We start from the raw sequence: 57,671 nt of genomic DNA, 5'->3' as shown, positions 1-57,671 counted from the left end.
CTCTAAGCTATAGTAAACTACAAACTACATATATCGAAATGTTACAAAATAAATCCGCATGTCGTATGCTTAGGTCTATTTACTCATAATTAGTTTACTAATGCAAGCAATCTTTTTAAAAGATTACTTATTATATCAGTAAAAATAATTCATAACGCTAATTTAAAGATATAACGTTATGAATTTTATAACATTAATCTTTTGCCATCATTTGAGATTTTTTTATCGTTGCTTCCACTGCATCAATAACTGCTGACCTAAATCCTTTAGCTTCAAGTAGTTGCACACCTTCAATGGTTGTACCCGCAGGTGAGCAGACCATATCTTTTAACTCTCCTGGATGTTTACCTGTATCTAATAGTAGTTTTGCCGATCCCAAAACTGCTTGGGCAGCAAACTTGTAAGCTTGTTTTCTTGATAATCCGCCTTTAACCGCACCATCAGCTAATGCTTCAATAAACATAAACACAAAAGCGGGGGAAGATCCACTTGCACCAATAACTGCGTCAATTAAATCTTCAGGAACAACTTCCGTTTCACCAATACAATTTAACAATTGTTGAACAATAGACAATTCTTCATCGGTAATTTCGGTATTAGGGGTAATTGAACACATAGCGGCATTAACAAGGGCTGGTGTGTTAGGCATAACTCGTATAATTTTTTGCTCATAACCCACGCATTTGGCAATTGTTTTAATGGTAACACCTGCCGCAATTGAAATAACGATGGTATTTTTCTTTAATTCTTTTTGAATATCAACAAGTACATCAACAATCACATTAGGCTTAACCGCAACAAAAACTATATCGGCTTCTCGAGCAACATCTCTCGCTGAATCAAGATTATTTACTGAATAAGTTTGATTAAGAACTTGACCTTTTTCTGGATGATGATCATAAACATAAATTTGGGTTCCCGGCACAATATTACTGCCCAAAATACCTTGCAATATGGCATTCCCCATGTTACCTAAACCAATAAAACCAATTTTTTGTTCCATTTATTTACCACCTTTTTAATATCAATGCTTTTTCACAATTATAGAATATTTTTTGATACAAAACCCACTTTTTAACAATATAGTTTATTGTTAATTATTTTTATAAATATTTTAAATCTAAGGTTAATTTCTATTAAAGTGTGTGATCAATATTTGTTATACATTTTACTTTTTAAATAAGAAAAGTAGTATTTACTGGCATATTGCTTAAAAACTAATTAGCAACCACATTAGTTCTTAGTCTACATCAATGTGCATTTTATTGGCTATCTCGGCAAAAAATTTAGTTTTTTCTTGCCTAAATAACCATGATTAGACGTGTTTTAGATGGTAGCTGCAAACTAAGGTGTAACGCAGGCTACTCTATAATCTTGATCCGAATGATCTCTATCACCAACACCACCAGTATTGGCCTCTACAACATAGTTATATCTCCAACGATTTTGATCATCTGAAGTCCAATAAGCGGCTCTAGAATCTCCCCAAGCAGGATCGCCAACACGAAAATATTCCCAATCACTGTCTTTATAGTAAAGCTGTGTCATACGACCCCATTCACTAAGTAATCCCCCCATCCAATAACCATTTGCTTTATAACTAATTTTTCTCAGATAAAACGGTTCAACTATACCTATTTGCCAGTTGACTTTACTAGCCCTTCCATTAGTAAAATCAAGTACTTTTATTATCCGATACCCACCACCATTAAAATTATTACAAAATGCTACTGCATTTTGATACCCACCAGCACCACCACCTTTTTTAGCTACATACCAACGCTCAAGCTTAAAACTATATAATGGTTGATTACTTTCATCTCGCCAATAAAATGTCGAAGGTGTAAAAGCCCCGGGATTTTCTAAACTTGGGCCAGTTAAGGTAATTTTGACTAAACCAGTAGGAGAACTATTTTCCCTATGCAATTTGAGCGTTACGCCTCCTTTGGAAATTGTATCACCATTCGTATTAATAAATTCTTGTGCTTTCATTCCTGCAACACTCAAGTAAAAAAATAAATTATGAGAGCCTGTGGTTGGAAAATTTGCCCCAGGATTCGCTGGATTATAAGCATAAAATCCCCTGTGCTTATTCCACTCACCATTACCTGCGTTAATAGATGAAATCGCTCCATCATAAGGGATTTTACCCGAGTGAAAATCAAACTCTAAATTTGGTTTTGCGTAACAAAACTTAGGTTTATCCACCTTCGGATAAATGAAATAGGTATGTCTTCCTCCCGTAAAATGCCCTCCTTGAGATGGTATGCCATATTCTGTTTCAATACTCATATCCCCAACTTCTAACGTCAATTTATAAGGTGCATCACACCCATTGAGTAAGCTATTGGCATGGTGCTTCACATAATCAGTAATATCTTGCCCTTCTATATTTTCCCATTTAATTTTTAATTTACTTGAATTGACACGATGAAGTGTATCGCCATCATCATCCTTCCAATAACCATTGTCATCAATAACTTTATCTGCCAATACCTCTGGATAATTCCCATGAGGTACTAATGTCTTAATATCTGCAAAAGTGGCCGAAAGTTTATCTAACATTAATGGATTTTCCATGCTTGAGCTATCATTTGATACAGTAATAATTTTGTTTCCGGGCAATGTTACTGATAATAAGGGACTAATTGAATCGGCATGGGTTGCACCGCCATCAAAGGTTAAATAAGGCGCAGTACCGTGAATGCGCTCAGAAGTTGTGGCCGATAATGCCTGCGATTCTAATGAGTACAGCAATAACAACAATGGCGCTAATGCCAATGGGATTTTTAAAGATAGTTTTGTGAATAATTTCGATAATAATTCGAGAGATAATTTCGATGATATAAATGAGTTTTGTGTAAAAACTCGTCGAATAGGATTATTTGATAAATTTAAGACATAGGTTTGCCAGTGCTTGTGCCTTGTGCCTTGTGCCAAAAATGATACTGCATTTTGTTCCACCTGTCAAGTAATACTTTGTTTTATTTGTATTTTTTGATTGTTTGCTTATTTTTCTATAGCAATAAGAGTATAGTCGTTAAAAAAAAAATTGGCTAGTTTTTTGGCGGACTTTTTTGTAAAGAAATGTAAATAAATTTAAAGAAACATAAAGATAGAAATGATTCAGTTATAAAAGTAGGTGAATTTTTTAATTAAAATATGATGTCAGATTTCAGGCATTTTAACCTTTGGTGGAATGATTAATATTGCTGATAACATCTAAAACACAAACACGCCCAACAGCCCAGTTTGGCGTGCTAGCTTTACTTTGTTATCGGTATATTTTGGCGCTCTGATAAGTCAAGCTTATTAATATTGTGGTGCTATAAGCGTGTTTTTTGCTCTAAAATTGTTCAGGTAGGATATTGATTTTATTTGATTTTTTATTTTTAAATAAAATCAACCGTTTATAGGCTAGTTTTTTATTACGTTGAATTTGGCTTTTTAATAAAAGCGCTTTTGTTATTTAATAACAGTGGTTTAGAAACCGCTGTTTAATAACAAAAGGCGCCTTTGCCTGTTCAGCGTCCCAACTAACTCACAGGCTGCATGCTTGGTTATATTACCTCTATTTACACTATAAACGCCCGTGCCCTTATTCATAAAGTGTGGTGCAAATAACAGGATATGGGAAATCAGCCTGACCACTCATAATCATATGAGCAATAAAATCTTTACCCTGCCCCATAAAATCCATAACCGAGCCTTGATCCATAACCAAATAGAAGTCACTCGTCCATAAAACTGGCACGGGGGAGGGTTTTTCGCCATAATCACCCACAACACCCCATTCAGCAAGAAGTCCAGCACCAATTTGTCGTTGATAATAATTACCTATTGAAGGCGGTTTAGCACTATCTGTGTCACATAGAAACGGCATTCCCTCCATAGTACCGCATTTCGCATTGGTTAAATCGCTTACCCGTGGCATTCTATAACCCAAATTACCACACCATGCTGATTGTTTTTTAAAAGGCTCCATAAGATAATGGTCCAAACGACGAGTAACGAACCACTGCTTTAGCACAAATCCATACTTCACCTCATTGCCACGACCATCTCTTCCCACCAACTCAAATGTCTGTGGTAAAGATGGAACTTTCAGTCGGCTAGGAGAATCTGAATTTATCTGACTAGGACTTGCACTAGGACCATTTAATGTTACCCGTGTAACATAATAATCTTCCCGAGATCTCTCAGGAATCCAAATATCACTGTCATATAAGAGTGGTCTCCTCCAACTCACCGTTGCTTTTATATCTCCTTCCGTCTCAACAGACCAAGTCAACTGACTTGGATCTCCACCTTCAATACCTAAATCAAAATATAAACCATCTAAGCCCGTAGTTGGAAAATTAAGTCCATAATCAGATGGATGAGTTGCCTGAACAAGAAAACCTTCCTTAGGATCCCATATGTTAGGTGGACCTGCGTGGTTCATCCCCCAACCAGCAGCAGCCATCTCACCATATCGTAGATTCGGCTTTACGTAGTTGATAAACATCGTTGAAGGTAGAACTATTGCATCGCTATGATTATTATTTATTCGACCACTTTTGCTAGTTAATGCCTGCAAATTCAATGAATGCAGCATTAATAACAGTACCAACAAGATTTTTTGGGTTAATTTCGATAATGATTTCGAAGATATAAATAAGTTTCGTGCAAAAACTCGTCGAATAAGATTATTTGATAAATTTAAACCGTAGGTTGCCTGCGCTTGTGGCAAAAGATGATACCCCATTACATTCCTCATGCTAAATAATACTTTGTTTTATTTATATTTTTTATAACGATTCGCTTATTTAACAAGCTTGTTTCCCTATAATGATAAAATTATAGCCATAAAAAAAACAGTTGGCTAGTTTTTTTGCGGATCTTTTGTAAAGAAATGTAAAGATGAAAACGATTCGGCTTTAGTGATAAGTTAATTTCATAATTAAAATATGGTGTTATCTTTAGGACTTTTTGACTTTTACGGAATGATTAATATTGCTGATAACATCTAAAACACAAACACGCCCAATAGCCCAGTTTGGCGTGCTAGCTTTACTTCATTATCGGCATATTTTGGCGCTCTGATAAGGCAAACTTATTAATATTATGGTGCTATAAGCGTGTTTCTTGCTCTAAAATATCTCAGGTAGACTATTGATTTTATTGGATTTTTTATTTTATATTTTTAAATAAAATCAAACATTTATAGATTAGCACTTTTGTTATTATGACTACTTAATTCCACTTTATAAGGTGTATTACATATCGTTAATACATCACTACAGCCTATTGCTTGGTTATTTTTATCTATAATACTCAACATCAAATTCTCAAATGTCGTTACTCCACTTTGTCCGTCTCCATCATCATCTCCCCAATAGTTATAACGTGTGACTAAGTAACTTATACTCACTAAGTTACTTAATCTTAATGTAGAAACCATCATGCCTATATCTGCAAAACTTTGCTCACCCACTGGTAACTTAATCGGGTTTGTCGCACTTGAAGTGTTGGTTGATAGTGTGATTTTTGTTACAGCTATTTTTTGTATTTTAACTTAGTATATGTTTTAGACTTAACTTTCAAGAATTACTATTCAACTATCAACTTGCTGATGATAGTAATCTGGCATTTAATTATTTTGTATTGAACTCACTTAGGTTATATAATCTTAATTTTATTATAATAAAGGAGTCTGTGATGTGCTTACCTATGTTTAAATATCACCCAAATGCATATCAACTCGATATTTTTGTTAATGAAAAGGGAATTTGTTCCGTTTGTAATCAAAAACGAACAATAAAATATAATTTGGTACCTTATTGTGTTGAAGATCCTGATTATATCTGCCCATGGTGTATTGCCGATGGTTCGGCTGCAGAAAAATATCAAGGTCAATTCAACGATAATTATGGTGTAGAAGATGTGCCATCCGAAATGTTAGACGAAATAGTATTAAAAACCCCGAGTTATTCATCATGGCAACAGGAAGTTTGGTTATCGCATTGTAACGAACCTTGTGCTTTTATTGGTTATGTTGGAGCCAAAGAAATTGAACCCTATTTTGATGAAATCTTAGATGATATCCAAGACTATCCCGAAGAATTGATAAAATCGTCTTTATCGAAAGACGGGACGTTCGTTGGCTATTTGTTTGAGTGTGTGCAATGTGCTAAAAAAAGGTTGCATGTTGATTGTGATTGATTTTAATAACTCTATACAGAGTATCGATTTAATATGCTAAATTAAAATAAGAAATAATAGTGTGCAATATCTCACTGATAAAAGGAAATAACTAGGAAAACTGCAACCATGAAAAAATACCATTGTTATTAACTATATTGTTGTTTAGTTGGTTTAATACTAATTATACGTTCGCCAATACTCAAACTGCATCATCTCAATATAAAAAGCAGTTTGCTGACGTTGCTGATGTTGCCGCTTTTAATGATTATATTGCTTGCTATCCCGTATCTGAACATCTTAATACATATAAAAAAATCGCCAGCAATATCAGAGATACTCATTACCATTTTTTAAGTGATGCTAACTATAATCAACTTGAAAACCAACTTAAAATCATCTTAGAAGATTAGCAGTATATTTCAAAACTATTTCTTTTTCTTCCATGATCGTTATAAAAACCTTGCTCGTGGCGTATTGTGTATGCAATGACGCCACAAATAGATAACGCTTGGCTAGCGCGCTATTCAAGCAATAGCGAAAATAACTTGTACTACGGTAATTTGATATGATCAATATATCCTTTCACAATATTGATACTTTTTTCAAAGAGTTGTCTTTCATTTTCATTAAAATCGAGCTTGATCACTTTTTTAATACCATGTTGTTCTAAAATTGCAGGAACACCAATTGCAACATTTTTATAGCCATACTCTCCGTCTAAAATACAACTAAGCGCTAATGCTCGATGACTATTAGTGAATATATGTTGGCAAATTTCGGTTATGGTGCTAGCTATTCCATATTCAGTACAGTGCTTACGGTTAGCAATTTCAAAGCCCATTTTTCGAGCTTGCGTGCCAATTTGTTCAAAATCGATTTTGTTTTTTTCTAAATCATTAAGATTAATTCCATAAACCGAAGAATGCGACCAAACGGGGAATTGTGAATCACCATGCTCACCAACAATAAAGGCATCAATGCTTTGTGGACCAATATCTATTTTTTCGCCCAATAATCGACGCAAACGTACCGTATCAAGCCATACTCCTGTACCAATCACTCGATGACGAGGCAAGCCAGATAGTTTCCAGACTTGATATGTAATTGCATCGCAAGGATTGGTGGCAATTAAAAATATGCCTTTAAAACCATTGTTCATCATATCAGGCACTATGTTGGCAATGATTTTAGAGGTTCCTGCAAGCTCTTCTGCACGGCTTTTTTGGGCTATGCCTGATGTGACGGTGATAATGGCTATGTCAATGTCTGAACAATCAGTCGATTCACGCAGGCTAACTTTGACCATGTTTTGCCGATAAGCCGCCGCATCTAATAAATCTTGTGCATGCCCATAGGCTAATTCTTTATTAAGATCAACAAGTGCAATTTCTTCACAAATACCTCGGTTAACCAATGTATAAGCCGTTGTTGATCCCACATTACCCACGCCGATAATCATCACTTTTCGCAGTTTCATATTAAGCCTCGCTTTATTAAAAAATAAAGTAAAACAACAAGTGTTTTTCATAGTATAAAGCTAGATTAGTATGATTTAATAAACAATCTTTTCTACTTTAACTATTATTTAAATAGATGGAATTAGCTACTAATTATTTTGGTTTTATATACAATGAATTAATAACATAGCTATGTCTAAAGTTAATTGAGATCGTGAACTTTAAAAAAAATTGACTTTTACCTTTTAAATGATAATAATTCTCATTAACATTTAAATTTATTGCTATAAATAATTGGCAATGAAGTGTCACTACTACAAGTAATTAAATTGAAAGATATTTGTTAGATTTGTTAGAAACAATCACTGAATTTTGCTATTTGTTTATGAGTTAAACGCTAGGAGTCGCTAATGAAGTTCAATTTTTTGAAAAATCGTAAAATATTATTAAAGGTTATTTTAACTTCGTTAATTATTTTGACAGGTATGCACAAATCTGCACAAGCGTCAGAAAGGAAATTTAAAGTCGTTACTACCTTTACGGTTATTCAAGATATTGCGCAAAATGTAGCTGGTGATGCTGCTATAGTAGAGTCAATTACCAAGGTCGGCGCAGAAATTCATGAATACGACCCCACCCCGCAAGATATTACCAAAGTGCTTTCAGCAGATTTAGTGTTATGGAATGGCCTTAATTTGGAGCTTTGGTTTAAACGCTTTTTTGAAGATGTAAAAGATGTCCCATCCGTTGTTGTGACTGAAGGTATTGAGCCGATGCCAATCCGCGAAGGAAGCTATAAAGGTAACCCTAATCCACATGCTTGGATGTCGCCAACACTAGCCTTAATTTATATTGAAAATATTCGCGCGGCATTTGTCAAATATGATTCTAAAAATACGGCTATTTATAATAGAAATGCTGCTGATTATATTGCTAAAATTAAAGCGCTTGATGCACCATTACGCGAACGGTTGGCCAAAATCCCTGAGGCAAAACGTTGGCTTGTGACCAGCGAAGGAGCTTTTAGTTATCTAGCTCGCGACTATAATTTGAAAGAAGCTTACTTATGGCCAATAAACGCTGAACAACAAGGCACACCTCAGCAAGTTAGGCAATTAATTGATTTAGTGCGAGCAAATGATATTCCTGTCATTTTTAGTGAGAGTACTATTTCAGATAAACCCGCTAAACAAGTGAGCAAAGAAACCGATATTAAATATGGTGGCGTTTTGTATGTCGATTCGCTTTCAACTAAAAATGGTCCTGTTCCAACTTATATTGATTTGTTAAAAGTGACCGTTGAAACCATTGCTAAAGGATTTGAAAAATAATGACTCAAATTTGCTTGAAAGTTGATGATATTACGGTGACTTATAATAATGGCCATACTGCAATTTATGATGCTAGCTTTAGCTTAAACGGTGGTACTATTTGTGCTTTAGTTGGTATTAATGGTAGTGGCAAGTCAACGTTATTTAAAAGCATTATGGGAATGGTTCATCCAACCCGTGGGCGTGTAACTTTTAATGATTTCTCAGTAAAGCAAGCTTTAAAGCAAAATATCATTGCCTATGTGCCACAAACCGAAGAAGTCGATTGGGATTTTCCTGTTCTGGTGTCGGATGTAGTAATGATGGGACGATACGGGCATATGTCTTTTTTACGTATTCCAAGCAAAGAAGACAAAAAACAAGTTAATATTGCTCTTGAACGTGTGAACATGCTTGATTTTAAGCATCGTCAAATTGGCGAACTTTCTGGTGGGCAAAAAAAACGAGTATTTTTAGCTCGAGCATTAGCTCAACAAGGTAAAGTGCTGTTGCTAGATGAGCCCTTTACTGGAGTTGATGTTAAAACTGAAAATGCCATTATTGATTTATTGAAAGATCTGCGTGAAGAAGGCCATTTAATTTTAGTTTCAACCCATAACTTAGGTAGTGTTCCTGAATTTTGTGATCAAGTGGTATTAATTAATCAAACCGTACTGGCCTTTGGTCCAACTAAAACAACTTTTACACCGCAAAATTTAATGACCACCTTTGGTGGTGCACTACGTTACCTTAGTTTATCAGGCGAGAAACTGCATAATGACGAAGATCCTCGTAAAGTATCCATATTAACTGACGATGAGCGTGCTGCTATTTTTTATGGCGAAGGTAAGCATGATTCCCCCCATCGAGATTTATTGATTGACCATCACGATAATAAACCCAAGGGGTAACAATAAATGGAACTTTTACTTGAACCATTTACCTACGATTTTATGCTTAAAGCAATTTGGGTAAGTAGTATTGTTGGCGCTGCTTGTGCTTTTTTATCGGCTTTTTTAATGTTAAAAGGTTGGTCACTAATGGGCGATGCGCTATCGCACTCTGTTGTACCTGGCGTTGCTGGTGCGTATGCACTTGGACTACCTTATTCAATTGGAGCATTTTTTACTGGATTACTGGCGGCACTTGCAATTACGTTGGTTCGTGCCTTTACACGCTTAAAAGAAGACGCCACTATCGGTTTTATTTTTTCAACCTTTTTTGCTGTCGGTTTGTTAATTATTTCGCTCAATCCAACATCCGTTAATGCACAAACTATTATATTTGGTAATATTCTTGGAATTGATGGTAGCGATATGTGGCAAGTGCAAATCATTATTTTGGTATCATTTATACTACTTTTCTTTTTTTGGAAGGATTTGTTGGTTGTTTTTTTTGATGAAACTCATGCCAGATCGATTGGATTAAAACCATTAAAACTAAAAATCCTATTTTTTACTATTTTAAGCGCATGTACCGTTGCAGCATTACAAACAGTTGGGGCTATTTTAGTAATAGCTATGGTTGTTACCCCTGGGGCAACCGCTTACTTACTGACTAATCGATTTTCTCGGCTATTGATTATCTCGGTTCTTATTGGCACTGTAACTAGTGCTGTTGGTGCTTGGATTAGCTACTTTTTAAATGGCGAAACTGGTGGCGTTATTGTAACGCTACAAACGCTGATTTTTATTGCCGCATTTTTATTTGCTCCAAAGCAAGGACTTATTGCCAATCATCTTCAGATCCGTAAAAGCCGTTTAAATAAAGGGAGAAAGGTATGACAGAGTTTTGGGAATTTATCTACTATCCTCTGACCCTTCCTCTTATTCAGCGAGCAATTTTAGCTGCACTAGCAACTGGTATAGTTTGTGCCTTGCTTTCTTGCTTTTTAGTTTTAAAAGGCTGGTCATTAATGGGGGATGCAATTTCGCATGCGGTTTTACCTGGAATTGTGCTGGCCTATTTAGCAGGTATTCCCATTATAATTGGTGCTTTTGCTTCAGGCCTATTTTGCTCGGTTGCAACAGGTTACATCAAAGAAAACAGCCGATTGAAAGAAGATACCGTAATGGGGATTGTATTTTCGGGTATGTTTGCTTTTGGTTTAGTATTATTTTCAAAAGTAGATACTTCACAGCATTTAAATCATATCCTATTTGGTAGTGTACTTGGCACTAGTTATGACGAGCTTAAAAAGATCATATTTATTGCTACAATTGTATCAATCTTAGTTATTATAAAACGTCGCGATCTTATGCTTTACTGCTTTGATCCGCTGCAAGCCAAAGTTGTTGGACTACCAGTTAAACTATTACATTATGGTTTATTAAGTGTGTTAGCTTTAACCATTGTAGGTTCGTTAAAAATAGCGGGTATGATTTTAGTTATTGCTATGCTAATAGCTCCAGGTATAACTGCCTTTTCGTTAACTAAACGTTTTGAATGGATGTTAGTAATTGCTGTGTTAGTTTCCACATTTTCAACGGTGGCGGGCACTTTGATAAGTTATTATGCAGATGCATCAACTAGTGCTTGTATTGTTATTTTGCAGGCAACCATATTTTTATTTGCTCAGGTTTATCAGTTTATTACTGGCAAAAAATTACGCCACTAAAATTATTCTTGTAACTATTGCAAAGAAGCCGTTTTTAGAAATACTTTTTTACAGCTATAAAAAAACAGCGTAATGATATTTTTAAGCCATTTTACGCTGTTATTATTAATTTAATTGTTATTCATCATCCAAATATTTACTATTATCTGCATAATTATCAAAACGTGAAAACTGACCTTGGAATTTTAATCGAACTTTACCAATTGGTCCGTTTCGCTGTTTTCCTAGAATAATTTCAGCAATGCCTTTATGTTCTGAGGCTTCGTTATAAACCTCATCACGATAGATAAACATAATCACATCAGCATCTTGTTCGATAGAGCCTGATTCACGTAAATCAGAGTTAACTGGCCTTTTATCGGCTCGTTGCTCCAAACTACGATTAAGCTGAGATAGTGCAACAACAGGAACTTGTAATTCTTTAGCCAAGGCCTTTAGTGAACGCGATATTTCGGCAATTTCTAAAGTACGATTTTCAGAAATATTCGGTACACGCATAAGCTGTAAGTAATCAACCATTATCATACTTAAGCCTTTATGTTCCCGATAAATGCGTCTTGCTCTTGAGCGTAATTCCATTGGCGTTAAACCTGATGAGTCATCGATATAGATGTTTTTCTTTTCGAGCAATAGCCCCATTGTGCTTGAGATTCTTGCCCAATCATCGTCTTGCAGTTGTCCTGTTCGAATTTTTGTTTGGTCAACACGTGAAAGCGAAGCTAGCATACGCATCATGATTTGTTCTGAAGGCATTTCTAAGCTGAATATTAATACTGGTTTTTCTTGTTCTAGAGCAGCATTTTCGCACAAATTCATAGCAAAAGTGGTTTTACCCATTGATGGCCTTGCCGCAATGATAATTAAATCGGAACGCTGCAAACCAGCCGTTTTTTTATCTAAATCGATATAACCTGTTGAAACTCCTGTCACACCATCATGTGGACGTTGAAACAACTCTTCGATTTTAGCTACCGTTGCTTCTAGCACTTCGGTAATACTTTTTGGACCTTCACCTTGTTTAGTTCGGCTTTCAGCGATTTGAAATATTTTACTTTCCGCCAAATCTAAAATTTCGGTACTATCTCGCCCTTCTGTTGCATAACAGTTATCAGCAATATCATTTGATGCACTAATTAATTCACGTAAAATCGCTTGTTGGCGAATAATATCACTATAAGCAACAACATTTATCGCACTTGGTGTGTTTTTTGAAAGTTCAGCCAAATAAGCAAAACCACCAACATCAGATAAAACATCTTTACTTTCAAGGCTTTCAGAAAGGGTAATTAAATCAATTGGTGTACCTTTACTGACCAATGTATGCATTTCAGAAAAAATTAGTTGATGATGACGCGAATAAAAATCGCGATCAGTGATCATTTCAGATACAGCATCCCAACGTTGATTATCAAGCATCAAGCTACCAAGTACTGCTTGTTCAGCTTCAATTGAGTGTGGTGGAAGCTTGATATTATGCAAGTTTGATTTTTTCGCTTCTTGATTTCTAGAATCTTTATTTGTGCTTGTTCGATCAGTCTTCATTACATTTATCTTTTTAATTTAATTAACTTTTTATTGTTTGCTTATTATCCAACTTATTTTAAAAATAATGGGCCTAATGCTTGGGTTGGTATTTGATATTCTGATGGATAATCCACCTGAACTAAATATAATCCTTCAGATTTTGCTGTTGCAGCAGCTTTCGTCCTATCTTTAGCCTGTAAAAGTTCGCTAATCCATTCTGGATGTCGATTACCCGCACCTACTTCAAGTAAACTGCCCACAATGTTACGTACCATATGGTGAACAAACGCGTTAGCTTTAATATCAACAATAATAAATTCACCTTGTCGCCAAACTTCGATATGATGAATATTACGCCAAGGTGTTCTTGATTGGCACTGCGCTGCTCTAAAGGATGAAAAATCATTCTCACCTAATAAATACTGTGCAGCTTGATGCATTAAGGTTTCATCCAAAGGTAAATAATAATGCGATACTCCTTTAGCTAAAATTGCCGTCCGATAACGATGATTATAAATCACATAACGATAACGCCGAGCAGTCGCACTAAACCGCGCATGAAAACTATCATCAACTACTTGTGACCAACGCACCGCAATATTATCAGGTAAATGAGAATTCACTCCCATTGTCCAAGCACTAGCTGAACGCATGACTTGGGTTTCAAAATGAATAACTTGACCAGTTGCGTGTACACCAGCATCTGTGCGACCAGCACAAAAGACGTTTATTGGTGAATTAGCAATTGTCGATAGTGCGGATTCTAGTCTTTCTTGAATAGAATCAACATACTGCTGTCGTTGCCAGCCAAAGTAATTACTACCATCATATTCAATACCAAGGGCAATTTTATATATAGTCATTAATGAGGATCTCAAGTGTCTCAATTAACATTAATGCACCTAAATAACGAATATTATCAGCAACTGACCAAAATTGAATTTGTTCATAATGGCCGTAACTGTGTCTCAAATTAGCCAATTTAATAGTTAGCTGACCTTCAGACTCTATACTAACTTCGGTCACTGGAGTTGGCATACTATCGCTTTGCACTTCAACCCCAAACTCGCTAAAACGTGCCATATCTAACTCAATCGGTAAGCTACTTGATACATTAATAGCTTGTGACACCCCATAAAACACAGGCACAATCACTGACTCAATAGAGACAGGAAGTTCATAATTACTTAATATTTTACGAATTTGATTAACTTGTGACTTTTCACCTAATATTGAATCATCATGTTCGTGCGATACGGGTAATAAGTTAAATGCCAATTGCTTGTCAAATAACTGATTATCAACTGGCATACCATTTAATAAGCGAGCGCTCTGTCCAGCCAGCTCATCTACTCCTGGCTTACCATACAATGAGGCCGGAATAAAACTGGTGACATGTAAATTGGTTAATAACTCAATATCAGTTAAAGACGCAACACAACGCAATAATTGGCACACTGTGGCACTAGCTACAGCTATAATGTTTTCATTACGGTATTCAGTTAATACACTGTTATTAACTTTAGGTACTACTAATGGAATATGATCCTGCTGAGCAAAATAGCCACTTGCATCAATCACTACACAACCTGATTCTGCCGCAATTTGTGCATATTTTTCACTTGTTTCATAACCAGCAACAAAAAAGGCAAAATGGCACTGGCTCCAATCCATTTGTGCACTATCGGTAACAGTTAAATTTTTACCAGCAAAACGAACAACTTCACCAGCACTATTGTCACTACCGACCAAATAGAGATTTTCAATTTTTAGACTATTGTCTTGTAAACTACGTTGTTGTAATAATTCAACTAGCGCAGAACCCACTTGCCCTGTCGCCCCCACAATAGCAATATTCCATGCAGACATATTTATAAACCCAAATAAAAAATTTAACGGTAATTATATCACTATATTGTCAAATATAGCGGAAAAGATATTTTTCAATTTTGGAACACAGATCGACAAAACAAAATCTGAGCCCTTACAAATTAGCTTAATATCCGTAAAGTAATAAGCCACTTTAATCAAAATTTATTCGTTAATATGACAAAAATCACTCTATCGGATATTGCTACAAAAGCTAATATTTCAGTTGCTTCGGTTTCAAGAGTATTAAAAAAACCACATTTAACTTCTCCTCAAGCTCAACTACGCGTTTATCAAGCTATTGAAGAATTAAATATAGATACATCAAAAAATGTCAAACCCTTTCAATCAATACATAACAGTAGAAAGATATTAATTATTGATAATCAACTTTTTTCAAAAAGTTTAATCAATCTTGGTTTAGAACAAGCTTTAAAAAAAGAGCAGTATCAACTGTTTTATTTGCAGTTTCCTTATAATAATAGAAACGATATCCATCATATTATTCGTTATGTAGCCCAAAATGCATTTGACGGGATTATAATTATCAATGATGCTCCATATTTAAAAACACTGGTTTCTTATAAAGATACATTACCCCCCATTGTATTAGTTAATCACTTTTCGCTTGATTTTATTTGCGTTCACTTTGATCATTTATTGATCGGATATCAAATGACGAAATATTTAACTGAAAATTCTCATACCAAAGTTGCTATTTTACTTAATAATGACCAATTGATAAGTTCAGCACTTTTGCTACAAGGTTATAAACAAGCATTGCTACGTGCCAATATTGTTATTGAGCCTCGATATATTATTCAAGGTTGCTTTACTTATCAACATGCCAGATCAGCTATAAAAAAATTAATAAACGGAAGTAAATTGCCATCAGCAGTCATTTGTGCCGATAATTTTAGCTTAACCTATTTAGATGAAATTTATTATAAAGATCTACACAATCAATCTCCTGATAGCATGGTTTTAGGGGCGTTACATCAAGCCAATGAAAGTAAATCCAAACTAACTAAACCGCTCACTATCTCGTATTTTAGCGCTTCTAAAGAACTTAAATATAATGAATTAGATAATTTATGCAGAATTAATAAACCATTATTTAAAATGGGACAACAGTCTGCAACTTTACTATGTGATATTATTAAAGACACAACAAAGTCTATTAAACACAATAAAATAATCAATGTTGAATCGATGTTTTACTAATACGTGTACTATCTTTAAAAGATATTCCCTATTTTGTTTTTGCTCGCTTTCATTGCAAATAATCATCGTACATTCTGATATTGCAGAGAGTAAAAATAATTCAGAAGTCCAGACCGTTTAATTTTATTGAGATCTGATATCGCCTTAGCGCTTGGAAAATTGAAATAAGGAGGGTTATAAATAAGGCAAAGTGTAGCCGTAATCTTTTTCCCAGATAGTAAGCTTTTAAGTTGAATAGCCACTTATTAAATTTCATCCATTATTATTTACAGGACTTTACCCAATGTGAATAAATTAATATGAAATTTCAATATTCGAGCATTTTTAATATAAAATTCGGTGATTAAATTGCCTTTCACCTTTAATTAGCAAATACACAAAATTTAGAATTAACTCTAAAAACAAGATAATTTTTCCAAATAACCTTTATTTACTCCATTTAAGATATTAGATAGCAATTATTATGTTTGTTTAAATGTTCGCTTTATTGGTAAACGGCGTTAAATCAGTACATAAAAAGAGGGAAGCATCCCTCTTTTTTTTACGCTCCAGCTCTGTAATTTGGTGGTTCTTTGGTGATAAGTACATCGTGCACATGGCTTTCTTTCATTCCAGCACCAGTAATGCGATAGAATTTAGGTTTAGTTCTTAACTCATCAATTGTTGCGCAACCGGTCAATCCCATACAAGATCTTAATCCCCCCATTTGTTGATGAACTATTTCTTTTAGTAAACCTTTGTAGGCAATACGACCTTCTATACCCTCTGGCACAAGTTTATCAGCAGCATTGTCAGTTTGGAAATAACGGTCAGAAGATCCTTTTGTCATTGCACCAAGCGAACCCATTCCACGATATGATTTATATGCTCTGCCTTGGAATAGTTCAATTTCACCTGGTGCTTCTTCAGTACCTGCAAACATTGAGCCAACCATTACACAAGATGCACCTGCTGCAATAGCTTTAGCAATATCACCTGAATATCGAATTCCACCATCAGCAATAACAGGAATGTTGTGTTTTTGTGCAATTTCGACAGCATCCATTATGGCGCTAATTTGAGGTACGCCAACACCAGTTACAATGCGTGTTGTACAAATTGAGCCGGGGCCAATTCCTACTTTAACGGCGTTAACACCTGCATCAATTAAGGCTTTAGCTCCTTCTGCTGTGGCGATGTTACCGCCAATAATTTGTAAATCTGGATAGGACTTTCTTGCTTGGCGAATACGCTCAAGTACGCCTTCTGAATGGCCGTGCGATGAATCAATCAATAATACATCTACACCTGCTTCTACTAATGCTGCAATCCGCTCTTCATTACCAGCGGCTGCGCCAACAGCTGCTCCAACACGCAAACGACCTTGTTTGTCTTTACAAGCATTAGGTTTTTGTTCAGCTTTGTTATAATCTTTGACGGTAATCATACCTTTTAGGTGGAATCGACCATCAACAACAAGGACTTTTTCAACCCGGTATTCGTGCATTTTTTGCAGCACGATTTCACGTTGTTCACCTTCATTTACAGTCACTAAGCGTTCTTTCGGTGTCATCACCGCAGTAACAGGTAAAGAAAGATCCGTTGCAAATCGTACATCGCGTGCGGTGATAATGCCAACTAGTTCTTGAGTTTCAGTCACAACTGGAAACCCTGCAAAACCATACTCTTTAGCTAGTTCGATAACTTGCTTTATAGTTGCAGTTGGTAGAACTGATACAGGATCTTGTACTATGCCGCTTTCATGTTTCTTAACACGTTTTACATGATTGGCTTGATTTTCAATTGACATATTTTTATGAATAAACCCAATACCACCTTCTTGAGCAAGTGCAATAGCTAAATCAGATTCAGTTACAGTATCCATTGCGGCAGAAATCATTGGAATATTGAGCTTGATGGTTTGGGTTAATTGAGTACTAATATCAGCAGTGTTAGGTAATACAGTTGAGTGGGCTGGAACTAATAACACGTCGTCAAACGTGAGAGCTTCTTTGACTATACGGGACATGACAATATTCACCATTGAGTTAAATTGTTGATAAAATATTGCCGAGACATTCTACTTACTTTTAACTTAAAAGGCTAGGAAAATTTTATTCTATATTGAAATAAAAAAGTAAATAAAAATACAATAGAATTAAATATAAGTGAAGATATATTGAAAACACCTCACCAATTAAATAAAACTGGTGAGGTAAAAAATCGGCTCTTAATGTTTTATTAAATAAACATATTAATAGCTAAGCATCCTACTAATCCACAAACAGAAATTGTAGTTTCTAATAGTGACCAAGATTTCATGGTTTCAGCAATACTTAAATTGAAATATTCTTTAAATAACCAAAATCCAGGATCATTAACGTGCGAAAATACAACACTTCCAGCTCCTGTTGCAATAACCATCAGTTCAGGACTTACTCCTGTTGAAGCAATAAGAGGGAACACAATGCCTCCTGCTGTCAACGCTGCAACAGTCGCAGAACCAAGCGCTAATCGAAGCAATGCCGCAATTAACCAAGCCATTACGATAGGTGAAATATTCGATGAATGCATCATTTGTTCAATGTAAACTTTTACACCACTATCAACAAGCACTTGTTTAAATGCTCCGCCTCCACCAATAATTAATAACATCATGGCAATAATTTTGATTGAATCAACTAGAGTAGTATTAACTTCAGCCATGGAGCGCCCACGTAAAAGGCCAAATGTAAATACCGCAACTAATACAGAAATCAAAGTTGCAATGACTGGATCACCTAGAAATTCTACATAAGGTAACACTGCATGTCCTTTATCTAAAGTCATATCGCAAACCGCACGAATTGACATTAAAATAACTGGAATTAAAGCGGTAAAAACACTGACTGCAAAGCTTGGCATTTGCTCATCAGTAAATTTTTTAGAATTATATAAGCCTTCTTCAATTGGATGATTAATTACGCGAATAAATGGTAATCTTGCTAATACAGGCCCAGCTAAAATTACCGTTGGGATACCGATGATAGTACCATAGAGTAAGGTTCGTCCCATATCTGCTTTAAAAATTTCAGCAATAGCTGTAGGACCAGGATGAGGAGGTAAAAAGCCATGGGTCACAGATAAAGCCGCAGCCATAGGAATACCAATATATAGTGGCGATATACGTAACGTGGCAGCAATAGTTAATACTAATGGTAATAACAGGACAAAGCCAACTTCATAGAAAAGTGCAAAACCAACAATAAAACCGGTAAGTGTAACCGCCCATTGGATTTTCTTGTCACCAAATGTTTCAATTAGCGTTGTTGCGATACGTTGAGCTCCACCACAATCGGCCAATAATTTTCCCAACATTGCTCCAAAGCCCATAATTAAGGCTAAACTACCAAGCGTACCTCCGACTCCATTTTTTATGGATTTCACCACATCCATAACTGGCATGCCTTCCATTACACCAACACTTAGCGCAACTAGAATTAGAGCAATAAAACCATTGACTCGAAGTGGTAACATTAAAATAAGTAGCAGTGCTACACCAATAGCAATTATTATTAACGGCATAAATAGGTCCTCTAAAATAAAATATCCCTTGTTATCGGTAACATGCTAAATTATAGAGAAATTTTAAAAAAATACAGGTGGAAATATCTAAAATGAGAATTTGATCACATTTTTAAAATGAATCTGATTTCTGTGCCATTAATATATAATTTATATCCACATTTGGACTTAATTTGAATTGATTTTTAAATAAAAGATATTCCATACCGATAATAGCCTCTACATCTAATTTTGCTTGCTCAACAAACGCCATTAACTCTGATGGGCGAATGAAGCGATTAAAGTCGTGCGTACCTTTGGGCACTAAGCGAGCAATATATTCTGCTCCATAAATCAATAACAATTTTGCTTTATGATTACGGTTAATAGTCGATAAAAAAAGTTTACCTCCTGGTTTAAGCAATTTTGCACAGGCTTGTATGACAGAAAAAGGATCAGGTACATGTTCTAATAACTCCATACAAGTAATGACATCATACTTGGCAGGATGTTGTTGTGCATATTTTTCAACCGTTTGCTTTTGATAATCGATCGTAAGGCCATTTTGTTCGGCATGAATTTTGGCAACGGTAAGCGATTCATCAGCAAGATCAATGGCGGTAACATTTGCCTCTAATCTGGCTAGGCTTTCAGATAATATCCCTCCCCCACAGCCAACATCAAGCACAAGTTTGTTGGTTAGTGATCCACATTTTTGTTTTATATAATCCACACGCAGTGGATTGATGATGTGTAACGGTTTGCATTTACCATTTGGGTTCCACCAATCGGCAGCAAGTCGTGAAAATTTGTCAATTTCATTTTGGTCGATGTTTTGTGACATAGTAGCTCTTTGATATCAGTAAAATCTAAAATTAACTATATGCTATGTTCTTGTGATTATCAATAAATCGGCCTAATTAAACTTGTTTATCAAAAAAATAACATATTAAACACTGCGTTTACTTTATAATTTATCCTACAAAAAGATTATTACGTCAATTAATAAGACAGTGAGAAGGTATCGTTCTTAAATGAATTTATTTAGTTCAAAACATATCATAATTTTTAACAAATATAATTGATTTTGCCTTTAATTGGCGATGTTGTAAATTTCTTCTTTTTGAGTGTTTTAAAAATGTTTAATATGACATATTGATTAGTATAATCATTATTAAAAATAAATATGATACATTCCTATCGATACTCGCTAAAAATTTATACAGATATAACCAATAACTTGCATAATATCTTGTTTATAGAAGTATTTCATGGCATGATTAAAATTTCATTTATAAAATGACACACTTTTTTCACAACGCTAAATTAAACTAATTAAGATTAAAGGAAACAATATTAATGAGTACGGGTACTATGAAAAAAAGTCACTCACAGTGGAGTTCGCGCATGGGATTTATGCTTGCCGCGGCTGGTTCTGCTGTTGGGTTAGGTAATATTTGGAAATTCCCTTATATGGCTGGTGAAATGGGCGGCTCTGCGTTTGTGCTTACCTATTTACTATTTATGTTTGTTATTGGCTTGCCAATTTTAGTTTTAGAATGGTTAATTGGGCGTCGAGGGCAAAAAAATCCAATTCATACTATGGAAGATGTCGCTGTTTCAGAAGGTCGTTCTAAATCATGGCGCTGGGTTGGTATTATTGGTGTAGTAGGTTCTTTTTTAATTCTATCATTTTATAGTGTTATCGGGGGATGGGCGACCGATTACATTGTTTTAGCTGCTCAAGGTTCTTTCGAAGGTGCTAATGGCGAAGCTACTGGTCAACTTTTTACCCATTTCCTTGGTAATGTTAACAGTCTACTAACTTGGCACACCGTATTTATGTTTGCTACAGCATTTATTGTTGCTCTTGGTGTTGGTGCTGGTTTGGAACGCGGTTGCAAATTGATGATGCCTGGGCTAGGTGTATTATTACTTGTTTTAGTTGGTTATGCTGCCTATGTTAGCGGTCCATCTTTTTATGATGCTTTTAAATTCTTGTTCACCCCTAATTGGTCTGCAATTAACGGTACAGCAGTATTGGCGGCATTGGGACATGCATTCTTTAGTCTATCTTTAGGTATGGGTATTATGATGGCATATGGTTCTTATCTGGGTTCAGATGTGAACTTACTATCAACTGCACGTACTGTAGTTATTTTAGATGTAATTGTAGCGATGCTATCTGGTATGGCGATTTTCCCACTGGTATTTGCTAACGGTTTACAACCTGGTGAAGGCCCAGGACTTATTTTTGTCACCTTACCGATTGCTTTTGGTAATATGGCTGGCGGCACTGTTTTAGGTGTTTTATTCTTTATTTTCCTTACTTTTGCTGCATTAACTTCTTCTATTTCATTACTTGAACCAACAGTTGAATTGTTAGAAGAAAAAACACCATTGGGTAGAAAATCAGCAACAATTTTAAGTAGTTTAATTATTTGGGCATTAGGTATCGCATGTATTTTATCATTTAATGAATGGGCAGAAGTGAAACTATTTGGTAAAAATATATTTGATTTGCTTGATTACTTAACTAGTAAAATAATGTTACCTGTTACGGGTTTAGGCACAGTGATATTTGGTGCTTGGATGATGAACCAAAAACACATCCGAGAAGAATTAAATTTAAATAATTTCTGGTTTAGCATTTGGACTGTTTTATCACGATTCGTTATTCCAGCTGCTGTTATTTTAATTCTTGTTTATGGATTTATGTAATTTTTATTAATTTAAAATAACCTTTAATTAAAAAGCCTTAATCCCTTCAAGGCTTTTTTTTTGCTCTCTTTTTGCATTTTTAACAAAAAATAACCAAACAATGAATAAATGTCTTAACCTCTATTGAAATCTGTTTTTTTACTCCCATATAGCAATACATCAATAAATCAAACCATTATGTTAATTTTATTCGGTTAATCTAACTGGCAATGCACTATTAAATGAGCAAAATGATAAAAGTTAGTTAATAACAAATCATTTTCGTCATTAGAATTAATTGAAATGACTAAATATAATAGAGGAACTAGTCAATGAGTAAGCAAGGCACTGAAACTCGTGGATTTCAATCCGAAGTTAAACAAATTCTACATTTAATGATTCACTCTTTATACTCAAATAAAGAGATTTTTTTAAGGGAACTTATTTCAAACGCATCCGACGCAGCCGACAAACTTCGATTTAAAGCGTTAGAAAATCCAGATCTATATGCTGGCGATGGTGAACTTGGTGTGCGCATTTCAACTAATAAAGAAACAGGCACTTTGACTATTACCGATAATGGTATTGGTATGACTCGTGATGAAGTGATTGAAAACTTAGGTACCATTGCTAAATCAGGTACCAAAGCATTTTTAGAGTCCATTGGTAGCGATCAAGCCAAAGATAGCCAATTAATAGGTCAGTTTGGTGTAGGTTTTTATTCTGCTTTTATCGTTGCCGATAAAGTCACTGTTAGAACGCGCGCAGCCACCGCAAAAGCTGACGAAGCAGTTATGTGGGAGTCAACAGGGGAAGGTGAATATACTATATCTGATGATAATAAAGAAACCCGTGGTACAGAAATTACTTTACACTTAAAAGAAGATGAAAAAGAGTTTTTAGACGATTGGCGTTTACGCTCTATTATCAGCAAATATTCTGATCACATTTCACTTCCTGTTGAAGTACAAACTACTGATGAAGAAAGCAAAGAAGTCAAATGGGAAAAAGTTAACAAAGCACAAGCTCTTTGGACTCGTAGTAAATCAGAAGTGACTGACGAGGAATATAAAGAGTTTTATAAACATCTGTCACACGACTTTGCCGATCCATTAAGCTGGAGTCATAACCGTGTTGAAGGTAAACAAGAATATACTAGCTTACTTTATATTCCAGCAAAAGCGCCTTGGGATATGTGGAATCGTGATAATAAACACGGCTTAAAACTGTATGTACAACGTGTATTTATTATGGATGATGCTGAACAATTTATGCCTAACTATTTACGTTTTGTAAAAGGCTTAATTGATTCAAATGATTTGCCATTAAATGTATCGCGCGAAATTTTGCAAGATAACAAAATCACCCAAAACTTACGTAATGCATGTACCAAGCGTGTGTTACAAATGCTTGAAAAACTTGCTAAAGACGATAAAGAACAGTATCAACAGTTCTGGAGTGAGTTTGGTTTAGTATTAAAAGAAGGTACTGGTGAAGACTTTACAAACCGTGAAGCAATTGCAAAATTACTCCGTTTTGCGTCAACTCACACTGATAGCGATGCGCAAACTGTTTCGTTAGATGATTACATTAGCCGTATGCAAGAAGGCCAAGATAAGATCTACTATATTACTGCTGATAGCTATGGTGCGGCAAAAAATAGTCCTCATCTTGAGCTATTCCGTAAAAAAGGTATTGAAGTATTGTTATTGTCCGATCGTATTGATGAATGGATGATGAGTAACTTAACTGAATTTGATGGCAAACAGTTCCAGTCTATCAGTAAATCAGACGAATCAATCGAAAAATTAGCCGATCAAGATAGCGAACAGCAAAAGCAAGTTGAAAAAGAACTTGAACCATTTATTGAACGTGTTAAAACCGCATTAGGCGATAAAGTGAAAGAAGTAAAATTCACGCATCGCTTAACTGATACACCTGCGATTGTTACCACTGCTGCCGACGAAATGAGCACACAAATGGCTAAATTGTTTGCAGCAGCAGGTCAAAAAGCACCAGAAATCAAATACACGTTTGAAATCAATCCAGATCATAAGCTGGTTAAACGTATTGCCGATACACAAGATGAAAGCATATTTAACGATTGGGTAGAACTACTACTAGATCAGGCTTTACTTGCTGAAAAAGGTTCACTTAGCGATCCAAGTAAATTTATTCAAACCATGAATAAATTATTAACACAATAATAAAATAATAGACTAAGCGGCCTCGATACATTAACCCTATCGGGGCTTTTTTATAGTAAAAGAAAAGCAATATTTTTTTAAAATATGATATTTATCACATTTCTTTATATTTTTGCTTCCGATTTTTTTATGTCTATTCATAATAAATAGACATATATAATTAATCACACCCAATGAAAGTTTATAAAATATTAAACAACAATGTTATTGTTACACTTGATGCTAAAGGTAATGAATTAATTGTTACTGGTCGTGGAATTGGATTTAAAAAACGTGAAGGTGACTTAATTAATACAAATCTTATTGAAAAGCAGTTTTCACTCGATAATAAAGAAACATACCCTAAATTTGAAGAATTGCTTTCAAAGATTCCTTTTGAAGTGTTAGCCACATCTGAAATTATTATTAATCATGCAAAACAATGCATAGATGGCATATTACAAGACAGCATTTATATTTCGCTGACCGACCATATCCATTTTGCTATTGAGCGCCACCAGCAAGGATTTGATATTCCTAATGGATTTCTATGGGAAATCAAAAAGTTTTACCCTAAAGAGTTTCAAATCGGTTTGTATGCCTTATCAATAATAAAAGAACGATTATCTGTTGAATTACCTGAAGACGAAGCTGGTTTTATTACTTTTCATATTATCAATGCGCAATTAAATGACACAATGCCCAATATTGTTAATATGACTAAAATCATGCGCGAAATTCTTAATATAGTGAAATACCACTTTAACTTTGAATATGACGAAAATTGCCTATCTTATCAACGTTTTGTTACTCATTTAAAATTTTTTGCTCACCGTATTTTAAGCCACAGCAAGCAAACACAACAAGATAACTCTTTGTATGAATTAGTACGACAAAAATACGAACTAGCCTATATTTGTACTAAACAGATAGATTTACATTTAATACAACAATATCAACATCCACTTTCTGATGACGAAAGTCTCTATTTAACTATTCATATTGAACGATTACGAACTGAATTGAAAAATCAATAATGTGATATAACTCACATTTTAATCATTATATTTGAACAAATTATATCTATTATTCTTAAATCATGCTAATTTTATTAAATCATTTTTGGATTGTTATTGCATAGAAAAGCAGTTAGCTATGCGAGCAAAACCTAAATTCCTTAAATTAAAGGGATTTAGGTTTTTTTTTGCATTGAAAAGGATAAGGTATGAAAAATAAACAGTTTGCCGAATCAATTATTCAACATGTTGGAGGTAAGGACAATGTTATCAGCTTAGTGCATTGTGCTACTCGTTTAAGATTTGTATTAAAGGATGATAACAAAGCCGATGCAGAAACATTAAAAAAGTTAGCTGGTGTGATTACAGTTGTACAAAGTGGAGGACAATTTCAGGTTGTTATCGGTAATAATGTTGCTGATGTATATAGTGACATTATGCAACTGACAAATCTTAATGAAAATAATCAACCAACCTTGCAATCAGGCAAAAAATCGGGGATTTTCTCTAAATTGATTGATCTGGTTTCGGGCATTTTTATTCCAGCTCTTGCTGTACTTGTTGCAGGCGGGATTTTAAAAGGTCTAATCTCGTTGTTACAAGTAATCAATGTCATTATCCCTGAAACACCTACTTATAATTTCCTATTTGCCATTGCTGATGCACCTTTTTATTACCTACCTATTATTTTAGGATTTTCTGCTGTTAAAAAATTTGGCGGTAACCCCTATGTAGGCATGGCAATTGGCGGTGCATTAGTTCACCCTAATATTGTCGGTATGATGGGAGGCGCATTAGAATTACAAACCGAATTCTTTTCAATCCCAATTAGTCTAATCCCTTATGCATCATCGGTATTTCCAATTATTTTAGCAAGTTGGGTATATTCTATATTGGAACGAGCTTTTAATAAAATATTGCATGATTCGTTTAAAAAATTTATCTCGCCATTACTCAGCATATTAATTACCGTACCGTTAACTTTTGCGGTTATTGGCCCTGTTGTGTCAATGTTAAGTGACCTTATTGCCTCTGGAATTATCTTCATCTATCAATTAAATCCTGTAATTGCTTCAATGATTTTAGCAGCTGGCTGGCAAATCATGGTGATATTTGGGGTTCATTGGGGATTAGTACCATTTTCGATGAATAACTTGGCTCTTTATCATGAAGACTTTATGTTACCTATTTTATTACCGGCTGTTTTTGCACAAACAGGGGCAGCATTAGCGGTAATGTTACGTTCTAAAGATAAGCAATTTAAAGCATTAGCAAGCTCATCTGTATTATCAGGGATTTTTGGTGTGACAGAACCAGCAATCTATGGCGTGAATTTACCATTAAAAAAACCATTTGTTATTGGTTGCTTGTCTGCCGCAATTGGTGGGGCTATTGTTGGTTATCATCACACTGTCACTTATTCGTTTGGTATGGTTAGTATATTTTCATTTTTACAATTAATTCCAATTGAAGGGGTCGATGCAAGATTTTATGCGGTTGTTATTGCTACAATTATTTCCTTTGCAATTGCAACAATCGTTACTTACTTCTTTGGTATACCTAAAGATAAATCTCAAACGGATGAAATTGATAATTCATATTCTAACAATATGGAAACTGAAAATAAAACCACGATCTACAGTCCAATGTCAGGCAAGGTCAATTTATTAAGTGAGGTAAAAGATCCTACATTTGCTAGTGAATTAATGGGTAAAGGAATAGCAATCATCCCAACTGTTGGTCAAGCTGTTGCACCTGATAATGGTGAAGTTGTGTCATTATTTCGAACTAAACACGCAATTGGCTTTCAAACCGAATCTGGAGCTGAAATATTAATTCATATCGGTATTGATACCGTTAAATTAGATGGTCAACATTTTGAAGCTCACGTAGAAGCTGGTAGCAAAGTAAAAAAAGGTGATTTGCTAGTCAGTTTTGATATAGAGGCAATTAAGCAAGCTGGTTTTGAAGTTACCACACCAATTATCATTACTAATAGTGATAGTTATCAAGATATACAATGTATCTTTGAACAAGATAATATTCAAAGCGGAGAGGCTTTATTAGCGTTATCCCAAAATAAGGAGTAAAACATGTCAACAAAATTTCCTAATGATTTTCTTTGGGGCGGTGCCATTGCCGCTAATCAAGTTGAAGGGGCTTACCGTGAAGGAGGCAAAGGTTTATCTACATCAGATTGTACGCCAAATGGTTTATTTGGTGACATCATCAATCGCAATGAAACTGATATTGCTAGTATTAAAGACAAAGCTATCGATTTTTATCATCGCTATCCTGAAGATATTGCTCTATTTGCTGAAATGGGTTTCACTTGTCTACGCACATCAATTGCTTGGACACGCATATTTCCTAATGGCGATGAAGAACAACCAAATGAGGCTGGTTTAGCCTTTTATGACAAATTATTTGATGAAATGGCAAAACACAACATAAAACCACTAGTCACTTTATCACATTATGAAATGCCCTATTATCTTGTTACCCAATATGGTGGATGGGAAAATCGTAAAGTCATTGAATTTTTCACTCGTTACGCTAAAACTGTTTTTGAACGCTATAAAAATAAGGTTAAATATTGGCTTACCTTCAATGAAATCAACATGTCATTACATGAACCTTTCACTGGTGTTGGTTTGGACAGAAACAGCACCAAACAGCAAATCTACCAAGCAATTCATCATCAATTAGTTGCCAGTGGTCGAGCGGTTAAACTCTGTCATCAAATCATTCCAGATGCAAAAATTGGTAACATGTTATTAGGTGCTGTGGCTTACCCTCTTACGCCAAAACCTGAAGATGTTTGGGAAACTCATCAAGAAAATCATGGTTGGTTATTTTTTGGGGATGTTCAGGTGCGTGGTTATTATCCAACCTATATGGATCGCTTCTTTAAAGAAAATCATATTAAGCTTGATATTACTGAACAAGATAAACAAGATCTTAAAGAAACAGTCGATTTTATTTCATTTAGTTATTACATGAGTTGCTGTGCAACAGATGATGAGTCACAAAAAACCAAAGGTAATATTTTAGATATGGTACCTAACCCTTATCTTAAAGCATCCGAATGGGGATGGCAGATCGATCCAATTGGGATTCGTTATCTTCTTAATTTACTTTATGAGCGTTATCAAAAACCGTTATTTATTGTCGAAAATGGCTTAGGTGCTAAAGATAAATTAGAAGTAGACAATACAATCAATGATGATTATCGGATTAATTATATGAATGATCATTTAGTACAAATCCGAGAAGCCATCAACGATGGTGTTGAAGTCATGGGATACACCAGTTGGGGACCAATAGATCTTATCAGTGCATCTAAAGCCGAAGTCACTAAACGCTATGGATTTATTTATGTAGATCTAAATCAAGATGGCACTGGCACACTAAATCGTTATAAAAAGAAAAGCTTCTACTGGTATCAATCTGTGATTTCCTCAAAAGGTGAAAATTTGAAAGCATAAGATAATCTGGGAGGATTGACGCTACTCATCCCCCCTATTATTTTTTTATAAACATGTGAAAAGGTAAATAGCTAATTGAATGGAGATATAAATTATTTAAATTAATCATATTACTATAAAAAACATATATACATAAAAATAAAACAAAACTTTAAATTATTGGATTGTTACTGCTTTTTGGCAGGCAAAACCTAAATATTAATTAGAGAATTATTCTCTGATTTGGTATTTAGGTTTTTTAATATAAAAACGATTAGGAAAAAGAACAATGAAAATAAAATATCTCACAATAATGCTATTAGGGATATCAAGTTATTCTATGCTAGCAAATGCAACAGCCCACAACAACTCAATTCTCGATGATACATTTTTTAAAGACACCAAATTTGTATTTTCTACTCGAAACTATTGGAAATATTTAAAAGAAAATGCATCCCAACCTAAAGAGGTACACAGCGCTTGGGGGCAAGCATTTAGCTTTGATTATAAATCAGGTTATTTATTTGACATGATTGGTTTTGATTTCACCTATGATAACATAATAAGATTAGGTGCTAGTGATTACTTTGCGACCCGTAACCTACTTTATAACGATGGTAAAGGCTATAACAAACATAACGCTCACGGATTTAATAAATTTACCCAACGTTATGCCAAAATAAAATTAGGTAATGATGCTATTAACTTTAATGGGAAAGCTGGTTGGCATAGCATGAAGGATTTAGGTATCATAAGTTCAACCCAACATCTTACCCGCAATAGTTATCTTGGTTATAGCGGAATTCTAAAATATGATAACGTTTATTTTTCATTGGCTTATATTGATAGCACCCTACCCCGCGAATCCGCTAAAAAATTACGTTTTTTAACGGCCGATCGTAAAAAAATCATTAATAATATTTCAACAGCTGAAATCGCTTATAAAGATAAAGATCTTACTTTAGATTATTCTTATGGTGTTGCTAAAGATTATTTAAGACGCCATGTCATTGAATTATCGTATAAACCAATACAAAAATTAATCTTAGGCGGACAATTCTACGGAAGTTATGCTCTTGACAATTATGATGCCATGAAACAAAACAAAAAAGAGTTTGAAGATCACGCATGGCACTATGCAACCGATGTCGAATGGAAAGAAGAAGACTGGAGTATTAAAGTCGGTTTAGCCTATACAGACGCTAACAAACATAACGCTATCGGATATTATAATCGACATTTAGGTAAAAATACTCGTGCTCGCTTTAACGGTCTTGCCGCTGCTGGCTCAGATTATTTACGTGATGGTGAACTGGTACTAACAACAGTAATGAGTTATGATTTTGTTAAAGATAATAGCACTGGTCTATATATGAATTATGGACAATTTAACTACAAACATAATACATTAAAAAATGGCGAAATTAACGTTTTTGATATATGGAAACCAACTAGTGGTGCTTTTAAAAATTTTTCTATTCTATCGAAGGTTGGATATGGTTGGTCTTATAAAACTGTCAGTGCTTCAGACCTTACACCTAAACTTAGACATGGAAAATACCAACGTTCACCTTCACTTTCGGCGGAAACAGTAATTGATTACCGATTTAATTTATTATAAAGAGGACAAAACAATGAAAAAATTTATTATATTAATTAGTACATTAATTATTTCAATAACAACCTTATCACAAGCTTTTGCTGATGATGTTTATCTCTATGTCACTCGCCATGGTAAAACTATGTTTAATAACGTACACCGTGCACAAGGATGGTCTGATACACCGCTAACAAAACCAGGTGTCGAGGTGGCTGAACAACTAGGACGAGGGTTGAAAGATGTCAAATTTATTTCAGTCTATTCAAGTGATTTAGGTAGAGCACGACAAACTGCTCGCATTGTTTTAGAAGCTAAAGGCGATAAAATTCAAATTAATGAAATGGAAGGCTTACGTGAACAGTGTTTTGGCGATTATGAAGGAGATTTTGATCCGAACATGTGGACACCAGCTGCACAGCATTTAGGTTATGCATCAGATAAAGAGCTAATGGCGGATATGGCTCAAGGCAAGGTTACCCTAAAAACAATGATGGATGCAATCGCCGCAGTTGAGAAATCAGGCGAAGCCGAAGACTACAATAAAGTAAAAAATCGTATGCAAGCATCATTAAAAGCCATAGCTGAATCAGCCAAATCACAAGGTGGTGGCAACGTACTTGTAGTATCTCACGGTTTAGCAATTATGGCTATGGTTCAAGAGTGGCAAGATAAACCAATAACAGCTGGGTTAGGTAACGCAAGTGTTACTAAAATTCGTTACACCGACGATGGTAAATTTATTGTTGAAAGCCTTGGAGATATGAGCTACGTCGAAAAAGGCAAAAATCAAGCAAAATAACTTCAAAATATATGGCTCACCAATGAGCCATATTCCACATTTACTATTAGCTCATAATATTAATCGATAAATTTGTAGTATTTATCGCCATAAACAAGCATAATTTAATAGTGTATTTATTAAATGTTACTAAAAGGCCAATATGTTTTATTTATGCAATTATTCATCTCCAGTGGGACTAATAACCCTAGCCAGTCAACAAAATAAGCTCGTTGGGGCTTGGATTGAAGGTGAAAAATATTTTGGTCACACACTCAATACACGAACAGAAGAAAAATCTAATTTACCCATTTTTAACTCAACAAAAAAATGGCTTGACGATTATTTTTCAGGAAAAAGACCGAATCCATACCAATTAGAGCTTGCGCCAAATGGTACGCCTTTTCGAAGCTTAGTATGGGAAATTTTATGCAAAATTCCATATGGTCAGGTCATTACTTACGGCGATATCGCAAAACAGATCGCCATTAAAACAAACAAAGCAAACATGTCTAGCCAAGCCGTAGGCGGGGCTGTTGGTCATAATCCCATATCAATCATTATTCCTTGCCACCGAGTTATCGGCGCAAACGGTAATTTAACAGGTTATGCTGGTGGAATAGATAAAAAAATAAAGTTACTAGAAATAGAAGATGTTTATATCAAAGATTTTTTCATTCCAACTAAAGGAACTGCACTTTAAATTGTAGTTACATTGTTTTTCATTCTAAATTTTTAACTGATGGAATAACGATAAAGCACTACTCCACCAGTTAAAAATTGAGTTAATGAATAATATATTCCATCAACTAAAAAATGTTTTAATTTTAGTATTATAAATACGGTTTTATTACACAAATAAAGCAATACTCTCAACTTTATAAAGAAAAAAGTTACACAATAAAATTACCCCTTACATGCAACATAGTTATTCCAAGAGTCATTTCCCGTGCCTATATGCCCAGAATCAGAATATACATGATATTGTTCAGAAGAAGATTCTCGATCTCGTGTCCAATAAGCACCGCCACGCCACTGAGAATCAGGATAAGATCTTTGATTGATAAATCCCCACTCACTAAATAATGAACCATCAATTGCTCGTGTAAAAATCCCTCCCCAGAAAATAGCAGGATCGATCTCTATAGTGGTAGTGGGAGCATTTGTTAACTCATTAACGCTTAGAAGCTTATTAATACCACCACATCGTTGCCATCCACTTGCTCTATCTCCTTTAAAATCGCCTTGAGGTTTTGCCCAAACTGAAATTGGTGTAAAACTATACTCATGCATAACAGATGCATCTCTTTTTAACACAGCCCTTATAGTGACAGTTCCTGATGGTTTACTTATTAATTTAACCATACCATTCTTATCAACAACAACCCCATCACCAGGGTTGTTAATTAATTGATAATCGTAATCCGTTTGTGCACCACTCATCACTAACTGAAATTTAGCCCCAGGAAAGCCTGTTGTAAGAAATGTTTTTGACGATACGACTGGTTTAATCCTAAAACCATAATTTGGTACATAATCTTGAGTATAACCTCCACCACCTTTTGATCGTGTTCGCCCATCTGGCGAATTCCAATACATTCGATAATTCAAATCTGGATTATCACCAGGCTTACCCCATTGATATTCAGGATAAATAATTATGCTATTTGGTTTGGCATAACATAGTTCTGATTTTGGTGCGATTTGGTAGGTTTTGGCTAAGGTAATCTGTTTACTTTCATTTGGAATACCATACTGCGAATACGCTTTTACTTTTGTTTCAAGTATCAATTTTAATGGCATTGAAAAGCTGAAATAGAACATGATAAATAATAACAGAATGATGAGATAAATGGGATATAACAAAATAAACAGGGAAATAATGAAATTGTTTTTTGAAAAAGTGTTACAAAATATGAAATAAAAAATTGCCTAAAAAATTTTGCTCTAAAAATTAATTAGGCGTCATTAAATTCAAACAGTGTTGGTTGTTTTTCTTTTATCATTCGTTTATGAACTCGGTCGATTACTTTTCTGATACCTCGTTCTGTCATTTTATATTTTTGACTTAGTTCTGCGTAGTTATTGCCTTTAAATGCGTCATAGATTTGCAAGTCACGTTGGTTTAGTTTAAATCTGTAGTCGCGTGGAAATGTGATATTCTGACCGCCGAACAGTTCTGAAATTGTATTTGCAATACTATCGCCAAGATGAGCTGCAATATCTTCAGGTAGACCATAATCCATGGCTTCATTAGCCACAGATAATGATATATGCGTTAGCAGTTCGTGACGTTTAATAGATATTGCAGACTTAGTCATAATTTACGCTCCTGTTTTGTTCTTATACCAATCTAGTGCACCGGGTATATTTTTTTCTAATTTATTAAAATCGATACCGGCTCTATACATCTGTTCAAAATACTCTTCATTACTGCTACGAGCTGGTTTGTCTTCTTCTTTATGTTCAACGTATGCAAATAAATGCTTAGTTGATTCATAAACAGATTTTAAGTAGTTATGATTTTTAAACGGTTTATACTCACTAGTTAAACGCTTAGCGTGAATATTATTAACTGTTTCCCGTAGTGCGTGAGCTAGATGCCTGCTTGGTTGATATAATTTCAGAACTTCATTAATTAAGTTTACTGCTCTAGAATTACTTAAATTTGATTTTTGAGTACGAAATAAACCAATATAGGCAATCATCGGTTTAGCACAGCCATAGTTTAAATTACTTACTAATATAAGTAATTCTCTGCCAGAATCATCTTCGACTAATGCTTCTAAATTAATTTCGTTATGACAAATTGGGCAACGTGTTAATTTCATTTTTATTCCTTTTTACGCGTTCTAGCCAACTTTTTAGGCTTTCAATTACAACCATTGCTTGTTTTTGGGTAAGCCAATCCATCACTTCAACACCAGTAATACGTTTTACATATGAATTGATAGTTTTTTCTGAGCGGTTTTTTACTTCACCTACATCAGCTAGCTCTAGCCATAATGAGCGTATTTTTTTATGAACTGGTTCTGTAGCAGTTATCTTCCCTGTTTTTTTTGATGATTTAACTTTAAAACCTTTTGATTTCAGGTTATTTAGAATTTTTTCCAGTTCCCAAACAGTCATATCCTTGGTGCTAGTTTTTTTAGTTATATTCAGTAATAGATGACGATAGGTATCGTCATCCAGATTAAGTTGAGATTTTGCAATATGAATCAGCTTGATGTATTTAGATTTCATCTAGATAGAACCTGATTTTGATTTTAACTTAACATATTCGGCATAGAGTTCATCATATATCTGTCCATCGACATAACCCTGCCCCTGAACTTCACGCATAAACGAATGTTCATGACTGATTGAAACATGATAATCAGGCATATAGCGTTTAGGATTAGAAAATTTAGTTTTCATTATCAAATTAAATTTTTCTAATAAATCAAATTTATTAGCTATATCAACCAAAATATCTTTAACATCATCATTTATTGATGGTAGTTTACCTAAATTTTTTTTTATGATTCTTTCAATATCATTTCTAATTGATTCATTTAAGTCAGAAAATGCGACAAAAGATAATTGACCTCCTAAAATATTTTGATTTGCATGAAAAGACGGTTCTTTACCATTTTCAAATTCAATTATTAATGTCACTTTACCCATTTGCTAATTCCTCTAGCTCGTCGATGATGCGATCAGCTTCAAATTCAGATAAACCATACTCTTTACAGTGAACTATAAAATTAGCTGTCTGGCTTAATATAAATTGATGCAAAATATAAAAATCTTGTTTTTGCATAGTTAAATAACCTCCTGTTCAAAAGGTACTATCGCAAAATCCTCTACATCTTTTTTGATAGTGATGCCAGGAACATGTGCTACTACATTTGGTTCGTTTAAAATAGCTTCTTTATTAACTTCTTCTTTTGTACGAATAAATCGTTCCAATTTTAGCTTTTTCAGGGTTTCTATAACTGTTTCTAACCCCCGAATAACACACGATGGTGGACGATTGCGCCATTGCACTTCACCAGTAACTAAATTGGCTGATTTAACTTTGCCATTGTTGGTTAATTCATCACGGTTTGCTTCGCACCAAATTTGGATACCTTTTTGTATTTCTACTGACTTCTTTTTTAATACTTCAATACTTGATGAATAACTTGCAGTAATTTCAGCGATCTTATCGTTCATTTCGGTTTCTAATCGGATTAATTCACGCTGTATATCGCCTAAATATTTAATAGCCTCTGTTGCTTGATCTTTTGATTGCACAACATAGATTGATGCGGTAGCTTTAATACGTTTTTTAGTCTTTATCATTTCTATAGCTCCTATTCGATTAATGCAAACGACTAATATCGCGTTCTTTCCATATAACTCGGCAGCCATTTAATTCAAATTGCCCAAACCTGTAATAACCTTCATGTCGGTAATACATCGCTTTACCCACAGCTATAAACTTATTGCACTTTGGGTGATGCTCAATTTCAATAGTTGGCTTTGAAAGTGAATCATGATAAAAACCAATGACGGTAAATTCTTCATTAGATAATATAGTTACAGCATTATTAACCGCATTGATGCTATTATTGATGAGTTGGTTCTTTTTCATCAGATATCTCCTCGGTCTTTGATACACTCAACAATTACTTCACCTGTAACTTTTAGCGCACCAATGCGTGCAGCTAGATTTAATGCGTTAGAAACAAGGTTATTTACTGCTAATGGATAACATAATGAACGCACTTGCTTTTCACCTCGACGTGTTGTTGCAACACGTAACCGATTGATGATTTCATTAAATGCAGATGAATCAAATAACGTTGTATAGTCCATATCAACACGTGAAAATTTATGCTTGATATATTCTTCAACTTTAAAATCAAGTGGTTTTAAGTTCACAACTTCACAGCGTTGCACAACTTCACGAACCTCTGGGTTATACTCTGATAGTTTTGTTTGTAGCTCTGTTTGCCCAATCAAGATAATTGATAGCAGTTTTTTAAAGCCTTCTTGTAGCTCATAAAAGCGTTTTAAATGCTTAAGCGTATGAATTGATAAACCATGAGCTTCTTCAATAATCATTAAATGTTTACGACCTGATAATGCGCTATTTTTAAGTAAAGTATGCATTTGCCTTGCTCGTGCTTCAGCACTGCGTTTTGGTTTTGCTTGTGGATCAATCGCATTGATGATTGCACCACTAATATCCATACTTTTTAGTGATTTACCTTTGACTTCGTTATCTTCTAAACCAAGTACATACGGCTCAATAACCGTTATTGGTTCATGATTAATATTGATCCAATCAATTAAATCATGGCGCAATGTGGATTTACCGCTACCTGATTCACCAATTACCGCCAACATTCCGCCATGCTTTGCTGTTTGACGCATTGCAGCACGTACATAACGAATATCATCAGAAAGATAGACATCGGCATCTTGGGTCATTTCATCCGTAAATGGATCCCTTGGAATGCGGAAATGTGCACGAGCATCTCGATTTATAGTTTGTTTTCGTAGTAACATATAGGCTGACTCCTTTGTTAAGTGTTTTTCATTTGAGTCAACTGGCACAGCGTCGTCCGCCAAGATTTCGGCTGTGTCAGTTTCTTCTTCAAAAATATTTATTAAATAATCATTGCTTAAACCTAATTTTATTAATCCCTTTTCAATCTTCTGCTCTAGTTCTTCATGCTTAATAGAGCGTGGCCAAATATTGTGATTAACGAGTTGGCTAATTACTGCTTGGCTGATTGAATTGCCTTTATAATCAATATGCTTAGCGAGTTGTGCCTGTTTGATATTGAATTGCGTCATTACGCTTTTTAATTTCAGCATTATTTAACACTCCTAAACCCTGTCGTACCGTCACCGACTGCAACAGGTGTTGTAAATGTACGAATTAGTGAATCTAACGAATCTTCCGGTACACCATCTTGATAACGAACCGATAGCCACTTATTTTCATCAGTTGTTAATCTGCGACCAATTGAACTGGTAATACGCATTAAAGCTGCGGTTAGCGTTAATGTTGTTGCAGCTAGCTTTAAATGTTCCGGTGTCTCAATTTCATTGCCTTTTTGTTCAAAATAAGCTGGATGATTTATATCATCTAGATAACTGAGTGTATTGAGTTTGCCACCGAACGGTGCTACTTGTTTTTGCTTTGCTTTTTTGATTTCATCTTCGGTCATATTTGGGTATGCCACTTGATCCATCGCTTTCGCTGCTTGTTCAATTTCTGTATTACCTTTAGATTTATATTCCTCGCCAATTACAGGTGCATCTAAACGTTGTCCAAACTTATCAAAATTGCGATCTGGCTCAATACGGTAGATTAATGACTCGCCGTCATAACGAGGGACTTCAATTTGAATAGCACAATCACCGTAAACTAATGAACGCACACTGACTTTATCTTTAACAGCAATACCCTCTAAGCCTTTTAAACTATAGACTAATGATGATTCTGATTGTGGATGTTTGAAACTAATGGTTAAATCAGACTTAACTTGGCGCTCTTGCTCACGACTTGCCATTAATGCCTGACAAACTTCTATAGATGGCAATGTACGTAATTGTTCTGCCGTAATATGTTGCCAGAGCGCTTGGCGTGATACAGGTTCTGATAACCCAATACGACGCAAACGTGTATCTTGCCCAGGTAAACGATTAGCGTTATATGCCTCCGCCCAGTTCATTGCTGCATGATTTAACTCATCAATACAGTTAACTGGTTGAAACTTTAAACGGCTTTCAAACTGTGTTTCGATGATATTGTTGGCATTTTCTACACCGCCTTTAGCTCGTGCATTACCTGCTTCGTGTTCTAGATATTTAACTTCTAAATGGTCTAGCAAGTTCTTGATTGCTGATGATGTATTTGCTGAACCTTTATCCCAATACAATAGCTTTGGTACACCGTGAAATAACCGCCCATCTTGCTTACCCCAAGCAAACATTAAAAACTGGAATAATGAGTGTTGGTTTTCGCCAGCTGCTTCTACATACCACGGTATAATCATGCCCGATGCGCGATCATACAAAGTATAACGCCAGACTTTGTATTTAACTTTTGCGTAGTTTCCTAACTTATTTTTATAAAAATCACGGTCACGCATAATATGTTGTTTATCTTTCATGTAATAAATTAGGCATAGAGAAGGATCTACTTCGTGCACATGATTAGGATGTAATGCACGTAATGACTGAACAGGATTTGCCACTTGTTGTGCTTTTACATTCATTTTGCGGTTTCGTAATAACCTAGTAAAATGATTAGTACTTACACCAATTTCATAACCATTTTGTTTTGCAATACTTGTTGCTGTTGTTGTAAACATAGTTTGTTTACCATTATCACGCACCGACTCTTTACATATTGCTCCGACCACATTTAAAGCAATATCAGAAACACTTGTATCACCTTTATCAGCTCTGCATTTCCGATCACTTGACCAACCACAAAACTCTTTTAATTGTCGGTAAATAGTTTGTTTAGAAATACCTAAAAAGGCTTGAGCTTCACTCATAATAGCGCTTCTTGAACCAAAATTTGTGTTATCTAGCTTAATTGCTAATTCATTTAAATAGCTGCGAATATTAGGTGATACCATTTTTAAATTCCCTTGATATGAAATATCATTTATATAAATCTTGGATATTCTCATTTACTAAAGATTCTTGTCGCTGTTGAGCTTCCATAATATCGCTATCAAATTTGCTCCAAAGTTCACGATGCACATAACGAGCTTGATCTAAAGTTAATACGGCCGAACCATTCAATGTTAATAATGCAATTTGCATTGATTCAGGCAATGAATATGGTTTTTCGGGATCGTAATCAGGGTCATTCTCCAGTATTTCGAGCATCAATTTATACATAATGTCTACATACTGCCTTTGTTCTTCAAATAGCTTATCCATGCGTGATTGTGTTTCTGCTATCTGTTTTTTAAACGGCTCTAAACGCTCATCTAGTGGTACGGTTTTCATTTCAAATTGTGCTAGTTTTATTGCTAATTCTTCCTTTTCTTTCGCTACATCAGCATTACGTTTGCTCAGGGCTTTATAATCAGCTTGCAAATTACTATTTTCTTTTTTGAGCTGCTCTTTTTCTTTAGCATTTTTAGCAATAAATTCTTCTGCCAATTCAACTAATGCCTCTTTATCACCTGCTTTGGCAACTTCAATCAGTGCTGTTTTTTGGTCCTCAGGTAACTTACGATATTGGCGTAACTCACGGTAACCGATACCCATGCGTGACATAGATTCAAGGGCTTCTTCACCAAATGCTTTTAGGTTTGCTATATCTAATTCAATTTTGTCTCTAGATGAACCGAGTAACAGACAAAAATCTTCCCACGTTCCTGAAAATAGCGAACCGTTCGCGGTTTTCATTCCTTTAAGTTGTTGATATAGTTTATTTTCACGGATAAAAGCCAATTTAGATGTGCGAACCGTTCGCGAAAACTGTTCAAAAGCCTCAGCCATTTGAGCCTGACCTAAAACTTGATTAACTAAATCACGAGATTCGTTATATTCACTTTGAATAGTAGTCATGGTATTCATTGCATCATTAATCCCTTGCTCATCAATTGCAGGTAGTTCAATTTCGTCTTTTGCTTTGTTTGCTTGTCTTGCCATTTTATTTATCCTCTTGAACCAGCAGTAATACGCTGATTGATTTCTGTTATTTGGTCTTGCATTTTAGTGATGTGAATTGCATGCGCTTGGGCTATTTGCAACATTTGCACACTATGAGCAAACAAACCATTATCTAACTTAATTACTAGTCCTTCCTCGATTAGTGTTTGAAGTGAACGCGTTACATTAACAGGTGATTCATTAATCATCTTTGCGATATCGCCATTAGATAAACCCGTTAACGTATAACCTTTAAGCGCTTTTAGTACCTTAAGTATTCGAGTGCCAGATGTCGAAATTTGTGATTTGTTCATGTTTTTCGCCCTTTTTCTGTATATGAAAAACTGTTACAATCAGCATTAGTAAGCTTGTTTTAAGCCAAGTTTTACTGCTATATCGTGTGTTTTACCACGATGAGCACGGCTTAAACCATTTAAAACGTTATAAACAACAACGGGGTGGTAACCATTTTCAATCGCCCAAGATTTGATAGTTTTGCCTTTTTGTTGAAATTGTTGCTTAACTTGTTCGGGAGTGAGAACTTTAGACATTTTTAGCTCCTTTGATATAAGTTATTAATAAGTGATTTATAAATTATGTGTTAAATTATGGTATAAATATTTATACCTGTCAAGATAAAAAGTATGCAAAAAAATATCGGATTAAGACTAAAAGAAGAACGTGAACGTATGGGACTTAGCCAAGTTGCTATGGGAGAAATTGCTAATGTAAAGAAATTAACTCAACTTAATTATGAAAAAGGTGAGAGATTTCCTGATGCGTTATATTTATCTACATTAGCTAATTTTGGGTTAGATGTTCAATATGTTGTAACTGGTATTAGAACAACAAATAATTTATCTGTTGATGAGCAAGATTTAATTGACAAATTTAGAATAGCACCATTGGCAATTAAAGCGGCAGCCTTAGGTGCACTAACGGCAGGAACGGCTCAGCAGGCAGGGGTTAATATTTCGAATAATACAATTCGAGGTGAAGGTCAAATTGCTGGTGGAAATATTTATACAACTAGGAGGCGGAAAACAAAGTGACGGTTAGACTTCAGGATAATACAGCAGAACAAATAGCTGGTAGAGATATTTATAATATTACGTCAAGTAATGATGATGAGTTAGATACTCGCCCGTTGGTTCCCGCTCAACGAAAATCCCTTAATAGTTTAATTTCTGATATTGAAAACTACGGGGAGTTAACGGCACCAGAACTATGGCTTAAACTACACGCTACTCTTGGTGTTTGTAGTATTAATGAAATAACTGTTTCACAATTTCCTATTGCTGATAAATTTTTAACTGATGAATTTGAAGCAGCTAAAGAAAAAGCATCTTGCAAAATGCTTATCCATTTGATTCTTTGTGAAATTAATGACAAAGATGAATTAAAAGATAAGATGAATCATTACAGTAAACGGCAATTTTGTACTTCAGATTTAAAACGGCTTAATAAAATGCAGCTACAAAATGTATTAAATTATGTTGAAGAACTTTCTAATTTAGAGAAATTAAATAATCAAAATTTATATAACCAAACAATAACTTTATTCAGAACTCAAATAAAACCCACGTTAGCAATATTTGCCGTGGGTTTTATTTTGGGGGCGATTATTTTTTAAGGATTAAAGATGAAAAATTTATGGTTATTTTGTACTTCAATTATATTTAGCGTTTTTTTATTAGTTGGCTGTGATTCTCACCCAGAATATGAGGGAAAAATAAAAAACTATATGATGGGTAAACTGAAAGATCCAGATAGTGCACAATATATATTTAAAGGCTATATGCAAGGAAAAATAGATGGTCATGATGCAACTGTTTATGTTGTATTTATTAATGCTAAAAATGGGTATGGTGCTTTTACTGGTTATAAAGAATATGAATTTGCAATCTACAAAAATCCATCTGAAATAAGTGGATTACTTTTATCCCAAGGTGGTGTTGAGGAAGTTAGCCATTTAACAAACACAGATAGATTTGAAGTTATTGAGAAAATGAAGATTATTGATGGTTAATTTATAATATTAAAAAAAACTGTAAAGCATTTGATGCTGGTCAACGCTCTTGTGTTTGGGGTGATTTTTTAGGATGTAATCAGTTTAAAGTTACTTATCAGTATCAGTGTTTGGAAGAAAATTAGACAAAGGTAATATGGAAAGAAACATCTTTATAACAGAATATAAAATAAAATTTAGTTAAACTAGAGGAAATGGGAATGGCATACACAATTCAAGCTGGTATTATCCACCAAATAAAAAAAGAACAAAATACAAAGGGTTCAGCTGCAACGTTACAACTACAAGAAGCATTGCATTCAAATAATGAGCATTTAAAAAATTTTGTTGAATATGCAGAACAACAGCTACAAAAATCAGGACGCAATAGTTCTATTAGTGGTGGTTTTGGTATTCAAAATACTCTTTCTAAGGCCTTAGCAGATGATTATTTTTCTACTAACGACCAAATTGATTACCTTCTATTATCCAAAGAAATAGCAAAAGGATTATTCCATTTTGTCACTAAGAAAAGTGCGACGACTGGCGAATACGTGCCAATGATATTCTATCGAGATCGCAGTAACACAGATTACTTATTACTCTCATTAATTAGCTTAAATAAATATATCAATATCAATACAAACGGTGAATTTTCTAATACTAGCGTTATAGATAATGATGCGTTAAAAGTAGGACTTAAAATCAATTTAGTTCAGATGGCACTGCATCATGCAAATCCAAATGACCCACCACAAGATAACTATATTCAATGGATCCAACGTGGCAGTAGCAAACTACCAGAGTATATCCAAGAGTTTGTACCTGTCAGTGAACAAATTGATAACGGTAAAACAACAAATTTGCTATTGCAAAGTGTAATGAATTACACTGAATCAACTTTTGATGACTTAAAAACTCGCCAGAAGGTTGAAACAGATATTACAACATTAATGCGAACCAAACTAGATCAAGGTGAACCAGTTCACATAGAAGAAGATATTGATAAGCTACTAGACACAGCACTTACAACACATGGTTTAAATGATAAACCTAAATTTAATGAATACCGTCAAACAAATAATATAGTATTAGACTCTTCTTTTCGAGTGGATGGACAAAAATTACAGCGTTATGAAAAATTTGATTTATCATTGGCCGAAAAAGGTATTACAATTAAAGGAACGAAATCAGAAATAGGCGAGTCTATTAAAGCGGTTACCATTGAAGAAGATAAATACCTTCAAATTAAAATTAGTGATGATGAATATACCGAATTAACCACACGCTATAAGGCTTTAGTACAGTAATGTTGAATGAATTTTTTAGTTTAGTAACGGAGATGAAGGTAAGCAAAAAAGAGCTTACAGGATTTGTTACGCCTAAAAATCAAAATGATATTACTAATTTACTGACGTGGAATGATAACCATAGTGATCAATTTCAGCTTAATAAAACAGATATCACCATTGGTGAAAACGTTGGGTTTACATTAAAACCAATTCTTCAAGATGGGTTTGGATATGCCAGTTATGAACACTATTTCGAAAATAAAACTAAATGGTGGGATAATTTAAACCTTGAGACAATAGTAGAGCATCAATGGTTAGTATTTAGTAAAAAAAATACCAGCATAAATTCACAAAATTTAGAAAAAATAATTGAATTATTGCAGTTATTAAAAGGAAAAGATAAAGTTAATGGGTTGTTTTATTCTAAATCAGATACTGTTATAGTATTTTTTAATCAAAAACCTTTTGAACTTTCATTAAAGCCACAAAATGCAGCCGATTTCATTAATTTATTAAAAAAATTAGATGAAAAGAAAATTAAAGCAATCACAGAGCTATGCTCATGGTTTGATGGTAATATTGAAAAAGAACATTTCCATGCTAAGAAAAATGCTTTCTCCGTTGCTGTTACTGACTATTTGACCGAAAAAGAAGGCTCAAATAAGCACGATATTTGTCATTTACTGGAAAATGTTGTTAATATTAATCATCAAACAGTTATTCAGTATGAACTTTATTTAGAAGATTTTTCTTACAGCAAATTTGTGAAAAAAATTGAAGAGCGTGGTGCAAAGTTCATCACTCGAATTAATGAAGCATTAAGTAAATCGGTTACTCAGATATTGGGTCTTCCAGTCGCAACAGCTGTATTTAATTTTGCTAAATTAGACATACATTGGGTCAGTATTTTGTCCCTTATTGTCTATGCATCATTATGTGGCATCGTGCTTTTCAATCAATCTAAACTATTAGATGATATTAAGGAGGAAGTTAAATTATTTGAGGATAAGTTACCTAAAAATTTGAAAAATGATTTATGGGGACTTAATTATAAAACTATTAAGAACCAGATAAAATACCAAAGTCGTTTAATAAAATTTTTATGGTGTATTATCGGTGCATCTTTAATTTATGCCTTTTTAATTGGTTTCACATTGTTAGAACCGTTTATAACCGAGCTAATTGAAGCTATAGGTAAACAATCAGTAAATTAATCTGCCCCCGTTCAAATTACATTTCAAGTAAGTAAGATCATAATAACCTCATACATTAATTTAATTAATTATGAGGTTTTTTATGGCTCACCCTATCAAAAAATTATCCCAGATTCGTTTGTTTAAATGGTATTTAGTCGCCATTACTTTATTTGCAATTATTACGTTACTATCACCTCAACAGTTGCCTGTTGTAGCTTATAAACTATCTCTTGTTTTACTTTCTGCTGTTGTTGGTTATCACCTTGACCGTGCGCTTTTCCCTTATGCATCTCCTGGAGGTTATTTATATAACGATTGGAAAGAGTTTGGTCCTGATTTTTATACCAAGCAATATATTGAGTCTTTAGAAAACAATGAACAACCAGAGGCAATGGATTCCAAAATGTGTGCGGAATACCCTGTTCTTGATGAGTATCGAACTCTGTTTGCGGTTGTTCTGATTCGTCGGGCGTTGATTGTTTCCGCTGTGATTCTTGGCGTAACACTTGGATTATAGACATGCGTTATTTAACTTTAATTATTGTGTTTATGCTGTTTAGTTGTCATTTAGCGCCTGCTATAGCAGTTGTACCAAATGATGCTAAGCAACATCAACGGGAACTGACACGTAATGCACGTGCAATCTTTGGTCTTGATGCGCCAATTGCGTTGTTTGCAGCTCAAATCCACCAGGAATCTCGATGGAAAGTAAACGCAAAATCACCAGTAGGCGCACAGGGGCTAGCTCAGTTTATGCCAACTACGGCGGATTGGATTGCAGGGGCTTACCCTAAATCATTAGGAAGCAACGAACCTTATAACCCATCTTGGGCACTGCGTGCCTTAGTTCAATATGATTATTGGTTATATCAGCGTATTAATGCAACGGCGAGTGATTGTGATAGATGGGGATTCACCCTTTCGGCATATAACGGCGGACTTGGTTGGGTGAATCGTGATCGTCAGCGAGCAAAACGAGAATACCAAGATGCAACACATTACTGGGGCGTTGTTGAAAATATTAATGGCGGTCGTAAAAGCATTAATTTTAAAGAAAATCGTGATTATCCAATTCGTATTATCTACCGTTGGCAACCTGTTTATATAAATGAAAATTGGGGTTTAGGAGTTTGTGATGATTAGAAATATAGGCAAATTAATCAAAAGCTTTTTTGTGGGCAGTAAAAATTATTTTTTGTTGGGAATAATTTTGGTTGTTGGTTTGGGTGCGCTTTACCGATTAGGTATCAGCCATGGCAAATCAATGGCCAAACAAGAATATATTGCTTTAGAAGCACAACAAGCAATGAATACTTTAAGCCAATTTATTGAGAGTACAAAGCAACTAACTAAAACTGCTAATGATGCAAGTTATTCATTGTCACAGCAGATAGCAGAAAGGAAATTATATGATGAACAATCAACTCAAGCATTACAAGATGCACTTAACAAAACGGCTAATGATCGCACTCATTGCGTGTTTGATGATAGTGTCTTGCAGTTCATCGACTCAGCCCGTGCAAATGCCGCACAAGCAACAACCCATGGTTTTACCAGCACAACTGACGGTACCATGCGAATTACCCGTAAAACGACGAAATAATACGGCTGACGGTTTAGCTCAAGCCTTAAAACAGCTTTATGATCAATACGGTCAGTGCTCAGGTCGACTTATTGAACTAATAAAATATATCAACGAGGTAAACAATGGATAACGCTGATTTAGCATCAACTGTTGAAATGGAAGCACGAGAACGAATACTAGCAAAACATCAAGCAAAGACGGGAGTATCGAGCCTGTATTGTCAAATCTGTGAAGAGCCTATAGCTGAAGAACGTCGAAAGTTAGTCGTTACTGATTTATGTATTGAATGTGCAGCATTGGAAGAAAAAAGGAATAAACGATGAATTTTAATGAACTTACCTTTAACTGGCAGTTTCTGCAATGGGCTGTAATGGCGGTGGTTGGTGTTTACTCATGGTTAATTGGACGTCAATCGGCTAGCCAAAAAGAGCTACTAGACTTACGTATTCGAGTAACACAAGTTGAAGAGACGGTTAAGTCATTACCAACTCAGCATCAGGTAACCAAATTGATTGAAAAATTAAGTAGCAATGAAGCTACTTTAAATCAGTTATCTGATCGGCTTTCAGGATTATCTCGTCAATTAGATAACATTAACCAATTTTTATTAAAGAACAAGTGAGGAATTATGAGCTACGCTGAATTTTTAAAAGAAGATCAACGTTTGGTTATTTTGCGTATCTTATATGAAATGCCAAGTTATAGCAGTAATTCTAGCATTATCTATAGTGCGTTAGATCACTATGGCCACGCTATTAGTCGTGATCAAGTTAAAACCCATTTAAGTTGGCTTGGACAACAAGACTTAATTAAAACCGAAACAATTGGTAGTGTTATTGTTGCACGTTTAACCGATTTTGGTGCTGATGTGGCCACCGGTAAAGTTGTTGTGCCTGGTGTAAAACGTCCAAGCGCAGGAGCTTAATTATGGGACGTAAATCGACAATTCACAAGCTAGAGCCAGAAGTTCGAACATATATCGAAAAATTATTACGAGCCGATCAACTTACTCTTGATGAAATGATTGCCGAACTGCAACAAACGTTTCCCAGTACTGATACGCCAAGCCGTTCTAGCCTTCACCGCTATCAAAAAGGTTTTAATGAAATGACCAATAGCTTACGTGAAATTGAAACAGCATCACGTATTTTGGTGGATGAGCTTGGTGATAGTGTTGATGATAAATCAGGGGCACTACTTGCACAAGCTGTTACAACGCTGGCAACGCGTGCCGCATTTAAGGCACATGAATCGGAAGATATCACTATCAAGGAAATTAGCTTTTTAGCAAAAGCCGCCAAAGAAGCCATGCAAGCAAGGCAATTAAGTTTTAAAGAGAGGCAGGAAATAGAGAAAGCAGCACGTGAAAAGTTATTGCGTGAGCAAAAAGAAAAACTGAATGAGCTAGAAAAAACAGGCGAAGTACCAGCTGAGATGTTAGCTAAAGTAATTAAAGCGGCGTATGACTTATGACAACACAAACCGAACCAGCTCTTAAATTATATGATTACCAAAAGCGATGGGTTAATGATACCAGCCGTTTTGCTATTGCAATGTTCTCTCGACAATGCGGTAAAACCTTTACCAGTACATTGCAAATTGTACTCGACTGTTTGCGAGCTGAAGCTCAAGGTAAACGTGCGCGTTGGGTTATTTTATCACGTGGTGAACGTCAAGCACGTGAAGCCATGAATGAGGGGGTTAAAGTTCATCTGCGTGCAATGTCCGCAGGTTTTAAAGAACTCGATTATGATTGGGATGCCAATATTCGAGCGTTAGAAGTTGAATTACCTGGTGGTAGTAAAATCACAGCATTGCCTGCAAATCCTGATACTGCTCGTGGCTTTAGTGCTAGTGTTTTACTGGATGAATTTGCCTTTCATCAAGATAGCCGTGCCATTTGGAAAGCACTGTTCCCTGTTATATCTAAACCCGGCTTAAAACTGCGTGTGATCAGCACTCCCAATGGTAAAGGGAATAAGTTCTATGAACTGATGACTGGTAAAGATGATGGTTGGTCACGCCATGTAGCGGATATTTATCAATGCGTTAACGATGGGTTACCTCGAAATATTGAGGAATTACGCAAAGGTGCCGGTGATGATGATTTATGGGCACAAGAGTTTGAACTCAAGTGGCTTGATGAAGCCAGCAGTTGGCTTGATTTTGATTTAATTACTAGCGTTGAAGATGAAAAAGCAGGAGTTCCTGAACACTATACAGGCAATCCTTGTTTTGTTGGTGTTGATATTGCTGCACGTAATGACCTATTTGTTATTTGGGTCATTGAACAAGTGGGCGATGTTTTTTGGACTCGTGAAATTATTGAGAGAAAGCGACTTTCTTTTGCTGAACAAGATTTACTGCTTGATGATGTATTTCGCCGTTATCGAGTCATTAGAGGTTGCATGGATCAGACTGGTATGGGCGAAAAACCCGTTGAAGATGCAAAACGCCGTTATGGTGAAACAGTGATTGAAGGTGTTTTATTTACCTCTCCTAACAAACTAACATTGGCAACGCAAGGTAAACAAGCATTTCAAGATAGAAAAATTCGTATTCCCGCTGGCAATAATGCCCTTCGTGCCGATTTGCATAAGTTGAAAAAAGTGACTGGCGCAACGGGGCAACCGCGGTTTGTTGCTGATTCTGATAGTAACGGCCATGCTGATAGAACTTGGGCTGCCTTTCTTGCAATTAATGCTGCTAGTCAAGATGGGTATGAAATTGAATACCAATCACTAGGCGTTCGTGATTCTTATCGTTCATTGAATGAATATGCGGTTGGTTCAGAACTGGAAACAACTGATACAGGCTTTGGCACGGTACGTGGCGGTAACGATTTTGGAGGATTTATTTAATGTTATGGTTTAAAGGTAAAAAGCCACATGTTGAAACAGGACGAGAGCTGGCAGGCACAGGTGAAAATAATGATATTACTAAATTGTATATTGGTTCGCTAGCGCTACCAGATGATAGTGTTCTTCGTAATCGGGGTGGCGGTCGTTTAGATATTTACAAAGAAGTTTTAAATGATGATGAAGTGAAATCGGCATTTACTCAGCGTCAAGATGCTGTTATATCTCGTGAGTGGAAAGTGGAACCCGGAGGCGATAAACCGATTGATATTGAAGCAGCTGATGCAATGAGCGAGTTACTGAAATCGGTTGGGTTTGACCGAGTGACTAAACTAATGCACTACGGTGTTTTTTATGGTTATGCCGTAGCGGAGTTGATTTATGGCATCAAAGATAATCTATATTGGATTGACGATATCAAAGTTCGTGATCGGCGTCGTTTTCGGTTTACTCCAATGGGTGAACTGCGTTTACTGACACAAAATAATATGCATGAGGGGATAGCATGCGAAGCACCGTATTTTTGGCATTACGCAACTGGTGCCGATCATGATGATGAACCGTATGGACTTGGGCTTGCTCACTGGCTTTACTGGCCAAGCTTTTTTAAACGCAATGATATTAAGTTCTGGCTAATTTTTCTGGAAAAATTCGGCATGCCAACAGCTGTGGGCAAATATAGTACAGGTGCAACACCTGAACAAAAACGGGACTTACTGTCACTCACTCGTGCAATTCAGACCGATTCAGGCATCATCATGCCAGATGGCATGACGCTTGAATTGCTACAAATAGCACGCTCAGGCGCAGGCGATTATAAAGCGTTTTACGACTCAATGAACGAAGCTATCCGGCGTGTAACCGTTGGACAAATTACTTCCTCAGGTGGTGCATCAAGCTCAATCGGTGGTGATGAATCACTCCAAGCTGCGGTATTAAGTTCAATTGCAAAATCAGATTCTGATGTAATGTGTGAGAGTTGGAATCGAGGACCAGGTACTTGGTTTACACAGATGAATTTTCCCGGTGCTGCTGTTCCTCAAGTTTCACGTATTTTTGATGAACCTGAGGATCTGAAATCATTATCAGAACGTGATAAAAATATTATTGAATCAACTGGCTACCGCCCAACATTGGCTCATGTTCAAGATACGTACGGCGGGGAATGGGAAGAAAAACCACAACCAGCACCAGCGGAATCGATTGATGCGCAATCTTTAAAAAACGTTGATTTTGCCGAACAGCAACCGAATAACTTTGCGCCAGTACTTCAGTCACAACGATTAAATACTGAGATGCACCCCGTTACTGATAAATGGATTAATCAAATTAAAGAACTGGTTGATAATGTTCAATCATTAGAAGAATTGCGTGATAAGTTATTTGAGCTAATTCCCGATATGCAATTAGATGAATATGCAAAGGTCATGGCTGAAGCATTAACAGCAGCTAATTTAGCGGGTCGCACAGAACTACTTGGTGATAGCAAAAATGGTTAATGTCGCATATGGCTCGTTGCCATTTAAAGAGCAAATTGAGTTTTTCCGGCGTAAAGTAAATGTGCCCACAAACAGCTATGCAGACATCTACAATAATGAGCATGATTATGCCTTTGTTGTGGCGGGTGCTAATCGTAATGCATTACTAAATGATTTTCGTGCAGCCATTGATAAAGCAATTAGTCAAGGTACAACACTGGATGAGTTCCGTAAAGACTTTGCTGAGATAGTTGAACGTCATGGTTGGAGTTATAACGGCGGTTTTAACTGGCGTACTCGTATCATCTATGAAACGAATTTAAATTCATCTTATCAAGCTGGACGTTATCAACAATTACGTGATGCTAAATTTCCATACCTAGAATACTTACATAGTGATTATGTTGAACACCCTAGAGAACTTCATCAAAGTTGGGATCATCTGGTATTAGATTTTAATGATCCTTGGTGGAATACTCACTTTCCACCCAATGGCTATGGTTGTCAATGTCGTGTTCGTGGGCGAACTAAAGGTGATTTAAAAAGAATGGGAAAACACCAACCTGACAAAGCACCAACAATAAATTGGGTTGATAGAGTAATTGGGGAAAATAGCGGTAATCCTAGAATAGTTCGAGTACCTGAAGGAATTGACCCTAGTTTTGAACATATTCCCGGACAATCAAGACTTGATAATTTTGTACCAAACCCATTAGATACAGATCCAACTTTAAAACGAGGTTTACCATCAAGCAAAGCAACTGATGAATGGCCAGCAATCCGTGAAGTAAGCAAAAATAGACTGTTAGAAAAAGGCTTAACTGAAGAAGATTATGCCAATATTTTCTTAAATGAATTTGGCGCAACATTAACTAAGCCAGCTATTTTTAAAGATGTAGCCGGTGATGCATTAGTAATCGGTAAACAGCTTTTCACTGTTAGCAAAACTGGTGAATTGAAAGTTACAAAACGTGGTCGTGAGCAATTTTTATTGTTACTTGCGGATTCGTTAAAACTGCCCGATGAAATTTGGACAAGAATGGAATACTTTGATCATCTACAAAAATCTGTAGTGCGCCGGCGCTACATTTCTCGTTTTATGATTGATGGTGAAATTAAGCCTATGCTAGCGGTATTTGAAGTGGGTGATGATGGTTGGCTAGGTGTAACAACATTTGCGCCTGATAACCCTGAATATCTAGAGCAACTGAGGGTTGGTGTTCGAGTGTTTAAACGAACATAAAATAAAACCCAATCACCGCCACGATTGGGTCGCTGTACGTGGGATTCGAGGCTTTGGCGGAAGCTGCCCGTACATACGATAGAACTAGTATAGGTGAAAAAATGATTGGCGTAAATATTGAGTTTAATATACAAGATGCTCTTGATGCTATGCTTCATATTGAAGCAGCCATAGATGATACTGAAAGTTTATTTAGTCATATGGGCGAAGTATTACTTGATATTCATGAGGCCAGATTTACGGCTCAAGAATCGCCCGATGGTGTACCTTGGAAAGAACTATCTCCTTGGTATAAAGACTCAAAACCCAAACAAAAAGATAAAATTTTAACGCTAGATGGTAATCTAAGAAGTACGTTGCATTGGCAGATTGAAGGTAATACTTTGTTATTTGGTACGAACTTAATCTATGGCGCTATCCATCATTTCGGCGGTACAATTAAGCCAGTTAAGGGCAATGCATTAAATGTGGGAGGACGTCCTGTAAAGAAAGTGGTAATTCCAGCACGCCCATGGCTTGGCATTAGCGCCCAAGATAAATTACTATTGGTCGATGTTGTGCGTGAGCACTTGGGTTTTGCTTAAAACGCAATATAACGCGTTTTAAGCCACTTTATTAAAAAAGGCTAATCAGTTTATTTACGAATCGCTTTAATCGTGTTGTAAATGCTTTATAATAAGTTTTTAGTGTATATTTCTTCTATTATTTTGCCGTTCCCCTTTTCAAATCATTAAAAAATTATCTGCCCGCGTTCAGATTACCCTTTTCTCAAAATAAGTCATGATGCTCTATATCAATTTACTGGAGCATTTTTTATGGCACTTATTCCCGTTTTTAAACCTGGTACGCATACTGCGGTAGATGGTCGAAAAATCACTTTTACTTTAGAAAACTGTATTGATTTAGCTGAAAGCTATGATCCAACGCTATCTGAAGCACCTGCTGTAATCGGCCATCCCAAACTAACAGCTCCAGCTTACGCATGGGCAAAATCATTTGAAGTAAAAGATGGTTTGGTTTATGCAAAGTTAGATCAGATTAATCCAGAATTTGCTGAAGCCTATAATGCGGGCAGTTATAAAAAACGCTCACTTTCAATTTATTTACCGGATTCACCAGGCAATCCTAAACCGGGTCATTACTATGCGCGGCACATTGGTTTTTTAGGTGCAGCAGCGCCTGCTATTAAAGGTTTGCCTGATGTTAGTTTTGCCGAATCTGACGGCGAGCAAGGTGCTGTTGAATTCTCTATGGCTGATGAAGAATTTGATGAGAATTTGATTTCAATTTTAGCTAATTTGCGTGACCTGCTGATTGAAAAAGCCGGCATTGCCAGTGCTGACCTATTTTTACCGCAATGGCGCCTTGAATCATTGCGTGCAATATCCGACAGAAAACAAAAGGAGAAAGAAAAAATGCCACAACCTTTAGACGCTAGCTTTGCCGAACAACAAGCAACAATTGACGCTAAGAATGCTGAACTAGCCAAACGTGAACAAGCATTGCTAGAAAAAGAACAAACTAACAAGCGAGCGGAATTTGCTGCCTTTGTTGATGAACTAGTTAAAGATGGAAAATTATTACCTGCGCATAAAACTACAGTTGTTGAAGTATTTATGGCGTTGGGTAGTGAACCAATTTCATTTGCTGAAGGTGATGCAACTGTTAACAGTTCCCCAGTTGATTTAATCAAAAAAGTACTTTCAGAGCGTCCCGCTTTTATGAACTTTGCTGAAAAATCGGCTGCTAGTGATAGTGAAGATAACGTTGATAAACAAGATCCAAAAGTCATTGCTGATGCAGCCAAAGCCTATCAAAAAGAACAGGCAGACAAAGGCAATACAATTTCAATTAGCCAAGCCGTTACGCATGTAACCAAAGCTAAAAAGTAAGAGCATTAATTACAGGCTGATTATTAATGTCAGCATCATTTTAATTTTAACCAAAAGGTTTTTATATGAATATTCCAGGATTAACAGTAGCAAAAACCGCTGAAGGCGAAGTCAAACCACGCGTGATAGTCTGTCATGGTAGTGAAGATGGTTTAGCAAAACAAGCGATTGACGGTACCGTATTATTAATTGGTGTTTCAACGATTGTTGGTGGCGGTGATGGTGAAGTGTTTGATGTGATTCGTAGCGGTTTAGCGCCTGTTTTTTATAGCGAAGCAATTGCGATAGGTGATCCAATTACGGCAAATGCCGATGGTCGAGCGAAAAAAGCAAATAGTGGTGATTTTATTATTGGTTTTGCTGAAGAAAATGGTAATGAAGGTGAGTTAGGCTCAATTTGGATTGCACCAAGCAAACAAGCTTGACCTGTTATTTAACTAATAGTCTATGACCTTTAATAAACAAATTTTTAATTGAGGAGTTTTATATGCAACGCCCTTTCCCAGTTGAACCGCAGTTGACTGCAATTGCTATCGCTTACCGTAATAATAAGTTAATTGCCGATGAGGTTTTGCCTCGTGTGCCTGTTTCTAGCACATCATTTAAATGGCTTGAATTTGATTTTTCAGAACGATTTACTTTGCCTAATACCAAAGTTGGTCGGACGTCACAACCCAATCAAGTTGAGTTTGGTGCCAAAGAGCAAGAAAGTTCTGTGAATGATTATGGTCTTGATAGTCCTGTTCCTCAAGATGATATTGATACAGCCATTACAGGTTATAACCCACTTGGTCATGCCGTTGAAGCCACGACTGATTTAATTTTGTTAGATCGTGAAGTTCGAGCAGCAAATTTACTTTTTAATGGTGCAAATTACAGCAATAAACAAACATTAACTACTGCACAACAATGGAATAATCTTGATAGTGACCCAGTAGCATTAATAACGGATGCATTTGATTCAATGATTCAACGTCCTAATATCGGCACATTAGGACGTCGAGTTGCCACAATATTACGCCGTCATCCCAAAATTGTTGCCGCATACCACGGTAATGCGGGTGAAAACGGCCTTGTTCCGCTAGGGTTCTTAGCTGACTTATTAGAGTTAGAAGCCATTTATGTCGGTGATGCCTTTTTAAACAGTGCAAAACCCGGAAAATCACCCGCATTACTTCGTGCTTGGGGCAATAAAGCATCATTCACGGTACGTAATAAATTAGCGAATACTAAAGGTGGTGTGACGTTCGGTTATACAGCGCAGTTTAAAGATCGTGTTTCGGGCTCGATTGTTGATCCTGATATTGGTTTACGTGGCGGTCAACGTGTTCGTGTCGGTGAATCTGTCAAAGAACTCGTTGTAGCTAAAGATGCTGGCTATCTGTTTGAAAATGTTATTCCCGCAAACAGTTAATAATGTGAACAACAACCAACGGTAATTTATCGTTGGTTTGGGTAAAGATGATGAATATTCCATACATTACATTGCTAAATTTATCCGAACGTCCAGGACTCATTGAGCTATCTCAATTGGTTGCTCAAGATGGTGAAATACCCATAGATGCTAATTTATTGGAAGTCATTATTAATGGTGGTGATGTTTCAAGTTGGTTGTCTGATGATGTTATTAAGGCAAATCGAGCAATCTCACGCATTAATGAATCAATCGCTGATACTGAAGCTGAAATAAACGGTTTTTTACGGCAACGTGGACACAAACTGCCCTTAGTTAAAGTACCACGTCTGTTAACTGATTGGGCACGCATTATTGTTCGTTACAAATTGCATCGCAATCGTGTTTCTGATGAAAAAACGGATCCGATAGTTCGTGACTATAAACAAGTTCAGGGCTTTTTAAAAATGGTAGCTGAAGGGAAATATTCACTAGGCATTGATGATGCATTGCCTGTTGCAGGTGGTGTACCAAAACAGACTGGACCGGTAAGAGTATTTGATATGAACACATTACGGGATTTTGGACGATGAGTAGCGCACCATTTGATGTTTCAGTGATTGCTGAAAAGCTAAGAAGCCTATTAGCGGATAAAACCTTAGTTTTTGTTGGTACTAGTGCTGAATACAGTAAGTTAACCGATTTAACTTCAGTGCCGACACCAGCGGCTTACGTTTTGCTTGGTAAAGAAACACCCAACGATAAGCCCGCAGGTACACGGCAGTCAGTCAGTGTTAATTTTGGTGTTGTGGTTGTTGCTCGTGATATTTCTAGCCAAGCAACCAATATTCAAAATGTTAAACAGCTAGCTAACCCAGTGATTGGAGCTGTGCGCGATTTGTTGATTGGTAAAACAGTTCAGTTTATTGACGGCGTTCGCCCAGTTAGTTGGACTGGTGGGCAAACGTTAGGTTTTCAAAATGGCGTGCTGGTTTGGATTGATTCATTTCAAACCCAACACTTCATCGGTAGCCGATAAATAATTTTAGGAGAAAGATATGTCAGATTTATTAATGAGTTTACAAGGTACCATAAATCTTGCCACCCGTAATACCGCCAGTTCACCCGTTCGACCTAATGCCTTTCGGCATGTTGGTACCGCTGACTCTTGCGAGATGGAGTTAAGTGTTGAAACCGTGACACAAAATGAATCATACACAGGACAACGCTTACAAGTTGGTGAATTAACACTAGGTAAAAGTGGCACGTTAAACTTAACGTTAAAAGATTGGTCAATTGAAAACATTGCGTTGGCGCTTTATGGTGAAAAGATTACTGTTAATTCAGGTATAGCGACAGATGAAAAATTACCAGAGAACCTGATAATTGGTGATCGTATCAAGTTAACTCATCCATTTGTAGCTGATGTCGAGTTAAAAACACCAGATGGCTCTACATTAGTATTAGGCACGGATTATGAAATCGAATCAGCTCACGCTGGATTAATCAAATTATTAACTACAACAGCATTAACTGCAACGGTAGATTATTCCTATGCTAAAAAAGAGAGCTTGGGCATTTTTACCCGTCAACCACCAGAACGTTGGTTTATGTTCGATGGTATCAATACTGACCGTGAAAATGAACATGTAATTGTGGAGCTATTCCGCGTTAAATTCAATCCAATTTCTAACTTCTCGTTACTACACAATGAGGGATACGGTGAATTACCACTTACTGCCACGGTCTTGGCTGATATGAGTCAAAACAAGGATAGTTCGCTTGGTTATTTTGGCTCATACGTTCAAAAGGCGAAATAAATTTATTTTATTATGCGGTGATGTGTCACCGCTAATTATTCAACTCTCTAATTTTATTAGTAGGTAAATAACATGGCAGAAAAAGTGACAGCAACAAAAGAAGAATCAAATGATTTAGCAACATTAATGCCGAATCGTGAAATTACACTAGTTGGTGAAACAATTACAGTACGTGAATATTCATTTAAAGATGCACTAACTATTGGTAACGAAATTGACCAGTTTGTTGCATTAATTGTGAATGAAATGAACGGTACAAACAAAATCACTATTGAGCAAGCCGACACAATTATTATGGGTAATTTAGAATTGGTTTATTCATTAATCAGTACCTCTATTCAAAAACCGATTTCGTTTATTGAAACGTTGTCATATGAAGATGGTTTACAACTACTTGATTGGTGGTGGGTTGTTAATTCTCGTTTTTTTATGAACGCGGTAACCCGCAAAATCATTCGGCAAAACGCTGCAAAACAGGCAAATCAGTAAGCTGGAGTGAAGTTTTTACATTATTAATTAAAAATGGACATGATGCGCAGCAGTTACCGCATTACACGCAACGCCAATTACTGCTGTATTACGATGAATTAATTAAGTTACAAAACCGAGAACGAGCTAACCGAATTGAGGATGTTTGTGTTGGCTTTAATAGTGGTAAACAAGTTACAAAGTTTGTAAAACAGTTACGCGGAGAGCAATAATAATGGCTAATAACGATATGAATATTGCAATGAGGTTCACGGCTGACGTGAATCGTGCTAAAAAAAATATTCATGAAGTGGGTGATGAGTT

Annotated in this window: 62 protein-coding genes; 38 read left to right on the top strand and 24 right to left on the bottom strand. The window is 35.6% G+C overall.

Going from position 1 to position 57,671, the window contains the following annotated elements:
- Positions 1-193 precede the first annotated feature (193 nt).
- From proC to ACGH6Q_RS04020, 4 genes are all read right to left on the bottom strand, one after another.
- A complete protein-coding gene (proC, locus tag ACGH6Q_RS04035; protein WP_085165210.1) occupies positions 194-1,003 on the bottom strand; it encodes a pyrroline-5-carboxylate reductase in 810 nt (269 codons plus the stop codon).
- Between the two features lie 341 nt (positions 1,004-1,344).
- The gene (locus ACGH6Q_RS04030) at positions 1,345-2,964 is read right to left on the bottom strand and encodes a hypothetical protein (protein ID WP_411592011.1); all 1,620 of its coding nucleotides are present in this window, start codon (positions 2,962-2,964) and stop codon (positions 1,345-1,347) included.
- A 634-nt stretch (positions 2,965-3,598) separates the two neighbouring features.
- Positions 3,599-4,747, bottom strand: a complete 1,149-nt coding sequence (locus tag ACGH6Q_RS04025; protein WP_411592009.1) for a hypothetical protein — start codon at positions 4,745-4,747, stop codon at positions 3,599-3,601.
- Positions 4,748-5,203: 456 nt separating this feature from the next.
- Positions 5,204-5,413, bottom strand: a complete 210-nt coding sequence (locus ACGH6Q_RS04020; RefSeq protein ID WP_411592008.1) for a hypothetical protein — start codon at positions 5,411-5,413, stop codon at positions 5,204-5,206.
- Between the two features lie 287 nt (positions 5,414-5,700).
- Here ACGH6Q_RS04020 and ACGH6Q_RS04015 point away from each other — a divergent pair, with 287 nt between their 5' ends.
- The gene (locus tag ACGH6Q_RS04015) at positions 5,701-6,204 is read left to right on the top strand and encodes a CbrC family protein (RefSeq protein ID WP_065590690.1); all 504 of its coding nucleotides are present in this window, start codon (positions 5,701-5,703) and stop codon (positions 6,202-6,204) included.
- A 122-nt stretch (positions 6,205-6,326) separates the two neighbouring features.
- Entirely contained in the window at positions 6,327-6,596 is a 270-nt protein-coding gene (locus tag ACGH6Q_RS04010; RefSeq protein ID WP_085165932.1) for a hypothetical protein, read from the top strand.
- Between the two features lie 140 nt (positions 6,597-6,736).
- Here the strand turns inward: ACGH6Q_RS04010 and ACGH6Q_RS04005 are convergent, their stop codons facing one another.
- Entirely contained in the window at positions 6,737-7,663 is a 927-nt protein-coding gene (locus ACGH6Q_RS04005) for an L-lactate dehydrogenase (RefSeq protein WP_411592007.1), read from the bottom strand.
- Positions 7,664-8,128: 465 nt separating this feature from the next.
- Between ACGH6Q_RS04005 and ACGH6Q_RS04000 the strand changes: the two genes are divergently transcribed.
- From ACGH6Q_RS04000 to ACGH6Q_RS03985, 4 genes are read left to right on the top strand one after another with little or no spacing between them, the layout of a single operon-like run.
- On the top strand, positions 8,129-8,974 hold the full coding sequence (locus tag ACGH6Q_RS04000; protein ID WP_363318997.1) for a metal ABC transporter substrate-binding protein: 846 nt from the start codon (positions 8,129-8,131) through the stop codon (positions 8,972-8,974).
- Positions 8,974-9,864 (top strand): manganese/iron ABC transporter ATP-binding protein, encoded by an 891-nt coding sequence (locus ACGH6Q_RS03995; protein ID WP_085165930.1) that lies wholly within the window; start codon positions 8,974-8,976, stop codon positions 9,862-9,864. Before ACGH6Q_RS04000 ends, ACGH6Q_RS03995 begins: the two co-directional genes overlap by 1 nt.
- A 6-nt stretch (positions 9,865-9,870) precedes the next feature.
- Positions 9,871-10,737, top strand: coding sequence for a metal ABC transporter permease (locus ACGH6Q_RS03990; protein WP_411592005.1), 867 nt, complete (start codon positions 9,871-9,873; stop codon positions 10,735-10,737).
- Positions 10,734-11,570 (top strand): metal ABC transporter permease, encoded by an 837-nt coding sequence (locus ACGH6Q_RS03985; protein ID WP_411592003.1) that lies wholly within the window; start codon positions 10,734-10,736, stop codon positions 11,568-11,570. The genes ACGH6Q_RS03990 and ACGH6Q_RS03985 overlap by 4 nt, the downstream gene beginning before the upstream one ends.
- Positions 11,571-11,687: 117 nt before the next feature.
- Here ACGH6Q_RS03985 and dnaB read toward each other — a convergent pair whose 3' ends face one another.
- Genes dnaB through ACGH6Q_RS03970 form a run of 3 tightly spaced genes read right to left on the bottom strand, consistent with a single transcriptional unit; the run spans position 11,688 to position 14,963 of the window.
- On the bottom strand, positions 11,688-13,112 hold the full coding sequence (dnaB, locus tag ACGH6Q_RS03980) for a replicative DNA helicase (protein WP_411592001.1): 1,425 nt from the start codon (positions 13,110-13,112) through the stop codon (positions 11,688-11,690).
- A gap of 53 nt (positions 13,113-13,165) precedes the next feature.
- Positions 13,166-13,957, bottom strand: a complete 792-nt coding sequence (gene truA / locus ACGH6Q_RS03975) for a tRNA pseudouridine(38-40) synthase TruA (RefSeq protein ID WP_411592000.1) — start codon at positions 13,955-13,957, stop codon at positions 13,166-13,168.
- A complete protein-coding gene (locus ACGH6Q_RS03970; RefSeq protein ID WP_411591999.1) occupies positions 13,944-14,963 on the bottom strand; it encodes an aspartate-semialdehyde dehydrogenase in 1,020 nt (339 codons plus the stop codon). Before ACGH6Q_RS03970 ends, truA begins: the two co-directional genes overlap by 14 nt.
- A 177-nt stretch (positions 14,964-15,140) precedes the next feature.
- Here ACGH6Q_RS03970 and ACGH6Q_RS03965 point away from each other — a divergent pair, with 177 nt between their 5' ends.
- Positions 15,141-16,187, top strand: coding sequence for a LacI family DNA-binding transcriptional regulator (locus ACGH6Q_RS03965; protein WP_411591997.1), 1,047 nt, complete (start codon positions 15,141-15,143; stop codon positions 16,185-16,187).
- A 541-nt stretch (positions 16,188-16,728) separates the two neighbouring features.
- On the opposite strand, the gene guaB is transcribed toward ACGH6Q_RS03965, so the two are convergent.
- The 3 genes from guaB to ubiG all read right to left on the bottom strand — a co-directional run bounded on the left by guaB (position 16,729) and on the right by ubiG (position 20,553).
- On the bottom strand, positions 16,729-18,195 hold the full coding sequence (gene guaB, locus ACGH6Q_RS03960; RefSeq protein WP_065609461.1) for an IMP dehydrogenase: 1,467 nt from the start codon (positions 18,193-18,195) through the stop codon (positions 16,729-16,731).
- 212 nt (positions 18,196-18,407) lie between these two features.
- Entirely contained in the window at positions 18,408-19,748 is a 1,341-nt protein-coding gene (gene gntT / locus ACGH6Q_RS03955; RefSeq protein WP_363318996.1) for a gluconate transporter, read from the bottom strand.
- Between the two features lie 94 nt (positions 19,749-19,842).
- Positions 19,843-20,553 (bottom strand): bifunctional 2-polyprenyl-6-hydroxyphenol methylase/3-demethylubiquinol 3-O-methyltransferase UbiG, encoded by a 711-nt coding sequence (gene ubiG / locus ACGH6Q_RS03950; RefSeq protein ID WP_411591995.1) that lies wholly within the window; start codon positions 20,551-20,553, stop codon positions 19,843-19,845.
- A 515-nt stretch (positions 20,554-21,068) separates the two neighbouring features.
- Here ubiG and ACGH6Q_RS03945 point away from each other — a divergent pair.
- The 8 genes from ACGH6Q_RS03945 (at position 21,069) to ACGH6Q_RS03910 (ending at position 32,159) form a co-directional block, all read left to right on the top strand.
- Positions 21,069-22,430 carry a sodium-dependent transporter gene (locus ACGH6Q_RS03945; RefSeq protein ID WP_202983886.1) on the top strand — a complete coding sequence of 454 codons (1,362 nt, stop codon included), beginning with the start codon at positions 21,069-21,071 and terminating at the stop codon, positions 22,428-22,430.
- A gap of 311 nt (positions 22,431-22,741) precedes the next feature.
- Positions 22,742-24,616 carry a molecular chaperone HtpG gene (htpG, locus tag ACGH6Q_RS03940; RefSeq protein ID WP_411591994.1) on the top strand — a complete coding sequence of 625 codons (1,875 nt, stop codon included), beginning with the start codon at positions 22,742-22,744 and terminating at the stop codon, positions 24,614-24,616.
- 173 nt (positions 24,617-24,789) lie between these two features.
- Positions 24,790-25,632 (top strand): BglG family transcription antiterminator LicT, encoded by an 843-nt coding sequence (gene licT / locus ACGH6Q_RS03935; RefSeq protein ID WP_411588609.1) that lies wholly within the window; start codon positions 24,790-24,792, stop codon positions 25,630-25,632.
- Positions 25,633-25,820: 188 nt separating this feature from the next.
- On the top strand, positions 25,821-27,701 hold the full coding sequence (locus ACGH6Q_RS03930; protein WP_065590703.1) for a beta-glucoside-specific PTS transporter subunit IIABC: 1,881 nt from the start codon (positions 25,821-25,823) through the stop codon (positions 27,699-27,701).
- Between the two features lie 3 nt (positions 27,702-27,704).
- The gene (locus ACGH6Q_RS03925) at positions 27,705-29,099 is read left to right on the top strand and encodes a glycoside hydrolase family 1 protein (RefSeq protein ID WP_174798053.1); all 1,395 of its coding nucleotides are present in this window, start codon (positions 27,705-27,707) and stop codon (positions 29,097-29,099) included.
- Between the two features lie 268 nt (positions 29,100-29,367).
- Positions 29,368-30,699 carry a hypothetical protein gene (locus ACGH6Q_RS03920; protein WP_411591992.1) on the top strand — a complete coding sequence of 444 codons (1,332 nt, stop codon included), beginning with the start codon at positions 29,368-29,370 and terminating at the stop codon, positions 30,697-30,699.
- A 13-nt stretch (positions 30,700-30,712) separates the two neighbouring features.
- Positions 30,713-31,477 carry a histidine phosphatase family protein gene (locus ACGH6Q_RS03915; protein ID WP_296302980.1) on the top strand — a complete coding sequence of 255 codons (765 nt, stop codon included), beginning with the start codon at positions 30,713-30,715 and terminating at the stop codon, positions 31,475-31,477.
- Positions 31,478-31,619: 142 nt separating this feature from the next.
- The gene (locus tag ACGH6Q_RS03910; RefSeq protein ID WP_065590706.1) at positions 31,620-32,159 is read left to right on the top strand and encodes a methylated-DNA--[protein]-cysteine S-methyltransferase; all 540 of its coding nucleotides are present in this window, start codon (positions 31,620-31,622) and stop codon (positions 32,157-32,159) included.
- Positions 32,160-32,362: 203 nt separating this feature from the next.
- Here ACGH6Q_RS03910 and ACGH6Q_RS03905 read toward each other — a convergent pair whose 3' ends face one another.
- The 13 genes from ACGH6Q_RS03905 to ACGH6Q_RS03845 all read right to left on the bottom strand — a co-directional run bounded on the left by ACGH6Q_RS03905 (position 32,363) and on the right by ACGH6Q_RS03845 (position 40,665).
- Entirely contained in the window at positions 32,363-33,259 is an 897-nt protein-coding gene (locus ACGH6Q_RS03905; RefSeq protein ID WP_411591990.1) for a hypothetical protein, read from the bottom strand.
- Between the two features lie 155 nt (positions 33,260-33,414).
- Positions 33,415-33,777, bottom strand: a complete 363-nt coding sequence (locus tag ACGH6Q_RS03900) for a Mor transcription activator family protein (RefSeq protein ID WP_065636011.1) — start codon at positions 33,775-33,777, stop codon at positions 33,415-33,417.
- Between the two features lie 3 nt (positions 33,778-33,780).
- A complete protein-coding gene (locus ACGH6Q_RS03895; RefSeq protein WP_065636010.1) occupies positions 33,781-34,287 on the bottom strand; it encodes a hypothetical protein in 507 nt (168 codons plus the stop codon).
- A complete protein-coding gene (locus ACGH6Q_RS03890) occupies positions 34,256-34,699 on the bottom strand; it encodes a gp16 family protein (protein ID WP_085165876.1) in 444 nt (147 codons plus the stop codon). Before ACGH6Q_RS03890 ends, ACGH6Q_RS03895 begins: the two co-directional genes overlap by 32 nt.
- Positions 34,700-35,122: a hypothetical protein gene (locus ACGH6Q_RS03885; protein ID WP_174798523.1), complete on the bottom strand. Its 423-nt coding sequence runs from the start codon at positions 35,120-35,122 to the stop codon at positions 34,700-34,702.
- Positions 35,115-35,258: a hypothetical protein gene (locus tag ACGH6Q_RS03880; protein WP_167370098.1), complete on the bottom strand. Its 144-nt coding sequence runs from the start codon at positions 35,256-35,258 to the stop codon at positions 35,115-35,117. The genes ACGH6Q_RS03885 and ACGH6Q_RS03880 overlap by 8 nt, the downstream gene beginning before the upstream one ends.
- A 2-nt stretch (positions 35,259-35,260) precedes the next feature.
- Positions 35,261-35,782, bottom strand: coding sequence for a host-nuclease inhibitor Gam family protein (locus tag ACGH6Q_RS03875; protein WP_085165879.1), 522 nt, complete (start codon positions 35,780-35,782; stop codon positions 35,261-35,263).
- 19 nt (positions 35,783-35,801) lie between these two features.
- Positions 35,802-36,074 carry a hypothetical protein gene (locus tag ACGH6Q_RS03870; RefSeq protein WP_085165880.1) on the bottom strand — a complete coding sequence of 91 codons (273 nt, stop codon included), beginning with the start codon at positions 36,072-36,074 and terminating at the stop codon, positions 35,802-35,804.
- Positions 36,074-37,306, bottom strand: coding sequence for an ExeA family protein (locus ACGH6Q_RS03865; RefSeq protein ID WP_411591985.1), 1,233 nt, complete (start codon positions 37,304-37,306; stop codon positions 36,074-36,076). Before ACGH6Q_RS03865 ends, ACGH6Q_RS03870 begins: the two co-directional genes overlap by 1 nt.
- Complete coding sequence (locus ACGH6Q_RS03860) at positions 37,306-39,084, bottom strand: DDE-type integrase/transposase/recombinase (protein ID WP_174798521.1); 1,779 nt, start codon at positions 39,082-39,084, stop codon at positions 37,306-37,308. The genes ACGH6Q_RS03865 and ACGH6Q_RS03860 overlap by 1 nt, the downstream gene beginning before the upstream one ends.
- Positions 39,085-39,109: 25 nt before the next feature.
- Positions 39,110-40,114: a hypothetical protein gene (locus ACGH6Q_RS03855; RefSeq protein WP_174798520.1), complete on the bottom strand. Its 1,005-nt coding sequence runs from the start codon at positions 40,112-40,114 to the stop codon at positions 39,110-39,112.
- A 5-nt stretch (positions 40,115-40,119) separates the two neighbouring features.
- Positions 40,120-40,428: a helix-turn-helix domain-containing protein gene (locus ACGH6Q_RS03850; protein WP_065574272.1), complete on the bottom strand. Its 309-nt coding sequence runs from the start codon at positions 40,426-40,428 to the stop codon at positions 40,120-40,122.
- A gap of 45 nt (positions 40,429-40,473) precedes the next feature.
- Positions 40,474-40,665, bottom strand: a complete 192-nt coding sequence (locus ACGH6Q_RS03845; protein WP_065567015.1) for a DNA-binding protein — start codon at positions 40,663-40,665, stop codon at positions 40,474-40,476.
- 93 nt (positions 40,666-40,758) lie between these two features.
- Between ACGH6Q_RS03845 and ACGH6Q_RS03840 the strand changes: the two genes are divergently transcribed.
- The 23 genes from ACGH6Q_RS03840 (at position 40,759) to ACGH6Q_RS03730 (ending at position 57,368) form a co-directional block, all read left to right on the top strand.
- A complete protein-coding gene (locus ACGH6Q_RS03840) occupies positions 40,759-41,166 on the top strand; it encodes a helix-turn-helix domain-containing protein (protein ID WP_085165883.1) in 408 nt (135 codons plus the stop codon).
- Positions 41,163-41,747 carry a hypothetical protein gene (locus ACGH6Q_RS03835; protein WP_174798518.1) on the top strand — a complete coding sequence of 195 codons (585 nt, stop codon included), beginning with the start codon at positions 41,163-41,165 and terminating at the stop codon, positions 41,745-41,747. Before ACGH6Q_RS03840 ends, ACGH6Q_RS03835 begins: the two co-directional genes overlap by 4 nt.
- Before the next feature lie 9 nt (positions 41,748-41,756).
- The gene (locus ACGH6Q_RS03830) at positions 41,757-42,143 is read left to right on the top strand and encodes a hypothetical protein (protein WP_411591983.1); all 387 of its coding nucleotides are present in this window, start codon (positions 41,757-41,759) and stop codon (positions 42,141-42,143) included.
- Positions 42,144-42,343: 200 nt separating this feature from the next.
- The gene (locus tag ACGH6Q_RS03825; protein ID WP_065569101.1) at positions 42,344-43,432 is read left to right on the top strand and encodes a nucleoid-associated protein; all 1,089 of its coding nucleotides are present in this window, start codon (positions 42,344-42,346) and stop codon (positions 43,430-43,432) included.
- Positions 43,432-44,628: a hypothetical protein gene (locus ACGH6Q_RS03820; RefSeq protein WP_411591981.1), complete on the top strand. Its 1,197-nt coding sequence runs from the start codon at positions 43,432-43,434 to the stop codon at positions 44,626-44,628. Before ACGH6Q_RS03825 ends, ACGH6Q_RS03820 begins: the two co-directional genes overlap by 1 nt.
- An 82-nt stretch (positions 44,629-44,710) precedes the next feature.
- Positions 44,711-45,127: a putative holin gene (locus ACGH6Q_RS03815; RefSeq protein ID WP_411591980.1), complete on the top strand. Its 417-nt coding sequence runs from the start codon at positions 44,711-44,713 to the stop codon at positions 45,125-45,127.
- 2 nt (positions 45,128-45,129) lie between these two features.
- Entirely contained in the window at positions 45,130-45,753 is a 624-nt protein-coding gene (locus ACGH6Q_RS03810) for a transglycosylase SLT domain-containing protein (RefSeq protein ID WP_411591978.1), read from the top strand.
- On the top strand, positions 45,746-46,213 hold the full coding sequence (locus ACGH6Q_RS03805) for a hypothetical protein (protein WP_411591976.1): 468 nt from the start codon (positions 45,746-45,748) through the stop codon (positions 46,211-46,213). Before ACGH6Q_RS03810 ends, ACGH6Q_RS03805 begins: the two co-directional genes overlap by 8 nt.
- 104 nt (positions 46,214-46,317) lie before the next feature.
- Positions 46,318-46,518: a TraR/DksA C4-type zinc finger protein gene (locus tag ACGH6Q_RS03800; RefSeq protein ID WP_085165892.1), complete on the top strand. Its 201-nt coding sequence runs from the start codon at positions 46,318-46,320 to the stop codon at positions 46,516-46,518.
- A complete protein-coding gene (locus ACGH6Q_RS03795; RefSeq protein WP_065574282.1) occupies positions 46,515-46,817 on the top strand; it encodes a DUF2730 family protein in 303 nt (100 codons plus the stop codon). Before ACGH6Q_RS03800 ends, ACGH6Q_RS03795 begins: the two co-directional genes overlap by 4 nt.
- Before the next feature lie 6 nt (positions 46,818-46,823).
- Positions 46,824-47,120: a hypothetical protein gene (locus ACGH6Q_RS03790; RefSeq protein ID WP_065588008.1), complete on the top strand. Its 297-nt coding sequence runs from the start codon at positions 46,824-46,826 to the stop codon at positions 47,118-47,120.
- Between the two features lie 2 nt (positions 47,121-47,122).
- Entirely contained in the window at positions 47,123-47,668 is a 546-nt protein-coding gene (locus ACGH6Q_RS03785) for a phage protein Gp27 family protein (RefSeq protein ID WP_085165894.1), read from the top strand.
- Positions 47,665-49,056, top strand: coding sequence for a terminase large subunit domain-containing protein (locus tag ACGH6Q_RS03780; RefSeq protein ID WP_411591973.1), 1,392 nt, complete (start codon positions 47,665-47,667; stop codon positions 49,054-49,056). The genes ACGH6Q_RS03785 and ACGH6Q_RS03780 overlap by 4 nt, the downstream gene beginning before the upstream one ends.
- Complete coding sequence (locus ACGH6Q_RS03775) at positions 49,056-50,552, top strand: DUF935 domain-containing protein (RefSeq protein ID WP_411591972.1); 1,497 nt, start codon at positions 49,056-49,058, stop codon at positions 50,550-50,552. Before ACGH6Q_RS03780 ends, ACGH6Q_RS03775 begins: the two co-directional genes overlap by 1 nt.
- Positions 50,545-51,774, top strand: a complete 1,230-nt coding sequence (locus tag ACGH6Q_RS03770; protein ID WP_411591971.1) for a PBECR2 nuclease fold domain-containing protein — start codon at positions 50,545-50,547, stop codon at positions 51,772-51,774. The genes ACGH6Q_RS03775 and ACGH6Q_RS03770 overlap by 8 nt, the downstream gene beginning before the upstream one ends.
- A 101-nt stretch (positions 51,775-51,875) precedes the next feature.
- Positions 51,876-52,358: a phage virion morphogenesis protein gene (locus ACGH6Q_RS03765; protein ID WP_411591968.1), complete on the top strand. Its 483-nt coding sequence runs from the start codon at positions 51,876-51,878 to the stop codon at positions 52,356-52,358.
- 231 nt (positions 52,359-52,589) lie between these two features.
- Positions 52,590-53,666, top strand: coding sequence for a hypothetical protein (locus ACGH6Q_RS03760; protein ID WP_085165898.1), 1,077 nt, complete (start codon positions 52,590-52,592; stop codon positions 53,664-53,666).
- A gap of 65 nt (positions 53,667-53,731) precedes the next feature.
- Positions 53,732-54,091, top strand: a complete 360-nt coding sequence (locus tag ACGH6Q_RS03755; protein ID WP_174798505.1) for a DUF2190 domain-containing protein — start codon at positions 53,732-53,734, stop codon at positions 54,089-54,091.
- 62 nt (positions 54,092-54,153) lie between these two features.
- Positions 54,154-55,080, top strand: coding sequence for a phage capsid protein (locus ACGH6Q_RS03750; RefSeq protein WP_411591966.1), 927 nt, complete (start codon positions 54,154-54,156; stop codon positions 55,078-55,080).
- A gap of 50 nt (positions 55,081-55,130) precedes the next feature.
- The gene (locus ACGH6Q_RS03745; protein ID WP_411591965.1) at positions 55,131-55,652 is read left to right on the top strand and encodes a gp436 family protein; all 522 of its coding nucleotides are present in this window, start codon (positions 55,131-55,133) and stop codon (positions 55,650-55,652) included.
- Positions 55,649-56,098 (top strand): hypothetical protein, encoded by a 450-nt coding sequence (locus ACGH6Q_RS03740; RefSeq protein ID WP_411591962.1) that lies wholly within the window; start codon positions 55,649-55,651, stop codon positions 56,096-56,098. The genes ACGH6Q_RS03745 and ACGH6Q_RS03740 overlap by 4 nt, the downstream gene beginning before the upstream one ends.
- 19 nt (positions 56,099-56,117) lie before the next feature.
- Positions 56,118-56,879, top strand: a complete 762-nt coding sequence (locus ACGH6Q_RS03735; RefSeq protein WP_411591959.1) for a hypothetical protein — start codon at positions 56,118-56,120, stop codon at positions 56,877-56,879.
- Between the two features lie 72 nt (positions 56,880-56,951).
- Entirely contained in the window at positions 56,952-57,368 is a 417-nt protein-coding gene (locus ACGH6Q_RS03730; RefSeq protein ID WP_174798501.1) for a DUF6631 family protein, read from the top strand.
- The last annotated feature ends 303 nt before the right edge of the window (positions 57,369-57,671 follow it).

This window comes from Gilliamella sp. BG2 (genome assembly GCF_046635645.1).
Lineage (GTDB): Bacteria > Pseudomonadota > Gammaproteobacteria > Enterobacterales > Orbaceae > Gilliamella > Gilliamella bombi.
Note: the sequence above shows the minus strand (reverse complement) of the source record. Positions and strands in the feature narration are given on the sequence as shown.

Bases quoted from the DNA above. Each gene is read 5' to 3' on its own strand.
- proC (WP_085165210.1), bottom strand. From the start codon at position 1,003: ATGGAACAAAAAATTGGTTTTATTGGTTTAGGTAACATGGGGAATGCC.
- ACGH6Q_RS04025 (WP_411592009.1), bottom strand. From the start codon at position 4,747: ATGGGGTATCATCTTTTGCCACAAGCGCAGGCAACCTACGGTTTAAAT.
- ACGH6Q_RS04015 (WP_065590690.1), top strand. From the start codon at position 5,701: ATGTGCTTACCTATGTTTAAATATCACCCAAATGCATATCAACTCGAT.
- ACGH6Q_RS04005 (WP_411592007.1), bottom strand. From the start codon at position 7,663: ATGAAACTGCGAAAAGTGATGATTATCGGCGTGGGTAATGTGGGATCA.
- ACGH6Q_RS04000 (WP_363318997.1), top strand. From the start codon at position 8,129: ATGCACAAATCTGCACAAGCGTCAGAAAGGAAATTTAAAGTCGTTACT.
- ACGH6Q_RS03995 (WP_085165930.1), top strand. From the start codon at position 8,974: ATGACTCAAATTTGCTTGAAAGTTGATGATATTACGGTGACTTATAAT.
- ACGH6Q_RS03990 (WP_411592005.1), top strand. From the start codon at position 9,871: ATGGAACTTTTACTTGAACCATTTACCTACGATTTTATGCTTAAAGCA.
- ACGH6Q_RS03985 (WP_411592003.1), top strand. From the start codon at position 10,734: ATGACAGAGTTTTGGGAATTTATCTACTATCCTCTGACCCTTCCTCTT.
- dnaB (WP_411592001.1), bottom strand. From the start codon at position 13,112: ATGAAGACTGATCGAACAAGCACAAATAAAGATTCTAGAAATCAAGAA.
- truA (WP_411592000.1), bottom strand. From the start codon at position 13,957: ATGACTATATATAAAATTGCCCTTGGTATTGAATATGATGGTAGTAAT.
- ACGH6Q_RS03970 (WP_411591999.1), bottom strand. From the start codon at position 14,963: ATGTCTGCATGGAATATTGCTATTGTGGGGGCGACAGGGCAAGTGGGT.
- ACGH6Q_RS03965 (WP_411591997.1), top strand. From the start codon at position 15,141: ATGACAAAAATCACTCTATCGGATATTGCTACAAAAGCTAATATTTCA.
- guaB (WP_065609461.1), bottom strand. From the start codon at position 18,195: ATGTCCCGTATAGTCAAAGAAGCTCTCACGTTTGACGACGTGTTATTA.
- ubiG (WP_411591995.1), bottom strand. From the start codon at position 20,553: ATGTCACAAAACATCGACCAAAATGAAATTGACAAATTTTCACGACTT.
- ACGH6Q_RS03945 (WP_202983886.1), top strand. From the start codon at position 21,069: ATGAGTACGGGTACTATGAAAAAAAGTCACTCACAGTGGAGTTCGCGC.
- htpG (WP_411591994.1), top strand. From the start codon at position 22,742: ATGAGTAAGCAAGGCACTGAAACTCGTGGATTTCAATCCGAAGTTAAA.
- licT (WP_411588609.1), top strand. From the start codon at position 24,790: ATGAAAGTTTATAAAATATTAAACAACAATGTTATTGTTACACTTGAT.
- ACGH6Q_RS03930 (WP_065590703.1), top strand. From the start codon at position 25,821: ATGAAAAATAAACAGTTTGCCGAATCAATTATTCAACATGTTGGAGGT.
- ACGH6Q_RS03925 (WP_174798053.1), top strand. From the start codon at position 27,705: ATGTCAACAAAATTTCCTAATGATTTTCTTTGGGGCGGTGCCATTGCC.
- ACGH6Q_RS03920 (WP_411591992.1), top strand. From the start codon at position 29,368: ATGAAAATAAAATATCTCACAATAATGCTATTAGGGATATCAAGTTAT.
- ACGH6Q_RS03915 (WP_296302980.1), top strand. From the start codon at position 30,713: ATGAAAAAATTTATTATATTAATTAGTACATTAATTATTTCAATAACA.
- ACGH6Q_RS03910 (WP_065590706.1), top strand. From the start codon at position 31,620: ATGTTTTATTTATGCAATTATTCATCTCCAGTGGGACTAATAACCCTA.
- ACGH6Q_RS03905 (WP_411591990.1), bottom strand. From the start codon at position 33,259: ATGCCATTAAAATTGATACTTGAAACAAAAGTAAAAGCGTATTCGCAG.
- ACGH6Q_RS03900 (WP_065636011.1), bottom strand. From the start codon at position 33,777: ATGACTAAGTCTGCAATATCTATTAAACGTCACGAACTGCTAACGCAT.
- ACGH6Q_RS03895 (WP_065636010.1), bottom strand. From the start codon at position 34,287: ATGAAATTAACACGTTGCCCAATTTGTCATAACGAAATTAATTTAGAA.
- ACGH6Q_RS03890 (WP_085165876.1), bottom strand. From the start codon at position 34,699: ATGAAATCTAAATACATCAAGCTGATTCATATTGCAAAATCTCAACTT.
- ACGH6Q_RS03885 (WP_174798523.1), bottom strand. From the start codon at position 35,122: ATGGGTAAAGTGACATTAATAATTGAATTTGAAAATGGTAAAGAACCG.
- ACGH6Q_RS03880 (WP_167370098.1), bottom strand. From the start codon at position 35,258: ATGCAAAAACAAGATTTTTATATTTTGCATCAATTTATATTAAGCCAG.
- ACGH6Q_RS03875 (WP_085165879.1), bottom strand. From the start codon at position 35,782: ATGATAAAGACTAAAAAACGTATTAAAGCTACCGCATCAATCTATGTT.
- ACGH6Q_RS03870 (WP_085165880.1), bottom strand. From the start codon at position 36,074: ATGAAAAAGAACCAACTCATCAATAATAGCATCAATGCGGTTAATAAT.
- ACGH6Q_RS03865 (WP_411591985.1), bottom strand. From the start codon at position 37,306: ATGCTGAAATTAAAAAGCGTAATGACGCAATTCAATATCAAACAGGCA.
- ACGH6Q_RS03860 (WP_174798521.1), bottom strand. From the start codon at position 39,084: ATGGTATCACCTAATATTCGCAGCTATTTAAATGAATTAGCAATTAAG.
- ACGH6Q_RS03855 (WP_174798520.1), bottom strand. From the start codon at position 40,114: ATGGCAAGACAAGCAAACAAAGCAAAAGACGAAATTGAACTACCTGCA.
- ACGH6Q_RS03850 (WP_065574272.1), bottom strand. From the start codon at position 40,428: ATGAACAAATCACAAATTTCGACATCTGGCACTCGAATACTTAAGGTA.
- ACGH6Q_RS03845 (WP_065567015.1), bottom strand. From the start codon at position 40,665: ATGTCTAAAGTTCTCACTCCCGAACAAGTTAAGCAACAATTTCAACAA.
- ACGH6Q_RS03840 (WP_085165883.1), top strand. From the start codon at position 40,759: ATGCAAAAAAATATCGGATTAAGACTAAAAGAAGAACGTGAACGTATG.
- ACGH6Q_RS03830 (WP_411591983.1), top strand. From the start codon at position 41,757: ATGAAAAATTTATGGTTATTTTGTACTTCAATTATATTTAGCGTTTTT.
- ACGH6Q_RS03825 (WP_065569101.1), top strand. From the start codon at position 42,344: ATGGCATACACAATTCAAGCTGGTATTATCCACCAAATAAAAAAAGAA.
- ACGH6Q_RS03820 (WP_411591981.1), top strand. From the start codon at position 43,432: ATGTTGAATGAATTTTTTAGTTTAGTAACGGAGATGAAGGTAAGCAAA.
- ACGH6Q_RS03815 (WP_411591980.1), top strand. From the start codon at position 44,711: ATGGCTCACCCTATCAAAAAATTATCCCAGATTCGTTTGTTTAAATGG.
- ACGH6Q_RS03810 (WP_411591978.1), top strand. From the start codon at position 45,130: ATGCGTTATTTAACTTTAATTATTGTGTTTATGCTGTTTAGTTGTCAT.
- ACGH6Q_RS03805 (WP_411591976.1), top strand. From the start codon at position 45,746: ATGATTAGAAATATAGGCAAATTAATCAAAAGCTTTTTTGTGGGCAGT.
- ACGH6Q_RS03800 (WP_085165892.1), top strand. From the start codon at position 46,318: ATGGATAACGCTGATTTAGCATCAACTGTTGAAATGGAAGCACGAGAA.
- ACGH6Q_RS03795 (WP_065574282.1), top strand. From the start codon at position 46,515: ATGAATTTTAATGAACTTACCTTTAACTGGCAGTTTCTGCAATGGGCT.
- ACGH6Q_RS03790 (WP_065588008.1), top strand. From the start codon at position 46,824: ATGAGCTACGCTGAATTTTTAAAAGAAGATCAACGTTTGGTTATTTTG.
- ACGH6Q_RS03785 (WP_085165894.1), top strand. From the start codon at position 47,123: ATGGGACGTAAATCGACAATTCACAAGCTAGAGCCAGAAGTTCGAACA.
- ACGH6Q_RS03780 (WP_411591973.1), top strand. From the start codon at position 47,665: ATGACAACACAAACCGAACCAGCTCTTAAATTATATGATTACCAAAAG.
- ACGH6Q_RS03775 (WP_411591972.1), top strand. From the start codon at position 49,056: ATGTTATGGTTTAAAGGTAAAAAGCCACATGTTGAAACAGGACGAGAG.
- ACGH6Q_RS03770 (WP_411591971.1), top strand. From the start codon at position 50,545: ATGGTTAATGTCGCATATGGCTCGTTGCCATTTAAAGAGCAAATTGAG.
- ACGH6Q_RS03765 (WP_411591968.1), top strand. From the start codon at position 51,876: ATGATTGGCGTAAATATTGAGTTTAATATACAAGATGCTCTTGATGCT.
- ACGH6Q_RS03760 (WP_085165898.1), top strand. From the start codon at position 52,590: ATGGCACTTATTCCCGTTTTTAAACCTGGTACGCATACTGCGGTAGAT.
- ACGH6Q_RS03755 (WP_174798505.1), top strand. From the start codon at position 53,732: ATGAATATTCCAGGATTAACAGTAGCAAAAACCGCTGAAGGCGAAGTC.
- ACGH6Q_RS03750 (WP_411591966.1), top strand. From the start codon at position 54,154: ATGCAACGCCCTTTCCCAGTTGAACCGCAGTTGACTGCAATTGCTATC.
- ACGH6Q_RS03745 (WP_411591965.1), top strand. From the start codon at position 55,131: ATGAATATTCCATACATTACATTGCTAAATTTATCCGAACGTCCAGGA.
- ACGH6Q_RS03740 (WP_411591962.1), top strand. From the start codon at position 55,649: ATGAGTAGCGCACCATTTGATGTTTCAGTGATTGCTGAAAAGCTAAGA.
- ACGH6Q_RS03735 (WP_411591959.1), top strand. From the start codon at position 56,118: ATGTCAGATTTATTAATGAGTTTACAAGGTACCATAAATCTTGCCACC.
- ACGH6Q_RS03730 (WP_174798501.1), top strand. From the start codon at position 56,952: ATGGCAGAAAAAGTGACAGCAACAAAAGAAGAATCAAATGATTTAGCA.